The organism is Pedosphaera parvula Ellin514, assembly GCF_000172555.1.
GTDB lineage: Bacteria > Verrucomicrobiota > Verrucomicrobiia > Limisphaerales > Pedosphaeraceae > Pedosphaera.
In genome coordinates this window covers 168,249-220,517 of record NZ_ABOX02000006.1, presented here as the reverse complement: position 1 = coordinate 220,517, position 52,269 = coordinate 168,249, and the positions used below count along the sequence as shown (strand labels likewise).

Below are 52,269 nucleotides of genomic sequence, written 5' to 3'. Positions count from 1 at the left end.
AATCGCACTTCGTCACGTATTTGGGTAGTTTCACGTTCCATACTATTGATCGGTTTAACCCGGTTCAGCCCCGTCCAATGACCAACCGCCAGGCCAGGAACTGGAAGGCAATCAATTTTCAGCCGCTGTTTGATGTTCATAATAGCTCCTCTACATAGCGCATCAAATGTATGGCTAACGAGCGGCATACGTCAACAAAATAATACCATACGCGTGAAGGTATAAGCCGGGACGATTCAGTTGGATGGGAAGCGGTTGCGCAGCAGATTTTTGCACAAAGCGAGGCGTGAGTCGCGAGCATATCCAAATTGGATACGTAAGCGACGAACAACGAAGCTTTTGTGCAAAAAGATCAAGCAAACGCGACCACTCCAACTGAATCGTTCCGGATTAGACCACCTTGTTCTCCGCCTCCCGCCAGCACTTCCTCAACCCGTCCTAATTCTCACTCAGGCTCGCCATCACCTATTGTATCCAAACCTCCTCCGCCTCAAAGAGGCGCTATCGAGAGGTCTGTAAGACCGAAAGAAATCAGCCTGGGGCAAACGCGCAAAGCGCGTGCCGCCTCAGGTAATCATCCCCTCACAAACACCACACTCTGCCGAAGGCGCGAGCCCAAGCGAGCATCTTTCTGAACATTGACCACGCTAAAATCGAAAAAGGCAACCTCGTCCTCACCATCCCCATGCAGAACCCGATCCCAAGCGCCAGTGGCAAGACACTGGTGGTCGCAACCACCAGCGGGAACAAACCGACCGAAGTCCAGGTGAATGGCAAGTCCGTCATTGTCGGACTGAACGCCTACATCAAGCCGTAATCAACTTGGTGGCCGTATGCTAATACCCGCCGCCCTTGTGGGCCCGGGCCAGGTCACGGCGTGAGCGGCAGTCAGTTGACCAACTCGACTGTCATTTTCCCCTTGTCAATTGGGCCAGTCAGATTAAAAGTGTATTCGTCTACCCCGAGTTTCAATAATTCAACGCCCTGCGTGCCTGGATTGAGGCTTGGGCCTGACTGACAAAAACTGTTAAAGCGTGGGAATTGCGATGAAGCCACGAATCTCGAAAGATGTCCGAATCCTCTCCATCCTGTTCCTAACCGTTCTGGCGATGGGGCTGCGGTGCTCGGCTCAGACGCCTGCGGCACTCAACCTCCAACTGTATGGGGGGCTGAGCATCACGGGTGCGGTGGGCACGGTTTACTCGGTCGAGTACGTCACGGACCTGGCCCAGACGAACAACGCGAGCGCGTGGCGCTGTCTGGAGTATCTGCAACTACCCGCCAGTCCCTATCTGTGGGTCGACAAGTCCGCCCCGGCGACCGGCCAGCGGTTTTACCGGGCGGTGGCGTTTGCACCTCCCACGAACATGGTATTCATCCCGCCGGGGACGTTTCGGTGGGGGAGCCCGACCAACGAAGTGGATCGGCAGGTCTGGGAGGGACCGCAGACGGCGGTGACGATCAGCCGGGGGTATTGGATGGGGAAGTATTTGGTGACGCAAGGGGACTATCTGGCCCTGACGGGCAACAATCCGAGCACCTTCACCACAAACAACGGGTATTCCGATGACCTGACTCGTCCGGTGGACAGGGTGTTTTGGTCCGACGCCACGGCTTACTGTGCTCAACTGACGCAGCGGGAGCGGGTGGCGGGCCGGATCGGAACCAACTGCGTATATCGGCTGCCGACAGAGGCGGAATGGGAGTATGCGTGTCGGGCGTGGACCTCGACGCGATTCAGTTACGGGGATGATCCGGGCTACACCAACCTGACGGACTACGCGTGGTATAAGGACAACAGTGGTATGATGACGCATCCGGTGGGGCAGAAGTTACCGAACCCGTGGGGGTTGTATGACATGCATGGGAATGTGTGGGAGTGGTGCCAGGACTGGTACGGCATCTATCCTGGGGGGATTGCCGTTGACCCTCAGGGGGCTGTTTCGGGCACGGCCCACGTGGTCCGCGGCGGCGACTGGGGCAGCCTCGCCGGGGACTGCCGGTCGGCGCACCGCACCGGCGGCAGCCCCCCGATCTTCTTTATCCTCGACTTCGGTTTCCGGGTTGTCCTGGCCCCGGGTCAGTAACAGGAACAACAACACCCTCTACTCTTGCGCGCTTCATCACGGCTCCAAATACTCTGTTTCTTCATTTACCTAGACTCAGACACTCCATCCACGACGTAAAGTCACTGCTGTCCAAATTAGACGATCCGGAATGGTGAAAGCTGTGCTTTTGCTCAGGATCTGACGTGCGCTGAGCCGCATTCAAAAACAGGTTGGCCGTCCTTTGAACTAGATGTTGGCCGTTCAATATCCCTTTAAATATGCAGTAAAACTGCGTTTGCCCGATGAGTTCAGGAACCTAATTTGGACGGTATGAACCGGAGTGATAGGTAACAAACAAACCGGCGTGACGCTTACAACCGGTCTTGACTTCCGCCGAAACGCAGACTCCTTTTCTTGCGCCCAATGGACGCTTCCAGCCAAGTTACTTCCGCCTTCCCGTCGGTGCCCCGCTTGAGGGACTAATGGGTGCCCCCCTTTACGACTTAGTTAAGTCGTTCCAACATCAAGTAATCACTATTAGTCGTCGTGATCAGAGTTGCGTGACACTGGGCGTTCGATACTTCCCATACGCCAAAATACAATTCTTTCGGAATACCAATCGAGATACCACCCATACGCTCCATTAATTTTGCATTGTTTGGAGCATCACCTCCGGGCAGAAGATTCAATTGCTTGGGAAACTGCGCTGGGTTGCCACTTTCGATTTCAAACAACCAAACATCGGTGTCCAATCTGGCATAGTTGGTACTCATAATAAACCTGCACGATTTTGGCAACTCCACACCAGTCTTGGTTTTCACATCCGAAGCAAGATTGGCCGTTATCACGGGTGGTTTTGAAGAACTTTGCGGTTTGTTTCGTTTGCAAGAGATGATGATAAACGCCAACAGGAGTATCACACTCGGCACTAGAACATATCGTCTCATATCTGATGCATAAGAACACCGCTGTCTTAATTAGGTTTTGATAAATAAGTGAAAAGAAGCTCCGTCTCTGCTGAGAATGAGAACCGCGGAGGCAGCGCGACGGGAGTATTGCCGTTGTCCACCCGACTCGGTTACAAATCATCCGTCGCATGAATAGCAGAAAACGATTAATCCGCGCTGGCTTGATTTATCTTGGCTCGGCTCTCACAGCTCTGGCCCAGGTGGCAGCGCCGGATGATTTTCGCAAAGTCGGAAGAATTTCGAAAGATGAGGTCTTCACCCCGACCAGTCAGCTGCTGACTCCTGCCGGAACTCAGGTGGATCTGCCGGAAATGCGTCCGCAGGTGATTGCCCTCAGCCCCGATGGTGAGCTCATTGTCACTGCCGGAAAAACGCATGAACTCGTTGCCATCCATCCAACCACAGCAGCTGTTCTACAGCGGGTCCCGTTACCCGCTGAGACCGAATCTGAAAAGGGCGAAACCGTTTCGACACATATTCTGAAGCCCGATCCCGAGGCGCAGGTCAGTTATACCGGACTCATTTTTTCCAAAGACGGCTCGCAAATCTTTCTCTCCGACGTGAATGGGTCGATTAAAGTGTTCGGGGTGGATAAACAGCATAAAATCACTGCCAGGCGCTCCATTGAACTTCCTCCCGCAAATGCCCCCCGACGAACTAATGACATCCCTGCCGGTCTTGCCATCTCAAGGGATGGAACAAAGCTTTACGTCGCCCTGAATCTCTCAAACCGTCTTCTGGAAATGGATGTCGCCTCCGGCAAGCCTCTGCGCTTCTTCGATGTCGGTGCGTTGCCTTACGAAGTGGTGCTGGTCGGCGACAAGGCTTACGTCAGCAATTGGGGCGGGCGTCGTCCTGATGCAAACAGCCTCACTGGACCTGCGGGTAGAGGCACAAAGGTGCGTGTGGATCCAGTTCGCTTCATTGCCAACGAAGGTTCCTTAACTGTGATCGACCTGAAGAGCGGAAAAGCGGTAAAGGAGATATTAGTCGGCCTCCATTCGTCAGGCATGGCCTCGAGCCCGAACGAACGCCATCTTTGTGTGGCAAATGCCGGGAGCGACAATGTTAGTGTCATCGATACGCGTAAGGACTCCGTGGTGGAGACCTTTTCATTGCGCTGGCATCCCAACGATTTCTACGGCGCCAGTCCCAACGCCTTGGCGTTTGATCGCAAAGGAAAATTCTTGTTTATCTGCAATGGCACTCAAAACGCAATTGCCGTTGTTTCTTTCAAACCGGGAAGCTGCCAGCTCGCCGGCCTGATTCCCACCGGTTGGTTTCCCGGCGCCATCGCTTACGACGCACGCCGATCCAGCCTCTACGTTGCCAACATCAAGGGCACGCTTCCAGGCAAGGACTTCGCCTATGGCGAGAAACCAAGATACACCAGCCACCAGTTTCGCGGTTCTCTTTCGCTGATTCAAATTCCCAGAAAGATCGAGGAACTGAACCAACTCACCCAGGTGGTGCTTCGCAATTATCGTCGGGCCGTAATTGAGGAATCCCGCCAGCCGGCGCGCCCCGGCCATGCGCCGCAGCCTGTTCCGGAACGGGTTGGTGAACCTTCAGTGTTCAAACATGTGGTCTATATCATCAAGGAAAACCGCTCTTACGATCAAATTTTTGGGGACGTCAAGGAAGGCAATGGCGATCCCGCGCTATGTGTTTTTGGCGAGAAGGAAACACCCAACCAGCACAAGCTGGTTCGCGAGTTTGCTCTGCTTGATAACACCTACTGCTCAGGCATTTTAAGCGCGGATGGCCATCAGTGGGCGGACACAGCCTTTGCCACGGATTACATGGAGAAATCCTTCGCCGGTTTCCCCCGCAGTTATCCCGACGGCATGGAACTGGATGACGTGGATGCTGTCGCCTACGCACCTAGCGGGTTCATCTGGGACAACGCCCTGGCCCATGGAAAAACCTTGCGCGATTATGGCGAATTCACTTTTGGCGAAGTAAAATGGAAGGCGCCATCCGGCAAAAGGGAGCCGCAGTTTCTCGATATCTACCGGGATTTCATCAATCACTCCAATCAGTTCAGCATTTCCTGTACTCCAGCCATTCAATCGCTTGCGCCGTATATCATGACCAACACGATAGGTTGGGACCTCACCGTGCCGGATGTCTTCCGCGCCGCGCAATTCATCAAGGAACTGAAAGAATTTGAGAAAAGGGACAAGATGCCCGACTTCATCATCATCTGCCTGCCGAATGATCATACCTCGGGCACGAAACATGGGTTCCCCACCCCAGCGGCCCATGTTGCCGACAATGACCTTGCATTTGGACAAATAGTGGAAGCGATCAGTCACAGTAAGTTTTGGAAGGAAACCTGCATTTTTGCCATCGAAGATGATCCTCAAAATGGATTCGACCATGTCAGCGGTTACCGCACGACTGCCTACGTTATCAGTCCCTATACCAAACGCCATGCGGTGGTGGGCATGAATTACAATCAGCCCGGCATGCTACGCACCATCGAGCTCATCCTTGGCCTGCCTCCAATGAATCAAATGGATGCCGGCGCGACGCCGATGTTCGACTGTTTCCAGGAAAAACCTGACCTCACTCCCTTCGACGCAGTTCCCAACAATGTGCCGCTGGATCAGATGAATCCTGACACGCATGCCATCAAGGATCGCCGTCAACGTCGTGACGCTCTCGTTTCAGCTCGGTTGCCCTTGGATCAACCCGACCGCTGTCCCGAAGATGTGTTGAATAAAATCATCTGGCATGCTCAAAAAGGATTTGTTGCTCCTTACCCCGCCTGGGCCATAACAGTAACCCAGGACCAGGATAACGATTAACACAACCCGGATCTGTTCCACAAATCACTGTGCAGTAGTCCCCAATCGGCTTGCGAGCGTTGAACCAACTCAAACCTGTGCCTTCGCAAGTAGGAGTCGGGAGGTGTCAGTCGGGACGCAGGCAATCGCGTAACGGCTCTGAAGAAGAGATACATCGATTGCAGAATCAGTTTGGCTCGCAACTTACGCATGCCAGCGGGTGGTTCCCGAAAATCAGCGAGCAACCATTGAGCTTCAGGAGTTGCAGCTCCAGCCAGTTTTTCCACTACCATTTCAATCTGCTGTGGAGTAAAGCAGTCGAGAAAGAAGTTCGTTACGATAAGGTCAAACTTTTGGCTCCCCGGCAACCATTCAAGGATATCGGCATGAATGAATTCGACTGAGCCGCCATCCATCCCATGTTTGACAATCCGACTGCGGGCACAATCAAGCATGCGCTGGCTCGCATCCAAACAGGTTACACGCGCCTGGGAATGCATGCTCAGCAACTCGACTAAAAACCGGCCATTTCCCTCACCCAATAACAAAGCCCGTTTTGGCTCGCGAATGGATTTAAGATGTGCCGTCCGGCTACGTTGCAGCTTGCCCCCGGCCAAAATGAATTCCATCCAGCGGTAATGTGGCGCCAGGAGATCAAAGCTCATCTGCTGTTTTCCGCAGCGGAGTTATTCGGTCAAACCGCCACCATACGAACGCCAGAACCGCTCCCACCGCATAGGCCACAACATCCCACGGATCACCAGTGGTGCGCATGATGCGTGGTCCGATCCATTCAAAGAGAACCGACCAGCCAACCAGATGCGCGGCAATCTCCCCGGTCGTAGGAAAGGCGTCGTGATTGCGCAGGCCACACAACTTATGGAGCAGAAGCAACGGTGGCAGGGCGCATGGAATCAGAAGCCCGTCATTAAACCAGTTGTGAAAAAAAGCGGCATGCACATGCGGCTTTATCACCCAGCGGTTTACAACATACAACCCGCAGCAAATGAGGAACAGTGGATCAAGGAGGTAATTGAACCGCTTCACAATAAGGCCAGGATGATAAGTCCAAAACCCAATCCAAGAATGCCTTTCAGAAAAATAATCGACATATTTCAATCATGCGCAGAATTCGTCTCCAAATCAAGCCTCAGCAATCAACTGGCTTGTCGGAACTGAAAAAGTTTCCAATATTTTGCTGCTTCCTGCTACGCAGGCGTTGCGACCGGCGTTTCTGTCCGATGCAGCAATGTCGCCAGCATCACCCAGGCCCACCCCTGAAATATGAGCGTGATCCCGACCGCCAGGCCAATAAACCACAGCCCGGAAAAGGGCCATCTCGTTAACAGCATCAGGCCAAGCACCACATCCAAAGCACCGCTAAACAGGGACCATCCCCATCCCGGGAGTCGGATGGAAGCAGAGGCAAAAATCTTGTAAAATCCCCCAACCAAAAAGAATGCAGCGAATACCACCGTAAGAGCGAGTGCACTTGCCACTGGCGCCAACAGAATCAATATCCCGCAAACGATACCGAGGATGCCGCTTGCCAGATGCAACCAGAACCCTCCATACCGATGATTCCGGATTCCGCCCACGATTTCAAAAATGCCCTCCACCAGCAATATGGCGCCAAAGAACAAAACGGTTGCAACGGTCGTCGCCACGGCGGCATAAGTAGCGATTATCCCCAGCACGATAAGACCAATTCCAAGAGCCAAAAGCCAACCCCATTTGTGGCGAGCCTCCTCCATATCCGCGGCAAACAGGGAAGTACTTGCAGTTGTTATTGCCATAATAAACTCCTTTTTTGAACTACGTTATCCTGCCATTTCACTCTAAGGCAGACCTAATGTTCAAAAGGAATTTTGTCAACTAAGGCCTCTCACGAGGCCCACGGTTGAAAACGTGAGATTAAATCGAGGGAAAGCCCTTTCACTCACCTATTTAAGATGCCCATAATCGCCAGCATCATTACCCTCTCCGACGGGCGAGTTCCTCGACCATTCGCACAGACAGCGCCGTCCAGCCGGTTTGGTGGTTGGCCCCCAGGCCTTTGCCGGTATCGCCATGAAAATATTCATGAAAGAGCACCAGGTCACGCCAGTGGGGATCTTCCTGAAATCGAAGATCGTTACCGTACCAGGCCCGGTGCCCGTGCTCGTCGGGTATGAAAATCTTTGCCATTCTGGCTGCCAATTCCTGCGCAATCTCCTTCAGATTGAGCAGCACCCCGGAACCGGTCGGATATTCCACTCTGAAATTGTTGCCATAAAAATGGTGGTATCTTTCCAGCGCTTCAATCAGTAGATAGTTGATTGGAAACCATACCGGACCGCGCCAATTGGAGTTGCCCCCAAACAGGCAGGTATTCGAATCTCCCGGCACATAATCCACGACGTGTCTCAGGCCGCCAGCTTCGAAAACATATGGGTGATCGCAATGAAATTTGGAAACCGAACGAACACCGTGCGGAGAAAGAAATTCAGATTCATCCAGCACATAACGCAACGTTCGTATCAACCGTTCCCGGGAAGGAATGGCCAAAAGATAATGATGATGCGAATTCGTCAGGTTGATTTCGCAATGCGAGATCTGGCGGCCAAGGTCTTTGCGATAGTTCTGGAACCATTGAAAGCGTTTGTAAAATCCGGGCAAACTTTTAACGGCTTTTTCCTCCAACACTTCCACCGCAATCAGCGGCAGAACCCCCACCAGGGACCGGCTTCGCAGTGGAATGATCTCACCGTTGATTTTGATCTGATCGTAGTAAAACCCATCCTCCTCATCCCACAAACCAGAACCGCCGAGCGAGTTCATCGCATCCGCAATTTGGACAAAATGCTCGAGGAACTTCGACGCCATGTCTTCGTAAGCCGTATAAATCCTTTCACCATCCCGTGCCAGCTCCAGGGCAATCGCCAGCATGGTCAGGCAATAAAAAGCCATCCAAGCCGTCCCGTCTGCCTGCCGCAAACTGCCCCCTTCGGGAAGTGGTTGGGAGCGATCAAAAACGCCAATGTTGTCGAGCCCCAGAAAGCCGCCGGCAAACAGGTTCTTTCCATCGGGGTCCTTGCGATTTACCCACCAGGTAAAATTCAACAGGAGCTTTTGAAACATGCTTTCCAGAAAATCCCTGTCTCGCTGACCCTTCCGGCCCGTGATTTTGTAGACACGCCAGGCCGCCCAGGCATGCACCGGTGGATTCACATCTGAGAAGGCAAATTCGTAGGCCGGAATCTGGCCGTTCGGATGCATGTACCATTCACGCAAGAGCAGGACCAACTGATCCTTGGCAAACCGCCCATCCAGTTTCGCAAACGGAACCATGTGGAACGCCAGGTCCCACGCCGCAAACCAGGGATACTCCCAGTTGTCCGGCATCGAAAGCACATCGCGGCTATACACATGCGCCCATGTTGAGTTGCGTCCATTCTTTCTACTCTCGGGCGGTGACGGGAAGTGCGGGTCTCCATTGAGCCAATCTTCCACAATGTACTGATAAAACTGTTTCGTCCACAGCAACCCGGCATAACCCTGTCTCACCACATTGCGCTCGGAAGGGGTGAGCTTCGGTTGAACGATGGAATTGTAAAACTCCTCCGTCTCGCGAATCCGCGTAGTGAAAATTTCATCGAAGCTCTCCCTGGCTTCCGGCGAGGGTGTCTCTTCCTCGGCGTACAAGCGCAGTTTGATCGTTTGCGATTCTCCCGGTCCGAGCTCCAGCACGTAATGCGGCGCGGCCTTGGTGCCATAATGTTTTGGATTGATGGCCTCTTTTCTCCCCTCGATCACATATTCGTGAAAGGCATCTTTTACGTAACTCCCCAGGTTTTCCACACCATAGAGCTTCTGCAGATTGGTTTCGTTGTCGGTAAAAAGAATGGGTGGAGTTCCGCCTTTTGGATGTGGGCCGATCTCAAAAAAGTAATCGCGCAGTGTCTCATGGTTGAGCATGAGCAGATTTTCGCGCTCCAGGCCGATGCGCGGCTTCAGGGAGCATCCCTCGTGCGTGCACCCCCATACCCACGTATTCCGAAACCATAATGTCGGCAGAAGGTGGAGGGTTGCTTTATCTGGTCCGCGATTAATGACCGTCACACGAATCAGCATGTCATTGGGCGTGTTCTTAGCGTATTCCACCAACACATCAAAATATCGGTTCTCCTGGAACACGCCTGTATCGACCAACTCGTACTCCGGCTCATCCCGCGTGCGACGCCGGTTCTCCTCCAGCAATTGGGCGTAGGGAAATTCGGCCTGAGGATACTTATAAAGCCCTTTCATGTAGGTATGCGTCGGGGAGGAATCCAAATAAAAATATTCCTCTTTCACATCCTCTCCATGATTACCCTGTGCATTGGTAAGCCCGAACAGGCGTTCCTTCAGAATCGGATCTCGTCCGTTCCACATTGCCAGGGCAAAGCAGATGCGGCACTCGCGATCGGTAATGCCCAAAATCCCATCTTCTCCCCAGCGATAAGCGCGGCTGCGGGCGTGGTCGTGAGGAAAATAGTCCCAGCAATTGCCATCCGCGGAATAATCCTCCCTCACGGTCCCCCACTGGCGCTCGGACAAGTAAGGTCCCCAGCGCTTCCAATTTTTGGTCCGGGCCTCATCTTCGTCCAGCCGTATCCTTTCGGCTCCCTTTGGCACCAGCCCCTCCTTCGGCTTTCCGTTGCTTGTTCCCATGCTTGCTAGGATTGGTTGGTCACAGCCTCCATGCCCAGACGCTGTTTCAATTCATCACGCCAACTGGGCGTCAATGCAGGAATCGTAATTGCTTTGCGCATGATTTCCTCATTATGTCTTTTGAAATACATCACGTCCATCATTTCACGAACAGTGACCCCGCGCGAGTCAATCTTTACGCGCTCCATCGCATCTCCAGCGCCAATTTCGCCGGGTGCCAGCACGCGCAAATAGAATCCAATTCTTCCGCTGGCCGCGAAGTGTTTTGGAAACTCAGGCAGGTTCATCTTAACGGCAAGCTTGTAGCAGGGCACCCGGGGTTGGCTGATTTCGAGCAGGACTTCTCCGATGCGGAACATGTCACCTATATGTACACCGTCCTCGAGCCAGCCTGAGATGGTGAGATTCTCGCCAAATTGCCCAAAGGAAAAATCGTTTCTTCCAAGCTCCCCGGCCCAATACTCGTAATGTTCAAACGGATAACTATAGACTGCCTTGTGGATGCCTCCATGGTTTTCCAGGTCGGCCTGCCCATCTCCCTCCAATCCCAGGGAATGAACTTTGATTCTTCCCTCGACCGGTATTTTAAAGATTCCTGTTGAAAATGTTTTTCCCTGCCCTGTGACCTCTCGCGGGAGGGAAACGTTTATCGAAAGTACTTTCATGACTTTTGAATCTTGTTCGAATCTCAAGTACCACCCTAGCGTGACCAGCGCATTAGTGCCAGTCTCAACACAACCCGGCTTAAAATCGATTCTCAACTGTTGCCACCATCGATGGCGCAGGAGAGATACTTTCCAATTGTTTGGCAGGTTTAATCTGTTACTCTGCACAACGTTCAAGGTGCATATACTGCTTCCACCAATCATCGAGCGAGAGTTAAGGATAGCCTTACGCAAACGCCAGGCTGTGAAGTCCCGTTCGTTGATTGCCCTTGGGGCAACCCTTTTGGTTTCCTTCTTTTTTATTCTGAGCTTGTTCAATGGCCCCAAAAGCGTCGGCAGAGATCTCCACATCTTCCTTTTCTACGCCGGGCTTTATCTTGCGCTCATCCCGCCGATCACCATTAGTGTCGCTTTATTCTCGGAGGAACGTCGCAACCAAACTCTCGAACTTCTTTACCTCAGTGGCATAAGTTCCGGCGAACTTTTTGTTGGCAAACTCCTGAGCGGCATCCTCAACGCCTCCAGCGATCTGCTGGCCATATGTCCTTTCCTCACCATTCCGTTCCTGACCGGAGGCGTCTCCCTCGACTTATACCTGGCCACCCTCGCTTGCTTCCCAACGCTCCTGATTTTTATCGTGACTGCTGGCTTGCTGGCCTCCGTTTTGTGCACGGATGATGGTTCGGCCCTCTTCGGTGCCGTTTTGCTGGTGGCCTGCGTTGCCCTGGCACCAGTCCTGCCATTTTGGCTCGGAAAAATTCTTGCCGGCTCTCCACCCTTTTCCACGACCTGGCTCTGCCTCAGCCCTGCCTCCGTTCCTTACCTGGTCGCCACCAACTTTGCGAACGCCACACCAGCCATGTTTTGGAAAGCGGCAATCGCAACCTGGGGATGGTCGCTGCTCTTTCTCGGCCTCGCCGCCTGGCTGCTCAAACGCAATTGGAAACAGGAATTGGAAAAGTCCGGCGACAGAGGCTGGCGCGGACTTTGGGAGGGTTTTGTGAACGGTTCCGCTTCCTGGCGGCGGGAACTGCGTGCCGATCTTATGGATGCGAACCCATTCCACTGGCTCGCCCAACGGGATCGTCGCCCGGTCATGGCCGCCTGGGGTCTCCTGGTTGGCCTGAGCCTCATCTGGCTTCTGGGTTGGTGGGCATGGCCGCATCTTTGGCCCTCCACCATGAATTTTTATCTGACTGCCTTCGTGATGATTCTAAGTGTGAATACGATCAGCGTCTACGCTGCGGCACGCCGCCTGGGCAACGATCGCCACGATGGCGCCTTGGAGCTCCTGCTCACCACGCCATTGAGGGAAGGCCAGATCGTGGATGGCCAGATTGCTGCCATCAAGGCGCAATTTAAACCCGTCAGATTCACGACCCTTGGCCTCTGCATCCTCATGATGATAGGCGGCTTTCTTACCCGCTCATGGACCTCCAACGCCATCATCTCCTATCTTTTGATCTGGGGCTTGTTCATCGCCTGGTGCCTTCACGGTTCGCAACGATCCGTGCCGACAGCCATGTGGATCGCACTGAACAGCGGAAGGCCCACGTTCGCTTTTTTTCGATTACGAACCAATTTGTGGGGCTGGGTGGCGTTGATCGTGAACGGCCGAAGCATGAGTCGCGCTTTTACCAGCCTTGGCTATCAATTCCCCACGGGCTCCGTTACGGAACTTGTCGTGGTTTGTTTTGGAACGGTGATAATCTTTATTTCCATCGCGGCCATTCAGCTAAGCCCCTCCGCTCAGCACGAATTTCTTGTGCGCGAAATGAGATCAATTGCCCAGGAACCAGTTCCTGAACCAAATGACCCTCGTTTTAAAAAATGGGACGTCCGCCAGCGTCTTCCCCCTGCGGCTTGATTCATTGGCAGGAGCGCTCGGAAACGGCTCACGCCTCCTTCACGAGCGCCCAAGGTGCGCTTCGCGTTCAGTCTGAACCATGAAGTTTTACCAGCTTGTTATAAATTCCAAGCAATAGGAAAGTTGGCGCCCATTGCCCTATGAACAAGGCATCTGTATCTCTCTTTTGTGATTTGAGAACCAGCGAGGCAATAATGGAACCTCCCGCAGCCCATAGAAACAAATCTGATGGCAGCTTCGCAGTTTGCTGTTCAATCGTTTTCGCAACCTTGCCTTCGCGATACAAATGCTGGCGAGATTGAGTTTCCGTTTCAGTAGCCATGATATTAATCTCCTTATTTTCAAACGTCCTATTAAAGTGTTGCACTACGTTGGCGTCGTGTGCAAGTGGGAGCTGAACTATTTCCCTGGGCAAGGACGGGGCATTTAACCTATACCGTCCTGCCGCTTTTGACGCCTGCACCAGCAGCTTCCGAATAATTTTAAGGCTGTCGCGTCGAATGTGGTCACTGAATGATGGACCATTACACCAGCAATATTGATTGCCACACGCAAAATGAAAACGGCACACTGAAGGAACTCTTTCGCGTGAATGGTCGTGGCTTGGAATTGATGGGCTGTATAAAGGTTCTGATCATTTTCTTTTTCGTTGTTTGTCTGGCACTGTTGTCTGGGGCGGAAACAATTCCGCTGCAAATTTCGACAAACGGCGCGAATGATGTGGCGCTCAAACAAACCGCCCCGGATGGTTACGAAATCACCACAACCGACTCTGACCCGTTCGTGCACACCGCTCCGCTTCCGCAACCGCTCACGTCGAAAAATGAACTGATCTTATCCTTCGAGTACATCACTCCCGCGGCCATCGATGGCCTGCAACTTTTTTTGGTGCCTCCCTGCGATGAAAAGCACAGTCTTCAAGCGACAGGTTTGCAGGCAACCCAAACATGGACTTCTCGTTCCCTGGATTTGCAGGACATTTTGCAGGAAGCTACTCAGGATGTTACTTCCTTGCGGCTCGACTTCGGCAACCAGCCCGGACGTGTGATTCAAATCCGATCGCTCCAATTGCGAATGCCCAATGAAGCTGAACTGGCGGCAAAAAAGCAGCAGCAATTGCACCGTGAACAGCAGCAGCAAGTGGAGAATCGTCTTCGCAATTATCTCACCCGCACCTTCCCCTGCCAAATCAACCGTGTAAAGATTACCGAACGACAGACCATCCTTGAAGGCACGCTGGAGAGACATGCCAAAGACCTGTTCCTAGTGGAAATCCCGCTCTCAGCGCAGGTCTCTGAATTGAAGGATTTTTCCTTCAGCCAACCGATTCCGCTAAATGGAAAACGACAATTTTCGTTGAGCCTCGACCGGTTTTATCAACACGAGGGCCGAACGTGGGATCGACTGCTCTCACGTTGGGCGGTGGTGCAAAAGGTGGGCGGGAACTTTGAGTTGCGTTCCCCCGCCCGTTGCGCTGACGAGGTAACATCTCAATGGCATCCAAAAGAGGAAAAGCCCCGCAACAAAAAGGGAATCGGCGGACTTTGGTGGAATCGCCCCATCAGTGACCTGGATGATCTCAATATCTCCTCTGCCACGGTCAACATCAGTCTGAATGGTTTCATGCGAACTTCCAATGGAGCAGAATGCCTCGCCTTCGATTTCAGTGGCCGCACCTGGTATGCGGACACTCATTATCTTGAGCATTTGGACCGCACGCTTTTGGAGGCCGCCAAACGTCACATCGTCGTTTCCGCAATCATACTTCTTAATTCATCTCCGAGCGGCTGGGGTAAGTTGGCTGCCCATCCGGATGCTGATCCCGCTGGCATTTACGCCATGCCGAATGTCTCGAGTGAGGAAGGCTTGCAGGCCTATGCCGCGGCTTTGAATTTCCTGGCCCATCGTTACAGCGATCCAACCGGCAATCACGGCCGGATTCATCACTGGATCATGCACAACGAAATCAACGCCGCGTGGGATTGGACGAATGCGGGCGAAAAGACCGCGTTGCAATACATGGAACTTTATTACAAATCCATGCGCACTGCGGATTTGATTGCACATCAATACGACCCTCACGCCAAGGTCTTCATCTCATTGGCGCAATTCTGGGCTTCAGCCCCCGGAAAACATTATTACGCCGGAAAGGAGCTCCTTGAAGATCTGCTGCAATTCTCCCATGCCGAAGGGGATTTCAACTGGGGCATTGCGTTTCATCCCTATCCCTCCGACCTTTTCAACCCGCGCACCTGGGAAGACAAGGACACGACCGATGGCTTCGACTCGCCCAAAATCACGCCGCGCAACCTTGAAGTGCTCGACCACTGGGTCCAACAGCGGCAGACGTTTTATCTCGGCAAGCACCCGCGATCAATTCAATTGACTGAGCAAGGTTTCAACTCGCGTGATTATTCGGCAAAATCTCTCGCCGATCAGGCCGCCGCCATGGCGTACACCTGGAAAAAAGTGGAAGCGCTTAAAAGCATCGAAGCTTTTGATTATCATAACTGGGTCGATAACCGCCATGAAGGCGGCCTGCATATCGGATTGCGTAAATTCGATGATGACAAGAATGACCCGCTGGGACGCAAACCCATTTGGTTTACCTATCAGTCATTAGGAACCAACGGTGTTCGATCCGTCAACAAATCAAGATAACTCAATACCAACCGGACAATGATCCGACCCCGGAATGTTAGGTTGGATGAATGCCCTCTTTAACCGTGGTCGCAATGCCGACGAGATGAGAAAATAATCAATGCGCCAGCCAACGTTCCGCGACCGTGCACCACCCATCGGGCTCCACCAACTATAATGACCGCCACCTTTCTCGAATTCGCGGAAGGTGTCAATGAACCCGGCCTTGATGACCGTGCTGAATCCCGCCCGCTCCTCGGGAGTGAATCCATGGTTTTTCACGTTCGCCTTCGGATTGGCCAGGTCGATTTCAGTGTGCGCGACGTTGAGATCACCGCAGAAGATGACCGGCTTCTTCTTTTCCAGTTTTTTTAAATAGCTGAGAAAATCACAGTCCCATTGCTGCCGATAAGCCAGGCGGGTAAGTTCACGCTTGGAATTTGGCACGTAAACGTTCACCAGGAAGAACTCGGGATATTCGGAGGTCAAAACCCGCCCTTCCATATCGTGTTCCGGACAATTGATTCCCAGGGAAACCGAGATCGGTTTGGCCTTCGTAAAAATGGCCGTTCCCGAATAGCCCTTCTTCTGCGCTGTGTTCCAGTATGTGGTGAAAGTCGCAGGCCAGAGCTGCTCTACATCATCTGGTGTGCACTTGGTTTCTTGCAGGCAAAGAATATCCGGATCTTCCTTCGCGAGAAAATCGAGAAAGTTTTTCTTCAATACCGCCCGCAGGCCATTCACATTCCATGAAATCAGTTTCACAGTGAGAGAAGTTACAGGATATGCTTTCGCCAGGCGAGAAACTAAAATTATTTCTCTCCACTTTTTTCCTTTTGCTCCTGCAAGGTGGCAAGAAACGACTCACCCCATTGTTTCAATTTGCTTTCGAGCTTCTTCGTGCAATCGCAATCACAACAAGCCCATGGTTCTGTTCCGTTTTCATGGCGGCAGTTCCTGCGTGAATGAGCATCCTTGATACTGATCAAATCGAAATACTTTTCCCAATAAGGCCGCTCCTCTTCCAAAGGTGTCGCACAAAAACAAGTCTCAACCCACTGGGCCGTTCCGTCGTGATCCACTCGCGCCTGCTCCATGTCGTATTGATACTCATCTCCAGCAACTGAACCGCGGCCCAGTGAGCCATCCTTGATGGCTTGCAACAGCGCCCGCTCGTGCCCGGACTTCACTCGTGCTTTAACCAGATAACGCATAACCTTGCGTTTAAAATAACGCAGTTTCTCAATTTCGAAAGAGCGCTAAAAAGCGTGTCTTATTTGGCCATTCTGACCCGGAACGCACCCTGCTTCTTCATGCAAGCGTGCCGAAATTTTGGTGGTCGAACTTGCCATCACCATCTTTAATGTGGAATTTACTTTTATGCGGTCAACCAAAGGCGTGCGAACAGTGGCAATATTTGAGGGTGCGAAAGGCCTGCTGGTAGTGTTGGTGGGATTTGGACTGCTCGGCTTGGTGCACCGAAATGTGGAAATAGCCGCGGAACATTTGGTGCGACGACTGCATTTAAATCCAGCCAGACACTTGCCGCACATTTTCCTCGAAGCTGCAGGCCAAGTCCACGATTCAAACCTGCTGCTTTTGGCTGCAGGAGCGCTGGCTTATTCCACCGGACGATTCATTGAAGCTTATGGGCTCTGGCGCCAACGACGCTGGGCTGAATGGGTCGCTGTGATCAGCGGCGCAGTTTATCTGCCTGTGGAATTTTACGAACTGGTCCGGCGTGTCCACTGGTCCAAAGTTGTCATTGTCATCGTCAATCTGGGAATTGTGTTTTATATGACACGTGTGCTGATCCAATCACGCAAGCGTGCTGCCTCTGAAATTCGGGCTCAATGATTCGTTTAATGCTTTGCGAGTGAAGCCACCGATTCAAGAGTGAGCACCACACATAACTTGCTTAACTCCTGGATCAAATTGCGTCATCAGAATAAAAGCAGAAATATTTTTAAAAACTATTTGACTCGGAGTAACACTTATTAGTAAGTTCTTCGCGGAGTTAAACATTCAATGACTACCTGCAACAACATATTAACCGCGCCAGTCTGGGCGATGATGTCAGCAAATACGCTGATTCATCGTAAAGATTCCCCCCTCTGGTTGTGAGTTTGCCGACCTGAGCGCTTCGGAAGGACTCTGGAGCAATCAATATGGGACAAAGGTAAGCAGGTAAAAGAACTATCGAAAGACACTTTTTAAACCCTGCTTACGACGAGTAAGCAGGGTTTTTTGTTTTAGCAACTAGTAACATAACGGCAGTTTAATAACGGGTGAAACTTAGTAAGTGCGTCTATATGGCGCAGATTCACAGTCAGCATAAAGTGGCGACGGCGCCAAACAGATTTTCTCTAGATTTACATTCTAAGGGCTTCGGAGGAGGTGTGCCCCAAACACCGAAACGTCCACCGCGAAATACCTGTGGCTACAGCGATAACGACCTGTAACGGTGTTTGTTCTTTGTTGTAGTATACATGGGCCCGAGGCAGCCACCTCGGGCCTTTTAATTTCCACGCTTTGGATCGAACCGCTCTCTCATTGATATGCTCCTTCCAAAGCGTTTCATTTTCGCGGCTGTGATTTAACAGCAGAATGTCTTCTCGCCAGGGAGAACGTCCGGGTACGATTCCCGGCAGCCGCTCCATTATTATAATTCCAAGCCGCGCACCAGCCGTGCAGGAGAATCTCCAAAATTCACCTTGCTCCGGGCAGCACGGAGGCGGCTTGCCAATTTTACTCGAGCGATTTGTAAATCGCATTTGGGGGGCGTGGCAGAAAAGTGATGCACCTGCTTTGCAAGCAGGTTTAAACGGGAGCGTTACCCGTCAGCCTCCACCATTTATTTACTGCGGGGAACTCGACTAAAGTACAGAGATGAGCCTCATAAACTCATTTAGATGGGTGCGATTCCCATCCCCGCTACCAATTTCAAAAGGACAGTGATCCGGTTACCTGACTGTAAATCGGGTGTCATAAAATAAAGTCGGAAGCGACGAATTGGAGCATTACCAACACTGTCCACCATTTTTTGCCTTCGTAGCTGAATAGAAAAGGTGCTTGCGCACGGCCACCAGGGTGCAAGTCCCTCCGGAGGCGTCAGAATCTTCGATGGAGATCGATACCAAGGAATCGAAAACAACTCCATCTCTACAAAACCAAAGTCCCCGTATCCTGCCAAATCAGCCGGGGCAAACAGCGCGTAGTGTGGGAGCAACATGCTCCGCTTGGGACGGAGTGACCGCAGGTGCAAGTCCTGCCGCGCTGACCAATTTACTGCCGGGTGGTGTCAAAGTAGCACAGATGCCTGTTAAGCATCCTGTCCTGGTGCGAGTCCAGGTCCGGCAGCCATTTAGTCATGCTTCCGTAGCTCAATTACCAGAGCGTGGATCTTCTAAGTCCATCGATGCAGGTGAGAGTCCCGCCGGAAGCACCATCTCGGTTGGGTGACAGAATAGAATTGTCCCGGTCTTGAAAATCGAGTGAGGGTAAAACCTATGCGGGTGCAAGTCCTGCCCCAACCGCCACTTTTGTCTTAACCATTAACGAAAGGAAATCCTGTGAGACCTGTAATCCGATATCAGAGCCAACTTTTGTTCAGGAGAGCCTATAAGCCGGTTCGTAAATTTACACCGGCCAAGCGAGCCAAGGGACTTGTCTTCAAACCCGTCCGGCTTTTGCCTTTCAAGAACACGGCTTGAAATGCAACTCCCCCGCAACCACCGCCGAGGTAGGTCGGAAAACATTCCTTGGCGGTGGCCGTGCGCAAGCACCTTTTGTAGCTCAAAAGCAGAGCACTCGCCTGATAAGCGAGAGAACGTGGAGCGTTACCACGCGAAAGGACCAACTTCCCCGAATAGCTGAGAGAGATTAGCGCGGCTCTGAAGAAGCTGAGACGTTGGCGCGATTCCAACTTCGGGGGCCATATTATATAATAGAAACAATCGATTTGAACTGAATGAATAGCGAGAAACCAAATATACGCCTCATTGCCTCCGGGAAGGATTGGATTGAGGGCGCGGCAGTTGATCAGTTGAAACGAACTGCAGAATTGCCCGGCATGCGGTTGGCAGTGGGGTTTCCCGACCTGCACCCTGGCAAAGGTCATCCAGTCGGGGCCGCCTTCGTCAGCAGCGGAACGATTTATCCTTATCTGATTGGCAATGATATCGGCTGCGGCATGGGTTTCTGGCAAACCGACCTGTTGCGAAGAAAGGCGAAGCTGGATCGCTGGGCAGGAAGACTGTCAGATTTGGAGAATCCGTGGGAGGGAGATGTAGGTGAATGGTTGCAACGGGCGGAATTGCCCACCACCCATTCGGATCATTCTCTGGGCACCATCGGCGGAGGCAATCACTTTGCTGAATTGCAAGCGGTCGAGAAGGTGGAGGATGAAACTGAATTTGCGAAACTCAACCTCTCGAAGGAGAAACTGATGTTGCTCGTTCATAGCGGCTCGCGCGGTTTGGGCGAATCGATACTGCGCGCTTATGTCGATCAGCATCGCGACGCGGGAGTCGCCGTGGAATCAACGGATGCGAAGGATTATTTACAAAAGCATGATGAAGCCGTGCGTTGGGCCAAGGCGAATCGCAGCCTGATTGCACATCGATTTGCATCGGTACTGAACGCAGCGTGCGAGAATGTAGTGGATGGTTCGCATAATAGTATCACGCGTCACGAACTCGCGGGAGAAACCGTGTGGCTGCATCGCAAAGGTGCTGCGCCAGCGGAAACCGGCCCGATGATCATACCCGGTTCGCGCGGAACTGTCAGCTATTTGGTGTTGCCGACTGGAGACCTGCCTGCTGCAGCCTGGTCGCTGGCTCACGGAGCGGGACGAAAGTGGACTCGTAGTGAAAGCAAATCACGCATTCGTGATCGGTATCGGCCCGATGAACTTTCACAAACAGAGTTGGGCAGTCGCGTCATCTGTGAGAATCGCGATTTGCTCTACGAGGAAGCGCCGGACGCTTACAAGAAAATTGAAGTGGTGATTAAGACATTGGTCGATGAGGGTTTAATCCGCGTCATTGCCAGTCTGCGCCCACTGATCACCTATAAAACGCGGTCCTCCAGATGATTACTTGTTCAGCTTCAAGACTGCTTTTGAGCATCTGACCGACCGGCAACATATTCCGTTCGCAGTTTCTGTAATTGCCTGACGATAAATTTCTGTTTATCCAGGTTTGCTCGAAACGCGAATAGGACGTAACGCTCGCCTCGGGATTCCTTGATGGCGACGCACAATCCCAAACGATTACCAAAAGAAGTGCGACGTAAACTGATGGAAGCAACTTTATCCCAGTCAAATTGCTGAGAAAACCCGATTGGCCACAGACCTGTGAACACTTTACCTCGGTCATTCTTTACGGTGACAGTGGTTCTTTGGTAGGCGACGGCAAGCCAGGGATAACACCAGGCAATAACACCAAAGAGAATACCAAGTGCTATTGCTGAGTTATTTTTCTGCAACAACATCTTGATGGCTACCCAAACGAAGAATCCGCTTAAGATAATTGCGGGTGTCAGGAAGAAACACATTGCCATTTGAACTCTGGAAAATCCCAGCTCAAATCCGGTGTCACTTCGGCGAAACCAGGCACCTTTTGGTGGCGGTTGTTCAGCGACATTTTTCATTTACCAGAGCAGGCTGCAATACCTGCATTCGCAAATCAAGGCTGCACGTCACCAAATAGCATTTAATGTGAATCCGATCACGTCCGCCATCATTTTTGTTCCTGAGCGCCAAGTAGCCGAGCGGTTTCCCTTTCAAGGAGATGTTTAGCCGGTGCGAGTCCGGCCAGGAACACCACTTTTGAATTTCGAATAGCGAATTTCGAGTGGCGAATGTGAGAAGGCAAGATTTCTGACATTCGAAACTCGAAATTCGTCATTCGCAATTTCCCAGGCTCTCAAGGTGTAAGAGTTCTGCATCTCTCCGTGCGAAGGAGAGGGTTCATGGTGCAAGTCCATGTGAGAGCACCAATTTCGTTTTCGTTTGCCAAAAGCAAATTGACGCCAAGGGAGAACCGGTTCGTCGCCATCGTGCGCCAGCCGGTTCTCGTGGATTTTCCAGGGTCGTGATGTAACAGTAAGCATCTCCGCCTGTGACGCGGACTGTGCGGGTGCAACTCCCGTCGCCCTGACCATTTCAAGTAGCTATTTAACAGATGGGCCGAAGTTTACAGGTTATCCACCAACGGAGGGGAGGACGCTCGCCATGAGAGAGCGCTCGGGCCCAAGCCCGGGACGGGTTCGATTCCCGTATGGAATCCCATTTCCTGTGGCAACCCTTGCCCGTCTGAACTCTTTGTGTTCAGCGTGTCATCCCGAACAAATAAGCATGCGTATGAAAAGGCCAAATTGTCACGTTCGGAACAAAGTGGGATTTGACTGGGCTTGGAGCTTTTGTCATTGTCACGAAAATTAACCCCAAGCAGCACGTCTAATCAGAAGACTATGCCAGACATTAAATTCTCGTGCCCACATTGCCAGCAGCATATTTCAGCCGATACCGGTTATGGGGGGATGCAAATTGATTGTCCTGCTTGCAAGGGCAGTCTTGTCGTCCCGGGAGCTGCGGCAGCCCCAGCCCCAATCCCGATTCCCACATCGGCAGTGGCTTCCGGGCCCGCGCCTTTGCGACGCCAGGCATCCGCGCCAGCATCCGCGCCAAGTCCGGCTGCGTCCGGGTGTCCCTCGTGCGGTGCCGGGATGGGAAAAGGAGCCGTGCTTTGCACCAACTGCGGTTACAATCTCGCGACCGGTCAGCGTACAGTGGCAGGACGACCGGCAGCTTTGGGAAAGCCGACTGCACCGAATTACGATGTACCTTGGTATAAGACTGCGTATCCCTATCTGGGTGGGGTAGTACTGTTGTTGGGAATTTTATATCTCCTGGGAAGGAATAATCCCCCCATGATGTTAGGTTTTGCGGCAGTGGCGTTTCTTTACTTGGTGACGGTGCAAATTATCGCCCTTGTGTTCGCCTTCAAGGAAAGTGTGGGAACGGGCTTCCTCGCACTCTGCATTCCAATCTATTGCACCTACTTCGTATTCAAGGTCTCCGACAACGATACTTTGAAGCTGCTTTACGGACTCGGGATCCTCATCGGCATTGGCATCAATTTTATGGATCTGGGCCACTAACATGGAGCTTAATTCTCGAGCTGTGATTTATGCGAAGCGGTTCCGCTGCTGGCTGAATCAGCCACAACTGGCCAGCAACCGCTGGTTTGGGAAGCATTGTGTGATCGCCGCGTGGTTGGGCTTATTGCTCGCTGCGGTATCGCCGCCGCATGGCTCCGGAGTGACATTGTGTTGGCTCAAGTCTGTCACCGGATTGCCATGTCCAGGATGCGGGATGACGCGCAGCCTCAGCTGCGGGATCAGAGGTATGTTCAGTGAAAGTTTGCACTACCATCCGATGGGACTGTTTATTCTGGCATTATTTATTTTAATCGCGGCTCAGAGTCTGTGCACACGCGGGTTTCGCGAGCGGGTCGCACGGTTCATGGAAAACCAGGCGACTTTTTTCAACCACCTTTATTTCGCGTTCGTGCTCACCTTTATGGGCTTCGGAATTGTTCGCGCGTTGTTCAGTTTCGGCGGAGCTTTAGTTGCTTCCAAATGATTTGCATGCTCCAAGACTGAATGTTGGTTTAAAGAGAGATTTTTAGACGGGCCGCAGAGCCTGGGTTATCGGCACCGTGGAGAAATCCACCAGCGGGTTCGAATCCCGCCCCAGCCGCCATATGGCTGGGTTCCCAGCTCACCCTTTGTCCGTCTCACATTTCGGCGGGTCGATGAATTGGGTTATCGCTTGTCACGCGGGAGGTCGACGGTTCGATTCCGTCCTCCGGCTCCAAATGCCGGGGTAGTTCAGTAGTAGAACGCCTATGTCCAATTCGCAACTTATCCGCCTTTAAAATCAAGGAAAGAAATCAAAACATGAGATCAGATATGCATAAAGTCATCGTCGAACGCCCTCGTGGTGGTGGCGGTTGCGGCAAACAAAATCGCAGGGCGAACATTCCCTTTGAAGATCGTCCGCGATTTCAGGGAATTAAGCGGGCACACGTTCGACGCAAATGGTTTGGAGAGCATCTTGGACCTTTACGGCGGTGGCTCCGTTCCCAAGTTGGAAGGCCATGGAACGAGGTTTACAGTGAAGCCTGCAAAGTCATCAAGCCGGACAGCGTGGTGCGCAATCATATTAAATTTCATCTGCTGGAGATGGTCATCCGCCATACCTTCATGAATGAAGGAGAAATATGGTGCTTCGATTCAAATTGGAGGATGGCCGGTGGGCCGGTAAACCAGATCGCCGGAAGATGCAAGCCATTCTATGTTCATCCAGAAACGGGCATTCTGTGCGAACAGGTCTGGTGGAGAAAACGGGCAACCTATTTCGAGAAGGAAGCGCAGCAGCGGTCTGAAACTCAACGTCAGCTATCACGGAATGTGAGATTGATCAAACTGAATGGGCTCTGGTTCGAGTGTCAGATGGAGTTCTTCAGGGAAACACAAAATCCCACGCCTTACGATGTTGCGCTGGGAAGGCAGGTCTATGGCAGCATCAGTTGCAAAATGTATGGTGATTATGTGCATTGTGTCGCGAAGCGTCAGTTGTCACGTAAGGAATTACGACGCTATGGACTGTCCAATCAAATGAAAACCAGTGAGTTCACCAAAGGAGGCGGTTCAAGGCTCGACGGAGCGGCAAGGCATTTTGCTTTGCTGCTCCGTCGAGCCTTGAAGCCGGTGAGCCGTCTCATCCTATTTCCAATCGAGATTACAAAAATCAAATATTACTCTAAAATTTTTCACAGGGTCGAAGCAATTGGATTATCGCTCATAACGAAGTGGTCGCGGGTTCGAATCCCGCCTCCGGCTCCAGATGCCGGGGTAGTTCAGTGGTAGAACGCTTAAAAAACTCCAGTTCATCACTTATCCTGTGAATACTTTTTGTTTTTAATGGGCCGAAGACATCGGGTTATCCGTCATTGGTTCGACTCCAATCTCCCCGACCATAACGGGGAGTAGCTCAGTGGTAGAGCAATCCCGCGTCCCCCTTGCCCATTAGTTAAATTCAGAAGTCAGAAAATGAAGTGAGGACTTGAAGCATTACGTCGGTTCCACTTCGGATTATTTTCGCGGGCCGAACGAGCATGGGTTATCGCTGTAAACGAAACATCCCACGTTCATCCAACTTGTCCGCGTCTTCACTTAAACATCCACTCCGTGGTTGGCGGTGTGAAAGGAGGTAAATATGGCAATCAACTACTCAAAACTTTTTAATCGCCGCGCGACACCGCAGTCGCAGGCCATCCCGGGTTCGGGACAGGTTCGCAACTCGGCGGGTGGTTACTCGTGGGAAGTGACCGACTGGCAGCGTTTGGATCGCTTTTTGATCCTCGGCGCTGAAGGTGGCACCTACTACATCGGCGAACGCGATCTCGTGAAGCAGAATCACGATGCCATCATCCGTTGCATCAAGGAAAATGGTGCGCGTGTCGTTGATCGCATCGTCGAGATTTCCGACTCTGGTCGTGCGCCGAAGAATGATCCGGCCATCTTTGCCCTCGCGCTTGTGACAACTCACGGTGACGTTGCGGCCAAGACCAAGGCCTTCGCGAACCTGTCAAAAGTCTGCCGCATCGGCACGCACCTCTTCCACTTCGCTGGGTATGTAAATGCGATGCGCGGTTGGGGACGCGGTCTCCGCAATGCGGTTGGCAACTGGTATAATGCCCAGGAACCACGCGAATTGGCCTTGCAGGCAATCAAGTATCAGCAGCGCGACGGCTGGTCACACGGTGACTTGCTGCGCCTGGCACATCCAAAAGAAGTTTCACGCGAACACGCGGCAATCTTCCGCTGGATGTTGTCCGGCCAGGATGAACTGGGTGAACGCACGGTCAAGCGCAAGGTCAACTGTGCGGAACGCACAGCGACCTATGCGGCCGTGGGCGAATTGCCAGCCTTAATCCAGGCGTTTGAGCAGGCCAAAGCCGCGAAGGGCAAGGGAGAAATCCTGAAGCTCATCACGGAAAGCAACCTGCCACGCGAAGCCGTCCCAACCGAATGGTTGAACGATGCTGAAGTGTGGGATGCCTTGCTGCAGAAAATGCCGATGACCGCAATGATCCGCAACCTTGGCAAGATGACGAGCGTTGGCTTGCTCAAACCAATGAGCGCAGCTGCCAAGCTGGTGGTTGCAAAGCTGTCTGACCAGACTGCGTTGAAGCGCGCCCGTGTGCACCCTATGGCCGTCCTGATCGCGGAGAAAATCTACGCTCAGGGTCGCGGCGACAAGGGCAGCTTGAGTTGGTCGCCAGTGCAGCCAATCATCGATGCGTTGGACGAAGCGTTTTACGCGACGTTCAGCAACGTCGAACCGTGCGGCAAGCCAGTCTTGCTCGCGCTTGACGTCAGCGGTTCCATGGGGATGGCGAAGATTGCGGGCTCCTGCCTGTCAGCACGTGAAGCGAGCGCAGCGATGTCCTTGATTACAGCGGCTACGGAGCCTGATTACGTTATCGTTGGGTTCTCGGCGGCAGCGAACGGGCATGGCGGTCAGTGGGGTGGTGGTGAACCGGGCATTACGCCGGTCAACATCTCTCCGAAGATGCGCCTTGCGGAGGTCGTGAAGGAAATCGAGAAGATTCCAATGGGCGGCACAGATTGCGCCCTGCCAATGGTATGGGCACGTCGGCAGAAGGTGAATGTGTCAGGCTTCGTGACCTACACCGACAGTGAAACCTGGGCGGGCAATATTCATCCTTCACAGGCTTTGCGTAATTACCGCGACCAGTTCGCGGCAGATGCCAAGGCAGTGGTGGTGGGTATGACCTCGAACGACTTCACGATCGCGGACCCGAAGGACCGCGGCATGTTGGACGTCGTCGGTTTCGATACAACCGCTCCGGCGGTAATCGCGGATTTTATCCGCAGTGATTAACACATGCAGACGAGTGGTTATCCATTCGTTTGCAGCTTAAAATTGATTTTTGATAAGGACGGGATGGAAACATTCCGAAACCGATCCGGGAGCATGATCCCGTCAGATAAGCCGGTGAAAGCCGGTCAAAGCGGAGTTCCTCCTACGGAGCCGCGCCTGGAGACAGGCCACTTATGCAAGCCCAATTCTTGTAAGCTTATCGCAATTCGCGGTGAGCTATGCTGGAAGATGGAGTGAAAACGGAGAGCTGAGGGTAACACTGTAAGCTCTTTACTAACGGTAGCGCCGAGCACTTCACTTACGCCAAACATCGACAGTTAAGGAATAAGGGTAGCCATTTGGTCCGAGACCGCAATCAAGGGCTGAGTGACAGAATGAGAGGCAAACGGTTCAGGGCAACCTGAAATCGTAAGTCTTGAAATTCGGTGGAATATCCGCAAGAGAAACACAGAAGGCGTGCAGTATAGCGTGATCCAAAAGATCATGAAGCTGCAAGACGCGCACGTCTTGGTAGGATTGCTGCTGCAGGCAACTGTAGCACCTGACTGAAAATCAGGCTAAACGCAAAGTCGCGTCTTCTGTTGGATTGGAAAGTAGCTTAATCCCTGAATCCTGCGGGATAATCAGGGCGTCCGATGCTCCGCAAGAGCTGAGGACGTTGGTTGAAATCGCATGGTGGGTTCGCAGCCCTTTACTGCCCGCAAGGCAGACAGTAAGAGGACAGCCGAGCGATCCAATGGTGAACTGGCAATGCCACCAGTATAAAACGGCAGCTATCGGACTTACCAGATTGTGGCTTCGGCCTGGTTTGGTGGAAACGTTGGGAAGCCTTCCCGCATGGAGGGTATAATCCAATCAAAGAGTCCGAACCAAAACTGTATTCTCAGGTTTACTTTTTCAGTCCGGTTGGCCGAGTAATTAGGCAGCAGCCTGCAAAGCTGCATTACAGGAGTGCAATTCTCTTACCGGACTCCAATTTCTGCGGCAGTGATGTTTAATAGATGAGCATGGCTGCCTTCCAAGCAGCTCGTCCGAGTGCAACTCCCGGTTGCCGCACCATCTATTTTCGCAGTGCCTTGACGAGTTCGGGCAGGATCACGCCTGCCGGGCCTTTAAGCATGAAATCCGCCTTCGGAGTCAGCGGTGTTGGTGCAGGATTGATTTCCACCAAGGTTGCGTTGTGGTTCAGAGCTTCGTGCGGCAATGAAGCGGCAGGATAGACCAGGCCCGACGTCCCGATGGAAAAGAATACATCCGCCTTACGACTGGCCTTCATGGCAGATTCAAGTTCAGCTTCCGGGAGAGGCTCCTCGAACCAGACCACGTCGGGACGGAGCCATCCGCCGCAATCCGGGCATTTGGGAGGGACATCCCCAGTATCTTTCCAGGATTCAACGATGGTTCCTTCCTGAAAGCATTTGGTTCGATGGATGTTTCCATGAAGTTCAATGATGATGTTGCTGCCGGGAAGCCGGTGCAGACCATCAACGTTTTGGGTGATCAGCGTAAACTCCGGAAAAAGTTCCTGCATTTCCACCAGGGCGTAGTGTGCGGGATTTGGTTTGGCCTTGGAAACCAGTTCGCGACGCCATTGATACCATTCCCAGACCAGCTTCGGATTCTGGCGGAACGCGCGCGGAGTGGCGAGTTCCTCTGGTGAGTATTGCGACCAGAGGCCGGTCTGTGCATCGCGGAAAGTGGGCACACCGCTCTCAGCAGAAACGCCCGCACCGGTCAGCACCACGACACGGTTGGCGGAACGCAGGGTGTCGACAAGCTCGGAAGGAATGGGAGAAGTCATGACTAGAGATTACAACGAGTCGTCACAAATTCCACTCCATTGTGCTAAGCAATTTGGATGAAGCGGTGAGGCGATCTTCAGGGAGACTTCACCGCACGATAGAACGTCTTGGAATTGGTTCCCGGAAGCATCCAGTGCAACTGGGCGCTGGTCAGAGTGCCTGTGCTATTGTTGGACCAGTTCGTGAGATTGGATGAGGATTGCAAGATATAGGTCGCACCAATCTGGCCATTGAGCGCCACATCCACCTGGCTGCCGCCGGGGCTTGCCTTCAGGGTGGCGGTTGCCGTCACAGGCAGCACGAACAAGGTGACGCTTTGGGCGGGCAACGTGGCATTCAAGATGGCATTGGTATAGGTGAGATTGGGAAGATGCGAGATGGCATTGGTATTGAGTTGCCACACCTGCGCGCTGCCGCCGTTTCCGAAATTGGAAATGCCGAGTGAAACGGGAACGGTATTCGCAAGATATTTATTAATGACCATGATGGTGAGTGCGCCGTCATTGGTGCGTTGCGCGGCGAACGCAGCGACATTATCGATATTAGTGGCGGCTGCGAGAATGCTGGTATCGCCGAAAGTGGATTTGTTGCCATCGTAATTGCGATACAACTTGATGGCCTTGTAAGTGGGTGTGGTATTCGCCGGAGTGGTCCAACGAGTGGCGAGGTCAAGACCTTCGCGGCCAAAGATCCCGAGGATGTCAGCCTGGACAGTGGCCCCGTTCATATGATCTTCAGCGCCCCAGTTATACTCTGTAACAGCGGTGCGGCAGCCGGGATAGTAAGTTGCAACCCAGCTTTTGATTCTTGGGATTAGATAGATTTTTTGGGCAATCCAGGAGGCATCGACATAATTGGTGTCCCAGAGCGAGCGCGTGGATTTATTGCGCAACAACTGGGTGGCAGTCGAAACATTTGTGCCAAACTCACCGCTTCCCTGTGGATAATAATGAACGCTAAAAACGTCGAGCAGGCGTTTGCCAGTGACGTTGTTGGATTGGCGAAATTGGTCCAGCAACCAGGGTAGATAATCCTTTCCTCCGTGGTTGGCCCGATCCGTACTACCGCCCGTCTGAAAATCATAACCACTGTTGAGGTATCCGAGCCAGCCCCACTCTTCCGGCCCTACAACGATGGCATTGGGATCCACAGCTTTGATCTTGGCGGCATAGTCCATCATTTTATTCCGCACTTCGTCCATGGTGGCGCCTGTGGGATGGACATCACGATGGGTTTCGTGCCAAAGGCTGTATTCGTTATCGAGGATGTAGTAGCGCAAGCCGCCATTGGTGGCGGTGTGCCAGACGTTGGTAATGTGTTGCACCCAATTTTGTTGATAGGAGGAGGTTGAAGGGATGTTCGCATCGTTGGGATCGTTGCCAACAACGTATTGGCCATTTGTCTTCACGCCGTTGCCGGCATCGGTCATATAAACATCGTGATTTGTTTGGAGCCCGTATTTGGCGATGGAAAAACTTGCCAGCTTTCCGCGGCTGGGACCGAGCTTGGCGATCCAGTCGAGCATGGGAACCGTGATCAAAGGCTGGGCACCGGCGGCTTTGGAATTGGAGATGAAGGTATCGCCTCGCTCGCCCGCGACAGAACTGGTATCACCGATGCTTTCGAAAAACCAATCCGAGCCGCGGTTATCGCCATTCACCTGCCAGTTGTAACGGCTGGTGTTGTTGCCACCGAGACGGTTGACAGGAGAATTGAGGTCGTTGAGGTCGGCGGTTGTACCGTAAGCCACGCCGTAAATTTCGGGGCTGATGGCGTGGCGATTCGCGGCAACGTCGATGGTGATGAAATTGGTCGATGGAGGCGGCGGTGGTGGAGCAGATATGAGAACAATGTCATCCACATAAAACACCGGGATGGTGCTGGCGGTATTATTTGCGATCCAAAATCGATCCATGTCGCCGACATTGGTGACTCCCAGTGCATAGAGCGGCACGGTGATCCGTTGCCATGTATTAGCCGGCAAAGTGGGAATTGTATAAGAGGAGGAATTTGCTGCGGCTCCCAAGGCTGCCTTGACGATCAAATTCTGCCCCCCGGTTGGTCCACCGTTTATCCAGAAGGTTATATTGGTATAAGCAGTGACATCAAAAGTTGGGTTTTCGAAAGAGAGCGCCTCCCAGCCATCGCAGACCACGCTGATGGAGTATGTCCCGGAATGGACCGGGTTGGTATTTTGGAAATTATTGGCCGACCAACTCCAGTCCTGCCAGTTATTTTGACGTGAATCGTCGTAGACCGTCTGGTCTGCCGAGGCTATTGAGAAGCACATTGCAGTCAGCAGGAGAACGGACCCAAAGACTTTAAAGGATTTGCAAGCCATTGAAGTGTAAAAACAGCATAGCATGGGCCAGTTCAGGGGTAAAATTTAAAAATAAGGCGCTCTAACACCTGTGAACATGCAAAAACGCCGGGGATGTAGGTCTGATGAAAAAAGAAAAGCAGAGCACGGCATAAATAAGATAGGCGCTCCTGCAAGCAGGATTAGGCCCGAAGGCAGTCCACGCCCCGGACGAAGATCTTAAACCCGGTATTTGGACTTGATGCTCGTTGCTCTGCCACCGGCACTATCATTCAGCCGAATTACAATTTCAACGGAAAGTTATTCACAATTTTAAGACGGTTTTATCGCAGTCGAACCAGCGTTCAGCAGTGCCTCATATGCACCGCTTGCCCGGAGCGACACCGGGGACTGCGAGGAATTTTGTAATGAGTTTTTTTCGGGAAGCTGGTGCGCAGTTGGGTATCACCCACCTCACTGTGATGGTTCGATTCCATCGTCCCGGAATCTTTCGGGTCGTAAGCATTAGCAGTGATGCAGCGGTCTCTCATACCGAATGTCAAAATAAATTTCCGAAAGGGGAAAATGGAAAGACAAGGGAAGTGAAGGAGTTGATTCATTGGAACTTTGGATCACCAAGCTGTTACGAAGGAACATTAAATTGTTGAAAGCAGGGTGCTTTTGATTTGAGGCGGCGTTGTCGGCCTTGTCGTTATCTTTCAGATAGCGCCGGCGGCCTCCGCCTTGCCTCAAACCAAAATCCCTCCTGCCTTTCGGAAATTTCTTTCGACATTCGGTATGCCCCAGAACACGGAGTATTACCGTGACGGCCCACCAATTTGATTTGCCGACGTGGCTCAGCAGCGACAGCAGCAGTTTTGTAAACTGCCGGGCACTGCCCCACGAGAGTGCGAGTCTCTCCGTCGGCTCCAGATTTAAATTAATAATCACAATTGCTCCCGTAGCTCAATGTATAGAGCGCCGCGCTTCGAACGCGGAGGTTACAGGCGAAATTCCTGTCGGGAGTGCCAACTCATTTTGGATTTTTGATCTACGAATGCCGGTTTAAGAACCGGCATTTCCAAGCTGCCGCGTTAGCCCAATTAGCAGAGGCGCTCCGCTTAGAACGGAGATGTTGAGAGTGCGAGTCTTTCACGCGGCACCAATCTATCCAGCTCCTGTAGCCCAATTAGCAGAGGCAACGAACTTAAAATCCGCAGAGTGTCAGTGCAAATCTGACCGGGAGCACCAAAGAATTTTGCCCATGTAGCCCAATGCAGAGGCACCAAGCTCAGAACTTGGCAAGTGCAGGTGCAAGTCCTGCCATGGGCACCAATAATAATTTGCAACTCCTGAACGCGAAGTAGATCCAGCGGCCTCGTACCATAGCGGGGTGCATTTAGTTGGTGGAAGAGACCAACCAGGAGTTTGCAGAAGTTTTTTAATTTTTGATTTGCGAATGCCGATTGAAAAGCAGGCGACTGTTTTCGCCGCATTCAAAATTCAAAATCGCAATTCGCAAATTTCAACTCCTCCGTAGTTCAATAGCAGAACAACGACCTTTTAAGTCGTGAGATGCGAGTGCAAATCTCGCCGGGGGAACCAAATCTCAGTTTCGAGTGACGCATTTCGAATGGCGCATTTAATACAACGACGACGCTCGGTGGTGAAATAGGATCATGGTTGTCTTACAAACAACAGTCGAAGGGGCAGAACCTTCCCGGGCGACCATTCATTGCTTCGTGGTGTAATCAGTAGCACAGCGGTCTCTGACACTGCTGGTCCTGGAGCAAAGCCAGGCGAGGCAGCCATTTTAAAGCCGTAGTCTTACAAACTACCCAAGGTGGAGAGTTACCATCATGGGCTACCAATTTGCCGAAGAGTGTGGAAGTGGCACACCTGCCTTTGACGCAGGGAGTCCTGGAGCGTTACCAGGTTCGGCAGCCAGTTTACGGCGCAATCAATCGGTAAAATCGGCTTCCTTGCACGCTGTTGGTAACCACGTTATTCGTGCCGCTCACGACCGGCGCGTTCGTAACGATGGACCAATTACTCGTGGAAAGGTTGCTGTTTGCCTGAAGAGCATAGTGCAGGGCCGAGGTTGGCCAGGAAATCTGGAGATTAGGATTGGCGGGGAGGCGCTGAATACCAAGTCGCATGGGCGTTCCGCCCGGGACAAGTGCTTGGACTGTAACCGGAGTGCCAAATGCCAGGCCATCGTACGGGGTAACAGTACAGCGCAGCAGGTCGCCGGGTTTGGCGGCGCCGCGAGGTATGGCATCGGCATGTGCAGCATTGGTGACATCGCGGAATGGGGCACCATTAATACTCCACTGAAACCGATTGCGCATCAGATCAAAATCAGGATCCGCGATCAAGGGAATGGTGAGGCGACAGAAAACCACATCATTGGTGGTGGGAGCAACCGGATCAAAGGCGGCACCGATGGGATTGGGAACATGATTCACAGGCACCCCACCCGCATTTAATACAAAGAACGGTGCTTGCACCATGACCTGTCCGTTAATCGAGAGTTCAAAAGTCCAGGTACCGGCGATGTCCGGAGTTAAGTTATAATACACCCACCAACTTGCATAGCGGTAAGCGGTCGCGTTGTTGTGAGGATTGGTTCCGGAATCAAAAAACAGGGTTCCATTGGGTCGTAGATAACGCAGCCTCCAAGTGCTGTTTGCCGGCTGGTTATGGATGATATACCAGGCACCGATTGGTTGGAAACTGCCCGTTCTGACGAAGGTGCCGGTGCGGACAGGATTGTAGGGAAAGAAGGCGGTATCGGGAAAATTGTTCGTGTTGTGCATCGCAAAGTCCTCGATCCACATGTCGCGACGAATCGGAATTTGATGCACCCAACCGGTCGTGCCCGGTCGACAAGTGCCTGCTGAGGGTTCGTAGAAAGTGTTGTTAAAGCGGGATTCAAAATGCAGGTGCGGTCCCGTGCTATTGCCGCTGCTGGCGGCGAGTCCGACTTGAGTTCCGGCCTTGAGAACCTGTCCATTGGTAACGGCAATGCTGCCGTTGCGCAGGTGGTAGTACCAGGTGTAATGCGTGCCCCCATGGAAGATCACGACATAATTGGCAGGCTGGCCACCCATTGATGTGTTCTTATCAAACTCGCCATCATGCCAGTCTACAACCGTGCCATCGAGAGCGGCGAACACGGGAACGCCAACGTCCTGCTCGCCGAATGAGCGGAGGTCAATGTCATGTCCTTGGTGACCGTCGTAGGTGAAGTCGGTGCAATCCCAATCCTGGATGCCGGAGCTTGTATTCAGATCGACGAAATTGTTGATGAACCGATCATCCCAAACGGTACCGGCAATCGGGACGAAGGGATACAACGCAGGAGGATTGGAAAGAATCGATTCAGCAAGACCCAGGCGTGCCATGCTCCTTGAGATGTTCAGCTCGATCTGCTGGCGTTCATGAGCGGGAATGCAGTTATCCGTAAATGGTTGCGGGGGGCCGCCACCGAAATTCTGCGCGTTCAAAGGCAAATTCAAAATAAAAGCCAGGATAAGAACTCCAACCGCAGAAGCAGTTCTGGAAAGTTTCACAGATGACCGTCTGATTGGGTGCAAGCAAATCACATCCTGGAGGAGTTTTCAATAAGTGATTACCACCATGGCTACAACAAGGAACAAACACCGTACGAAGAATGAAGACTTCGGTCTTCACTTGAGAAGATTGGAAGATTTATGAGCAACAAACTGAATAAGGCGAGTGTTCTGGTGCTGAACCGGAATTGGCAGGCGATCAACATCCGTACACCGGAGGATGCCATTTGTCAGATGGCGACCGGGGTAGCGACAGGTTTGGAAATCGAAGCCGAAGACCAGATTCGCCCAGTGAGTTGGGCCGAGTGGTTGACATTGCCGATTCGTGAGCAGGATGAAGCGGTCCGGACGGTGCGCGGCGCGATCCGTATGCCGACGGTGATTGTGCTGGCGAATTTCGCGAAGGTGCCAAAGAAGCGCCCGAAGTTTGGAGCGAAGGCGATTCGCGAGCGCGATGGGAATCGCTGCCAGTACACCGGTCGCGTGCTGAAGCCGGAGGAAGGGAGCATTGATCACATCCTGCCGGTATCGCGCGGCGGCAAGGACGCGTGGGACAATTGCGTCTGGGCTTGCAAGGCGATCAATTCGCGCAAGGGCAATCGTTTGCCGGATGAGGCGGGACTGAAATTGCTCACGATGCCGAAGGCTCCGAAGGAATTGCCGATGACGGCGTTGATTCGGAATCACCAGGGCATTGCGGACTGGAGGTTGTTCTTAAGTGAGTAGGCAATTTCGATCAGGCCAGCAGCTTGTCTGCGTGGAATCTGCAGACAAGTTCTGCGCGTTGGCTGGTGCGAAAACTGGTGAGAACCGGTAAGCGGGGTTCGAAACCCCATTAACAGACAAAAAGGTAAAGCCTGTGGCTGGGAATCGGCGCGTGAGCGCAACGGGAAGACAGCTCAGCGAGATTGCTTCGGCAGTCTCCCGCTGCGGACCCGCGATTCCTCGCCATGGGCAGTCGAAGGAAAAATTATGATGGAGAACATTTTTTGGACTATTGCACTTGCAGCGGCAATCGTGGTGCCGTTGATAGTTGCGAGTCGATGGACTGTGTTTACGGTGTCGGAGGGCTTCTACGGGCTGTTGTATTACAACGGCAAGTCGTGGCATCGCATCAGTCCGGGCAAACACCGATTCTGGAAGAGTGGTTACACGGTGCAGCTCGTGGATATGCGCAAGACGATCCTGACCGTTGCCGGCCAGGAGGTGTTGAGTGCGGAGAACGTGGGCTTGAAGGTCAGCGCGGTGCTGACTTACCAGATCATTGAGTGCGAAACGGCGATGCATACCGTGCAAGATTATGTGGCGTCGCTGTATAACGCAACACAGTTGGCGTTGCGCTCGGTGATTGCGGGCCAGTCGATCGAGGCATTGCTGGACAAGCGCCTGGACATCGGCAAGGAATTGCTGGCGTTGGTTAAGCTGGAAGCGGAGAAGCTTGGCATCGAGGTGCATGCCGTAGAGGTCAAGGATGTGATGTTTCCGAGCGAGCTGAAGAAGGCGTTCTCGGAAGTATTGCGCGCGCAAAAGGAAGGTCAGGCGGCATTGGAGCGGGCACGTTGTGAAACTGCGGCTTTGCGCAACCTGGCGAATGCCGCGCGGTTGATGGAAGGCAATCCGGCATTGATGAACCTCCGCTTGATGCAGTCGATCGGGGCCGCGGGTACCACCGGCAATACGCTGGTGATGGGAATGCTGGGTGGGTTTGTGCCGATGAAGAATGGTAATGGCAAAGCTGAGTCTGATCACAAAAAGAGTTCGGAAGAAAACTAAGCACGTCGCTGGATTCGTAAGGTTTCGAGCGCAGAAATAAATGCGGTCGCAAACTTACGTTTCCAGCAACGAACGAATACAGTAATTAAGGAAGTAATTTAATGAACAACGAGACAATAACGCTCTTTCGTCCGGTCGGACCGAAGGAACTGGGATTGGTACGCGAAGGAGGCTTCAAGGGGTTTCCGCCCAGGTTGCCGGAGCAGCCGATCTTTTATCCGGTCACAAACGAAGAGTATGCAGTGCAGATTGCACAGCGCTGGAACGTGCCGGATTCGGGATCGGGGTATGTCACCCGGTTTCAGGTGAGGAAAGAGTTTTTGAGCAAGTATGATGTTAAGAATGTTGGAGCCTCCAAGCATAATGAATATTGGATTCCGGCAGAAGATTTGAATGAGTTTAATCGGAACATTGTTGGCGAGATCGAAGTGATTGCCGAGTTCCACAAGTAGAAGTGAGTTGTTATGAGTGCAGAATTTAATCCACAGATGATTCAGGTGACTGGTGGAGCGACGGGCTTTATTCCGGCGCCTGAGAACAAGGGCAAGCCAATCACGGTGATTGGAACGAAGGCGATTCGCCAGACGTTTGATGAGAAGTGCCTTGAGCAGGCGATGAACTCGCGTGGTGCGCCGGGGGTGACGGATTTGGTCCTGAACCCGGATGCACACTGCGGCTATGGCGCACCGGTTGGTTGTGTGTTGGTATCGCCAACGCATATTTACCCGGGTCCTGTGGGCGTGGATATCAAGTGCTCGATGAGTCTCCTGCAGATGGATCTGCCGGCAGATGCGGTCGTGGACCGTGGTGTGCGTCGTGCGTTGATCAATGCGATTCTGGAGCGCACGCCGACGGGAGCGGGTCGCGGTCAGCGTTCGGCGCGGAAGGCGCGCAAGGTCAGCACAGTCAACGGCGAAAAGGTCCTGATTGAAGGGGCTTCGCCGGTAGTGTGTGCGGCTTTGGGTATTCCACAAGAATGGGCGAGTCGTTGTGAAGATGCGTTTCATGTCGGGCATGATGATACGAAGGATGCGTTGGGCAATCGTCTCGCTTACTTGATCGCGGAAGGCAAGATCCCGAACTTTGAGGAAAAGGTGATTCAACTTGGCTCGTATGGCGGCGGCAATCATTTCGGTGAGTGCGAAGTCGTGGAGTTGGTGGATAACCAGCGGGCGCGTCGCGCGGCTGAGGTGTTTGGCATGAAGGACAATTGCGTCGCGTTCCTGTCGCACTGCGGTTCGCGCGGGATGGGTCACAGGTTGGCGTCGGGGCAGTTCCGCACGTTGCAGGAGAAGTTCGAGCGTTGGGGTATCGCGCTACCAGGTCAGGACAAGGAATTGGTCTATGCACCGCTGGGAACGGCGGAGGCGAACGATTACCTGGATGACATGGCGATGGGTGCGAACTTTGCAACGGTGAATCATCTCCTGATCAATGCGCTGGTGTTGGAGGCGTTTCAGGAAGTGATTCCGGGAGTGAAGGGACAACTGGTCTACTTCATCAGCCACAATATTGCGCGTCGCGAACGGGTGAATGGCGAGGAAGCGTGGGTGCATCGCAAGGGTGCGACGCGCGCGTTTCCGGCCGGGCACTATTCGTTGATTGATACGCCGTATTACGAGACTGGTCACCCGATCCTTCTGCCGGGAAATCCGCAGGATGGTTCGGTGGTGATGGTGGCGGATTCGGGTGCAGAGAAGAGCTGTTACTCGGTGAACCACGGCGCGGGTCGTTGCAAAGGGCGCAAGGCCGCGATTCGCGAACTAGACCAGGAGAAGGTGGATGCCGGACTGGCGAAGCATGACATCCTGACCAACTGCCGCGTTTATCCGAAGGACGAAGCGCCAGCGGCGTACAAGGACTTCGGAGAGGTGTTGCGCTCCGTTGAAGAAGCCGGGCTGGCAAGCCCAGTGGCGAAACTGAAAGCGCGGTTTGTGATCAAGGATGCCGAATTGGGGTTGAGAGGGGCGGCATAAGGAAACGTTAACGCAAACATGGCCAACCGCGGACGCAAGAGAGCGTTCGCGTGTTGGCCAATGTTTCCTTTAAAAAGAGTAATTCATTTGCGCAAATGAGAAATGAGTCAGGAGATTTATGGGTTCGAGCAGAGATGATTTTGTTAAGTATCCGCGGACGCCGCATTTATTCGGCTCCCAGGGCACGGATGATGATAAACACCTTGGACATAAAGAGTCCGAAGCGTGTATCAAAGATCCTTCTTTGATCGTGGAAGAGAAGTTGGATGGGACTAATGTGGGCATTCACTTTACAACCGCGGGCAGGATGGTGTTGCAGTGTCGAGGGCACGAAATCACTGAGGGCATGCATCCGCAATATGATTTGTTCAAGCAATGGACGGCGGTGAAACGAAATGCCTTCGAAGAGATGTTAGGCAGTCGCTTCATACTCTATGGAGAATGGTTGTATGCGAAGCACTCGGTGCATTATCGCGGTTTGCCCCATTATTTTTTTGAGTTCGATATTTACGACAAGGATGCCGGCGAGTTTCTTAATCTGGAGACCCGGCTGAAGATGCTTGAAGGCACCCGCATTCAGACGGTGCCGGTGATTCAAAGAGGCAAGTCGACTTTGGAGGAATTGGTGGATTTGGTTGGTAATTCGGCTTTTGACAGCGCCTTTGAAAATCCCATCAGCGGCGGGACGGATACATTGATGGAAGGGCTATATCTCAGAATCGAAACTGAGGGAAGAGTAACAGGCAGGGCAAAAATGGTGCGCCCGGAATTTGTTGAAAAGGTAAAACGGAGTGAACATTGGCAGCATCAGGCCATGGTGCAAAACCTGTTGATTGAGGGAGTGAATATTTGGGAATGAAAACGTGGCGGGACATTATAAATGCGACGAATGCGCAGATTATCACCTGGGCTGAAAAGCAGTCATGGGCTGCTGCGATGGCAGCTTGCGGGCAGGATTCGAAATGGCATGCGGAGGGTGACGTGTGGACGCATACCAAGATGGTTTGGGACGAAGTTGCGAAGCTGGCAGAGTATCGGGCGTTGGATCGACTCTCTCAGTTAAAGCTGCTGTTCACTGCCCTGCTCCATGATTGCGGCAAACCGGCAACGACGGAGATTGATCCGGATTCAGGACGCACCCGGTCGCCGAAGCACTCGATTGTTGGGGCGGCGTTGGCGCGCAAGGTTCTCCGCGACTTGCAGGTTGACCTGAACACACGGGAGGAGATTGTGCATTTGGTGCGGTACCATGGACGTCCGCCTTATCTGCTCGAGAAAGGACACGAGGTTCAGGAAGTGATTTCACTTTCCTGGTTGCTGAACAACCGGTTGCTTTATCTATTCTCGATAGCAGACACCCGCGGTCGTAAAGCGGAGGAGACGAGCCGGCCTGAGGAGAAGCTGCACTTTTGGAAGATCATTGCGGAAGAAAATCAATGCTTTGAGCGCGCGTATTCGTTTGCAAATGATCACGCGCGGTTCCTGTTTTATCGCAAGGAGCTTTCAAGCCTGCATTATATTCCGCGCGAGGATTACAAATGCACTGCGACCTTGATGTCTGGTTTACCTGGCTCGGGCAAGGATACGTGGTTGCAGAAGCACAAGCCGGGACTTCCGGTGGTGGCCCTGGATCAGATTCGAGAGGATTTGGACATTGATGCCACAGAGAATCAGGGAAAGGTAATTCAAGCTGCCCGGGAGGAAGTTCGGGGACACTTGCGCGCCGGGAGGGATTTTGCATTTAACGCGACAAACACAATGCAACAGACGCGCAAGCGGTGGATTGATTTGTTTGCAGATTATGGAGCGCGCATTGAGATCGTTTACATCGAGCCAACCATATCAAATATTCTGGAACGGAATCGGCGGAGGGAGCAACGTGTTCCTGAGAAGGTAATTCATCATCTTCTTGAAAAACTGGAGCCGCCGCAAATCACGGAGTGTCATGGTCTGACATTGGTGGGAGAAGTTTAGCATGATGCATTTAATCATACCAACGGGAACTCAAGTAGTGACGCGGACGGAATTGAGGTCGGCGACGGGAGAGCTTTTGCATGCTGCCGGGTCGGTGGGCGTGATTGTTGAAGCGCCGCTGGATGGGACGCATTCTTACCGCGTTCGGTTCGCTGATGGAACCGAAGGGGCATTCAGTCGTCAGCAATTGTCATTATTGAAGCAATTCAAGGGAGAAGGAATTGGTGCGGAAAATCCGCATGCAGCGGAGATAGATTATTACTCGTTTGTGATTTATCGGTGTGTCGTTGGGTCGCGGGCGTATGGGTTGGAGGGAGAGGAGTCAGATACGGATCGGCGCGGGATTTATTTACCGCCTGCGGAATTGCATTGGTCGTTATATGGGGTGCCGGAGCAATTGGAAAATCCGGAGAATGAAGAGGCTTACTGGGAGTTGCAGAAATTCCTGGTGCTGGCGTTGAAGGCGAATCCGAACATTTTGGAATGCCTGTATACACCGCTGGTTGAATTGGCGACGCCATTGGCGCAGGAGTTGTTGGCAATACGGGAGAGCTTTCTCTCGAAGGTGATTTACCAGACTTACAATGGTTACGTGATGTCGCAGTTTAAAAAGCTGGAACAGGATTTGCGGGCACGGGGCGAGATTAAATGGAAGCATGCGATGCATTTGATCCGGTTGCTGCTATCCGGTGTGACGGCGCTCAAAGAAGGAGTGGTGCCGGTGCGTGTGGGTGAGCATCGGGAACAGTTGCTGGCGATTAAACGAGGTGAGCTGCCTTGGGCAGAAGTGAACACCTGGCGGTTGAGTTTGCACAAGGAATTTGATGCGGCGTATGCAGCGACGAAACTGCCGGAGCGGCCGGATTATGAGAAGGTGAATACTTTTCTGGTCAGGGCAAGAGGCACCATGGTTAGATAAGATGAAAGTTGGAATAATTTGCTGGAGGAACTTGAGATGCTTGTTATTCAAGAGAAAATCAGGAAAAGGTTGGAAGCGGAAGCGGCGAAGCAGCTGTATCCCCTGCTCTTTGTGACGGTGAGTGGGGCGCATCTGTACGGATTTCCGTCGCCGGATTCGGATTATGATTTGCGCGGGGTGCATGTGCTGCCGGTGAATGAGGTGATTGGGCTGAGCACCGGGCGTGAGACGATTGAGGTTTCGAAGATTGAGGATGGGTTGGAGTTTGATCTGGTGACACATGATGCGAAAAAGTTCTTTGGCTTGATGCTGAAGAAGAATGGTTATGTGCTGGAGCAACTTTATTCGCCACTGATCATTCAAACGACGCCAGAGCATGAGGAGCTGAAGGAGATCGGGAAGTTGTGCATCACCAAGCATCACAGTCACCATTACTTTGGGTTTGCGGAGACGCAGTGGAAATTGTTCGACAAGGAGCGGCCGCGTCGCGTGAAGCCGCTTCTTTATGTGTATCGCGTGCTGTTAACGGGGATTCACTTGATGAGGACGGGGCAGATTGAGGCGAACCTGGTGACCTTAAACGAGGAGTTCAAGCTTTCGTATATCCATGACTTGGTAGCGCGGAAACTGGGTGGGCCGGAGAAGTCCACACTCGCGGACGCTGACATGGAGTTTTATACGAAGGAATATGAGCGCCTGCGGGCGGAGTTGGAGAATGCGTATCAGCAAAGCTCCTTGCCCGAAGTGCCTTCAGGCAAGGGAGCGCTGGATTCGTTGTTGAAACGATTGAGGTTGGGATCGAAATGAGTCGGAACTATGGTCGCCTCACTTCACTGTATAACCCTTGCCTTCCATGCAGGCTTCGAAGGCGCGTTTGTAGGCGTCGAGTTTTTGTTGGTTGCCGGCCTGCTGGTTGGCTGACGCTTGTTGCTGGGCAGCTTGTTGATTGAGTGCGGCTTGTTGCTGGGCTGCCTGTTGCTGGGCAATGGCCTGCTGTTGCGCGGCGGCTTGTTGTTGTTGGGCTTCATTGGCACGGCGTTGTCGGACGCCACCGATGGCACCACCTGACGCAGCACCAATGGCCGCACCCTTACCGGCATCGCCAGCGATGGCTCCAATGGCCGCACCACCGGCTGCACCTCTCGCTCCGCCACGGACTGCGCCGCCTTGTTGTGGAGGTGGTGGAGGGACTGACTGGGAATAGGTTGCGGGCGGTTGCGAGATTACCTGCTGCGAAGGCTGGCTTTGGGCCTGCATGGAGGCAGCGACCGGATCGTAGCCGGTTTGTTGCCTGGCCCAGGCGTAGCAATCGGCCTTATCCTTGTCCATCTGCTCCGGGGTTTGGTTTTTGGCAGGAAAGACGATGGGTGCATAAGACGAGGTGACCTGGGCTGGTGGCGCGGAGGTTTGAGCGTAAGCGGTTCCGAGCATGGGGATGATGAGGCCGAGGATGGCGGAATATTTAGCGGTAAATTTCATAAGTTGTTCAATGGTTGTGTTCCAGAGCCTGGGCCTGGATGGTTTTGTGGTTGATGGTAAAACTCCTTCTTACGTGAGTTTAATTGAGAGATGCGAATGGGGTAGTAGCGTGAAGGCCTACTCTCTGGTTGAGGAATACCCCACCGGTTTCGATAGAGACTTGAGTGCCCGAGATGGATGCACTGTATTGCGCTGGTGGGTTCCGCTTCGGATGAGTGTGTGGAGTTGATTAGCATCGTGGGCCGAAGCGGCGATTCTTTTTAATTTAACCCAGGGTTGCGCCCGAAAGACGGGCTGGACCCTGGGCTCCCGTACTCCCACGCTTTCAGCGTGGGGCGGCCCTGCGAGGTGACACTTTTTGCTGGCATAGCGGGGGCGAATTCGGAATGTTGAGTAACTATGAACAAGGATTCGCAAAATGAAATCATCAAGGCCTGCACGGAGGTGCATCGTGAATTGCGAGGCGGGTTTCCGGAAGAGGTTTACCAGGAGGCCCTCGCGGTGGAATTGGGAATGCAGAAAGTTCCTTTTGAACAGGATGTTCAATTCCCGATTTATTACAAAGGGAAACCCTTGGGCGTGTTCTACAAAGCCAGTCTTGTTTGCCATGGAGAAATCATCGTGGATTTACGGGCGACGACGGCGTTGACGTCGAAGGAGGAGGCGCAAGTCAAACACCACCTTCAGGCAACAAAGAAGGAGCGCGCATTGCTTGTCAATTTCGGCGGGTCAAGTTTGGAGTATAGGTGGGTTGTTGTGTAAGCCCGGATTCTGACATTGAAGGAGTAGAATGATTCAGACAGCGAAGTTGATTGAGGCGGGGAATGTGGAGTTGCAGGATCGGGGGGAGATCATTGAGCAATTCGGCACGACGATTTTGGTGGTGGCGGATGGTGCGGGTGGCAGGAGTGGTGGTGCAGAGGCGGCGCAAAAGGTCATCGATATGGTGCGAGGAAATGTTGCCAGATTGATTACGATGGATCCCCTCGCCTGCTCGCAACTCTTGGAGGAAATCGATCGAGAGATTGCAGCTGATCCAGTGGCAGGTGAAACGACGGCGGTGATTGTGGTCGTGGCTGGAGATGTGATTGTCGGAGCGAGTGTGGGGGATTCGGAGGCTTGGTTGATTGGTGCGGGGAGTTATGAGCGGTTGACGGAGAATCAGATTAGAAAGCCATTCCTTGGGAGTGGCCGTGTGAATGTGGTGTCGTTCAGAAAAGAATTTAGAGAAGGCACGTTGTTGCTGGGAACGGATGGGTTGTTCAAATATACCGGGGCGGAGAGGATTTGTGAGGTGGTCAGGGCATCTGATGCGAGAGGTGCGGCCAGAGCACTGGTGGAGTTGGTAAGGTTACCTTCGGGGAATTTGCAGGATGATGTGGCGGTGATATTGGCAAACGGATAGATTGCAACCATGCAAAATGCAGGGATGGAAAATCCAGATGAACTAAAGGGCAAAGTGGTACAGGAGTTCATTGCCATTGCGCGAGATTCCGAGGATGAAAATCTGGCCTGGGACGCAATTAGAGAGTTAAGACGCCGCGGGGGTCACGAGGTTTTTGAAGTAGTGAGAAGCCTGATTCGTAGCGAGAAGGAAAAAGAGCGAATCTTGGCGGCCAATGTGCTCGGGCAATTGGGCGCACCGGCACTGCCATTTCGCAAGGAGTCAGGGGACATGTTGATGTCAACGCTTGAAAGGGAAAAGTCGGTCGAGGTAATCAAAGCGATTTGCTTCGCTTTAGGGCATCTGAAGGAGGCGCGCGCCATCAATTTGTTATTGAATTTAAAGAATCATGCAAATGCTGACATTCGATATGCGGTGACACATGGGTTGCAGTGTCAAACGGATCCAACAGCCATCCAAGGTTTAATTGAACTTTCAAAGGATTCCGACGAGGACATTCGAGACTGGGCAACATTTGGATTGGGCTCAATGATCGATGTTGATTCGCCCGAAATCAGAGAAGCATTGTTTGATCGTTTGAACGACAAGTATCCAGACGCAAAAGGCGAAGCGATGGTCGGCTTGGCGCGGAGAAAGGATGAGCGTGTGGTACGACTAATCATTGAGGAGTTGCAAAATCCAGAGGGAGAATTACCCGGATATGCTCAGGAAGCAGCCGAAGAATTTGATCATCCGGAGATCAATTCGATTCTAGAGGAAAAAGGATTTCGGAGACATTAAGCAATGTGGTTTGACCAAAATGCATGAGAGACGGCAAGATTGTTTTCATCCATCGGCTTGATACTACTAATTAACGCTAAAAGGATGGCACGAATTTTTCTTAAACTGAATGGCGCTGGATTGGGTGGGCGGGTTCCGCTTCGGGCGCGTGCGTTGAGACAATTAAAATCGTGGGCCGAAGCGGGGATTTTTCATTTTGCATTTTACCCAGGGTTGCGCCCCCAAAGGCGGGGCTGGACCCTGGGCTTCCATACACCCACGCTTTCAGCGTGGGAAAACGGGGCGGAAGCGGGATTTATTTGGAATTAACACCCATAATGATGCCGGCCCGATTGTGGTCGAGCCATTTTCAACAGTAAAGGATAGTCAGTTTTCTAAACATTCTCGTAAGTAGCTGGCCATCAAAGAAAGATTTTTGAAATTATTTTAAGGGGTGGACAACGTATGTCCCACCCCCCTGGTTAGGTTGTGGGTATGAGAATAGGGAACCGTGGATTGAACGAGGAGTCGGAGAAACAGTTGGCCACGAAACAACACGAATGGAAATGGGATTTGAATTGCGTGATCGTGGGCGGTGTTTGGATTTGATTTTAAAAGTGAATGCACGATTATAGGGCGTCACTCTCACCGTAAGGTTTATGGATACTTGGACTACTGAGAAAGTTTTATCACTGGCACCGGATGCGAGTTCGGCGAAGTCGGGGAAGGAATTGGCATCGCCGCGGAAATGGGTGTCGATGGGGCGGGACGGGCAGTCGGCGTGGGGTTTGTGCCAGGGGAGCGGGAAGAATCCTTACCAGGCGAGCATTGATTTAAATGAGCCAGCCTTCAAATGCACCTGCCCGAGCCGGAAGTTTCCGTGCAAGCATTCGCTGGGATTATTCCTGATATTGGCAGGTCAACCGGGTGCGGTGGCGGAAGGAACACCACCGGACTGGGTGAACGAATGGCTCGCGGGCCGGACGCAACGGGCGGAGAAGAAGGTGGCCAAGGCGCAGGCCGGGGAGAAGATCAGCGATCCTGAGGCGCAGAAGAAGCGGGTGGCGGAACGGGAGGCGAAGGTTTCGGCGGGATTGAAGGAGTTGGAGATTTGGATGAGCGACCTGGTGCGGCAGGGATTGGCGGGAGCGCAGGGTCGGCCGAACAGTTTTTGGGAATCGACAGCGGCGCGGATGATTGATGCGCAGGCGCCGGGGATTGCGCGTCGCGTGCGGGAGTTGTCGGGAATTCCGGCGTCGGGTGAAGGGTGGCCGGAGCGATTGCTGGAGCAACTGGGTAGATTGCATTTGTTGCGTGAAGGATTTCAACGCATTGAGACATTGTCGGTGGAATTGCAAAACGACATTCGGACATTGATCGGGTGGACGCAGAACCAGGATGAATTGCTCGGCAATTCGGGTGTGAAGGATGAGTGGCTGGTGCTGGGAAGGACGTTGGAAGAGGAGGACAAAATCCGGGTGCAACGGACGTGGCTGCATGGGAAGCAGAGCGGACGGAACGCGATGCATCTGCATTTCGCGCATTTGACGCAGCCATTGGACACGAGTCTCGTGCCGGGCACGGCTTTCGAGGGTGAAGTGGTTTATTTTCCGTCGGCCTACCCGATGCGGGCGATCATTAAGGAGCGCGGTGGGGTGTCGAAGAATTTGGATGGAATACCGGGACAGGCCAGCATTGCGGATTTGATGGCGGCGTATGCGGAGGCGTTGGCGATGCATCCATGGATTGAGCAATTTCCGATGCGCCTGAGTGCGGTGGTGCCGGTGAGAAGGGATGAGCGGTGGCAGTTGCGCGATGGAGAAGGACGGTGCGTGCCATTGACACCGAGTTTTGCGAAGGGTTGGGAATTACTGGCGATGAGCGGTGGCCGAGCGGTAACGGTTTTTGGCGAGTGGGATGGAGATTTCCTGCAACCCGTGAGCGTTTCGGCGGAAGGACGATTTGCCCATTTGTGGAGTCGAAAGCAGAGGGAGGAAGCATGAACCAGACGGTGCAACAACTGGCGCAGGTGGCTTTGCTCGGAACGGAGCGGCAAGGGAATTTACCGAAAGCGGAACAACCGTTGCAGGCGATACTTTCGAGGCTCGAAAAGCAACCGGCAGAAGCGCAACTGCTGGGAACGGCGGGATTGTTATTTCTGCATCAAAGAGTCGGACGGGTGCCAGGGATTGAGAAGATCACAGCAGTGGAACCGGCGGCGGAAGAGACTTTGCCAGGTTGCAGTGCGCGGGCAGCGGCGTTTTTGAAGGAGATGCTGGGCGGACGTTTCGGTGAGGTGTTGCCGGAATGGCTGGCGGCGAGTGCAGAATGCGGGAAGCGCGTGCAGGCGGAGGATTTGCCGGCGTTGCTGGATGTCGGGACTAAAAATGCTGAGTGGCGGGAAGCGATTTTGAAAGTGATTGGCCAGCGGGGAGTATGGCTGGCGGGACAGAATGCCGATTGGAGCTGGGTGGCGGGCGCGGTGGAGGATGAGGCGATTTGGGAAACGGGAAGCCGGGCGGCGCGATTGACTTTCTTGCAACGACTACGAAAGCGTGAGGCGGCACGAAGCCGGGAGTTGTTGCAATCGACGTGGGCTCAGGAGTCACCGGAGGATCGGGCGGCGTTTGTGGGTGCGATGCAGTTTGGGTTGAGCGTAGCTGATGAGAATTTTTTGGAGAGTGCGTTGGATGATAAGCGGAAGGAAGTGCGTCAGGCGGCCGCTGGCTTGCTGGCGCGGTTGCCGGAGTCGCGGTTCGCGCAAAGGATGATGGAGCGGTTGCAACCGCTGGTGAAAATCGAGGCGGCGGATAAAGGGAAGAAAGGCAAAGCCGGCAAAGCGAAGATTGAGGTGACATTGCCTTCTGACTGCGACAAGGCGATGGCGCGGGATGGGATTGAAACGCGGAAACTTTCCGGACTGGGCGAGAAGGCATTTTGGCTGAAGCAGATTATTGAGAATGTGCCGATTGGCTTTTGGAGTGCGCAATATCAAATGACGGTCGAGGAGTTGATTGCCATGGCAGCCGCCGAAAAGGAATGGCGGGGGTTGTTGATGGAGGCATGGGCGAATGCGGCGGTGAAATCGCGCGATGCGGTTTGGGCGGAGGCGTTGCTGATGGAAACTGGCGAGAAGAAAACGATGCTGCCGCAAACGGGCGAGTTGCTTTCGGTGCTGCCAGCGGAGCAACGGGAGAAGTGCATACTGAAAGCTTTTGAGAGCGGCTGGAGTGTGGACCTGGTGTTCGAATCGATGCTGGCCAAGGCCGGTGGGCCGTGGAGCAAGGAGTTTTCGAAGGCCGTGGCGCTGCAGGCGAAGGAACTTGCAAAATCGGGTGATTGGATGGCGCGCAGTCATCTGGTGGCGGTGGGCAAGTGGATGGACCCGGGACTCGCGGGCAACCTGGCGGAGGGCTGGCCGGTGGATGGGAAGCATTGGAATTTGTGGTCGGAAGTGGTGGATCAGTTTATTGCGATGGTACAATTCCGGCATGACATGGTGGTGGCGTTGAAAGAAACGTGAGTTAACACGAGTTAACCGGAGCTAACGGCAGTTAACGGCACAACTTTAATTTCGAATGACAAATTTCCAATTTCAAATGGGAACGAGCGTCATGGAATGTTCGAAACTGTATGTTGCGTGTTTCGTGTTCCGCGTAGGCCATCTCTCGTGTCCGCCAATCATTTGCCGCAATTTAAAACGGGAAAAACTTCGACTTAATTTGAAATAAAACATTATGAATGCATTAAGGGAACATGCGGAACAACAGTATGCGGAGGAATTATCAAAACTGGCGAAGGTGGATACGAAGACGCGTCCGCCGCGCTGGCAATTATCGCCATGGGCAGTGGCGACTTACCTGCTGGGTGGAAAACTGGACGACGGGTTTGTGGTGTCGCCAAAATATATCGGCAACCGGCGGGTGATTGAAATTGCGATTGCGACGCTGGCGACGGATCGGGCGCTGCTCTTGCTGGGAGTGCCGGGCACGGCGAAGACCTGGGTCGCCGAACATCTGGCGGCGGCGATTGCGGGGGACTCGACGTTGCTGGTGCAGGGCACGGCGGGAACGAGTGAGGAATCGGTGCGCTATGGTTGGAATTATGCGCGGTTGCTGGCGGAGGGGCCATCGCGGAAGGCGCTGGTGGCGAGTCCATTGATGCGCGCGATGCAGGAGGGAAAGATTGCGCGGGTCGAGGAACTGACACGCATTCCCGCTGACGTGCAGGATTCGTTGATCACGATTTTGTCGGAAAAGACACTGCCAATTCCTGAACTGGGAGAAGAAGTGCAGGCGGTGAAAGGATTCAATGTGATTGCCACCGCAAACAATCGGGATCGCGGGGTGAATGAACTTTCGAGCGCGTTGAAGCGGCGCTTTAACACCGTGGTGCTGCCGCTGCCGGATTCGATCGAGGAAGAAGTGAGCATCGTGCAACAGCGGGTGGAGAGTTTGGGGCGCGCGCTGGAATTGCCGGCCGAACCACCAGCCTTGGAGGAGATACGGCGGATCGTAACGGTATTTCGCGAGTTACGCAGCGGAGCGACAGCGGATGGAAAAACCAAGGTGAAATCGCCCACGGGAACTCTCAGCACAGCGGAAGCCATTTCAGTGGTGAACAATGGGCTTTCACTCGCGGCGCATTTTGGCGATGGAACGATGCGGGCGGCCGATGTGGCGAGTGGTTTGATCGGAGCGGTGGTGAAGGATCCGATTCAAGACCGGGTTGTGTGGCAGGAATATTTGGAAACCGTGGTGAAGGAGCGGGACGGTTGGAAGGATTTGTACCGGGCTTGCAAAAATCACGATTGAGCCAGGAAGGATATCACCATGTCGGTTCATATCTTTGGTATAAGACATCATGGTCCCGGCTCAGCGCGGAGTTTGCGCGAGGCGCTGGAAGCGTTGAAGCCTGACATGATTTTGGTGGAAGGTCCACCCGATGCGGAAGCAGCGCTACCGCTGCTGATGCATGAACAGATGGAACCGCCGGTGGCGTTGCTCGTCTATGTGCCGGAGAATCCCAAGCAGGCAGTTTATTATCCGTTTGCGGTGTTCTCGCCCGAATGGCAGGCCCTGCGATATGGCTTCGGCAAAAATGTTCCGGTGCGCTTCATGGATTTGCCGCTGACACATCAATTGGCGGAGGAAGCTTTGGAGGCAAAGGAGATCGCAGTCAAAGGTGATGAAGCCGATGCGGAAGCAGAGTGTGAGGAATGCGAAATTACTCAGGAACAGCCGATAGAGCCAGCATTGTTACCTGCTTTGAAAGCCTTGTTGCAACGTGATCCCCTCGCCCACCTGGCGGAAGCGGCGGGTTATAGCGACAGCGAGCGTTGGTGGGAACACATGGTGGAGCATCGGCATAATAGCACGGAACTGTTTGAAGCGATTCTGGAGGCAATGACGGCATTACGCGAGGCGTCGTTGGAATCTTCATTGGCGATACTCAATCCGCTTCGCGAGCAACGACGTGAAGCGCACATGCGGCAGACCATTCGCGTGGCGGAGAAGGAAGGATTTCAGCGAATAGCGGTTGTGTGTGGAGCTTGGCATGCGCCGGCATTGACGAAAATGCCAGCGGCGAAGGAGGACGCGGAGTTGCTGAAAGGATTGCTGAAAGTGAAGGTCCAGGCGACGTGGGTGCCGTGGACTTACGGGCGGCTGGCGTTTGCGAGCGGTTATGGCGCGGGGATTGAATCGCCGGGATGGTATCAGCACCTGTGGGATTGCCGGGATGGCAAGAAAGGCAGGAACGCGGAGACGCAGGATATTATCATCAAGTGGCTGACGCGGGTGGCGCATCTGCTGCGCGGAGAAGATTTGGATGCGTCGTCAGCTAGCGTGATTGAAACCGTGCGGCTGGCGGAGTCGTTGGCGGCAGTGAGGAGTCGTCCCCTGCCCGGCCTGCCCGAATTAAATGAAGCAACGCAAACGGTTTTGTGTCACGGCGAACATCTGCCGTTGCGGTTGATCCATGACAAGCTCGTGGTGAGCGAGCGTCTGGGCAAAGTGCCGGATGAAACGCCGGTGGTGCCATTGCAACAGGATTTGCAACGCGAGCAGAAACGACTGCGTTTGCCGCCGGAGGCTTTGGAGAAAATGCTGGACCTGGACTTACGCAAAGATACGGATCTTGGACGGAGCCAATTGTTGCATCGACTGAATTTATTGAACATTCCATGGGGCCAGGCAGAGCGGGCGAGCGGGAAGAAAGGGACTTTTCACGAAGTGTGGCGCGTGCGATGGCAGCCGGAATTTGCGGTCGCGATTATTGAGGCAGCCATTTGGGGAAACACGGTGGCGAGTGCGGCGTCGGGTCGGGCGTATAAATTGGCAGAGGAGGCGCCGGCGTTGCCGGAATTGACGGCGTTGTTGGACCAAACGTTGCTGGCTGATTTGCCTGATGCGATTCGGCATATCATGGTCCGGCTGCAAAACGAAGCAGCGGTGGCGAGTGATGTGCCGCAGTTGATGGCCGCGCTGCCGCCATTGGCGCAGATTTTAAGATATGGCAACGTGCGTCAGACAGACTCGACGTTGATCGATCAGATTGTTTCGGGATTGGTGGCGAGAATTTGCATTGGGTTGCCGGTAGCATGTGCTTCGCTGGATGATGAGGCGGCAGCAGATATGTTCGAACGTTTGCTGGCGGTTCAAAGTGCGCTCTCACTGTTGCAAAAGGAAGAGTATCTCAAGGCGTGGCAGACAGTTTTAAAACAACTCTCGCAGCAGCAAGGAATTCACGGATTGTTAGCGGGGCGGTGTTGTCGCCTGCTGATGGATGCGGGAGTTTTCAGCCGGGAGGAATCGGCGCGGCGGATGGGATTGGCATTATCCACCGCGAATGAGCCTGTTCAGGCGGCGGCCTGGGTGGAAGGTTTTCTCAAAGGAAGCGGATTGTTGCTCCTGCACGATGAATCGTTGTGGCAGGTGTTGGATGAGTGGGTTTGCGAGTTGAAGGATGAAACCTTTACAGCATTACTGCCTCTGCTGCGGAGAACTTTTTCGACCTTCTCCGCACCCGAAAGAAGGCAGATGGGCGAACGAGTGCGGAGCGGAACGTCAAAGCTTGCAAGCCAGGTGCAAAAGATGGATTTCGACGAGGAACGCGCAGCGAAGGTTCTGCCGTTGGTTGCAAAGTTGTTGGGAATTGAAAACTAAAGGGAATTTACCATGTCCACAGCTACACAGAATAAAGAGGAAAGATTGAGACGGTGGCGGTTGGTTTTGGGTGGAGATGAGGCAGACGGGACAGGCTTTGGGCTGTCCGGAACCGACGCTGGAATGGACAAGGCATTGGGTGCGCTTTATGAGTCCGAGCGGAAGGGCGGACTTGGCAGTTCGAATCCCAACGTTTCGCGCTGGCTGGGAGATATTCGGACTTACTTCCCTTCAACAGTGGTGCAGGTGATGCAGAAGGATGCATTGGAACGATTGAATCTGCAGCAGATGTTGCTGGAGCCGGAATTGTTGCAGGCAGTCCAACCGGATGTGCACCTGGTGGCGAATCTGTTGGCCTTGAAAAACATCATGCCGAGCAAGACTAGGGAAACGGCACGGATGGTTGTTCGGAAGGTAGTTGAAGAGTTGGAACGGAAACTGGCGAATCCGATGCGACAGGCGGTGATGGGGAGCTTGAATCGCGCGACACGC

General features: G+C 53.1%; 41 protein-coding genes and 17 tRNA genes (1 of these 58 cut by a window edge). 44 read left to right on the top strand and 14 right to left on the bottom strand.

Annotated features, from left to right (window positions below; all coding sequences use genetic code 11):
* The first annotated feature begins 685 nt into the window (after window positions 1-685).
* Complete coding sequence (locus CFLAV_RS36845) at window positions 686-817, top strand: hypothetical protein (RefSeq protein ID WP_007413977.1); 132 nt, start codon at window positions 686-688, stop codon at window positions 815-817.
* A 229-nt stretch (window positions 818-1,046) separates the two neighbouring features.
* Window positions 1,047-2,087 (top strand): formylglycine-generating enzyme family protein, encoded by a 1,041-nt coding sequence (locus CFLAV_RS07095; protein ID WP_007413976.1) that lies wholly within the window; start codon window positions 1,047-1,049, stop codon window positions 2,085-2,087.
* A 464-nt stretch (window positions 2,088-2,551) separates the two neighbouring features.
* On the opposite strand, the gene CFLAV_RS34805 is transcribed toward CFLAV_RS07095, so the two are convergent.
* Window positions 2,552-2,821 carry a hypothetical protein gene (locus CFLAV_RS34805; protein ID WP_150107309.1) on the bottom strand — a complete coding sequence of 90 codons (270 nt, stop codon included), beginning with the start codon at window positions 2,819-2,821 and terminating at the stop codon, window positions 2,552-2,554.
* 323 nt (window positions 2,822-3,144) lie between these two features.
* Here CFLAV_RS34805 and CFLAV_RS07085 point away from each other — a divergent pair, with 323 nt between their 5' ends.
* Window positions 3,145-5,829, top strand: coding sequence for a bifunctional YncE family protein/alkaline phosphatase family protein (locus CFLAV_RS07085; RefSeq protein WP_007413974.1), 2,685 nt, complete (start codon window positions 3,145-3,147; stop codon window positions 5,827-5,829).
* On the opposite strand, the gene CFLAV_RS07080 is transcribed toward CFLAV_RS07085, so the two are convergent.
* The 5 genes from CFLAV_RS07080 to CFLAV_RS07060 all read right to left on the bottom strand — a co-directional run bounded on the left by CFLAV_RS07080 (window position 5,826) and on the right by CFLAV_RS07060 (window position 11,165).
* Window positions 5,826-6,473 (bottom strand): class I SAM-dependent methyltransferase, encoded by a 648-nt coding sequence (locus CFLAV_RS07080; RefSeq protein ID WP_007413973.1) that lies wholly within the window; start codon window positions 6,471-6,473, stop codon window positions 5,826-5,828. The genes CFLAV_RS07085 and CFLAV_RS07080 overlap by 4 nt on opposite strands.
* On the bottom strand, window positions 6,463-6,855 hold the full coding sequence (locus CFLAV_RS07075) for a hypothetical protein (protein WP_007413972.1): 393 nt from the start codon (window positions 6,853-6,855) through the stop codon (window positions 6,463-6,465). The genes CFLAV_RS07080 and CFLAV_RS07075 overlap by 11 nt, the downstream gene beginning before the upstream one ends.
* Window positions 6,856-7,016: 161 nt before the next feature.
* Complete coding sequence (locus tag CFLAV_RS07070) at window positions 7,017-7,604, bottom strand: HdeD family acid-resistance protein (RefSeq protein WP_007413971.1); 588 nt, start codon at window positions 7,602-7,604, stop codon at window positions 7,017-7,019.
* Window positions 7,605-7,782: 178 nt separating this feature from the next.
* Complete coding sequence (locus tag CFLAV_RS07065; protein ID WP_007413970.1) at window positions 7,783-10,500, bottom strand: MGH1-like glycoside hydrolase domain-containing protein; 2,718 nt, start codon at window positions 10,498-10,500, stop codon at window positions 7,783-7,785.
* A 5-nt stretch (window positions 10,501-10,505) separates the two neighbouring features.
* The gene (locus CFLAV_RS07060; protein WP_040547295.1) at window positions 10,506-11,165 is read right to left on the bottom strand and encodes an MOSC domain-containing protein; all 660 of its coding nucleotides are present in this window, start codon (window positions 11,163-11,165) and stop codon (window positions 10,506-10,508) included.
* A gap of 178 nt (window positions 11,166-11,343) precedes the next feature.
* Between CFLAV_RS07060 and CFLAV_RS07055 the strand changes: the two genes are divergently transcribed.
* Window positions 11,344-13,032, top strand: a complete 1,689-nt coding sequence (locus tag CFLAV_RS07055) for an ABC transporter permease (RefSeq protein ID WP_160164514.1) — start codon at window positions 11,344-11,346, stop codon at window positions 13,030-13,032.
* A 67-nt stretch (window positions 13,033-13,099) separates the two neighbouring features.
* Here the strand turns inward: CFLAV_RS07055 and CFLAV_RS07050 are convergent, their stop codons facing one another.
* Window positions 13,100-13,354 (bottom strand): hypothetical protein, encoded by a 255-nt coding sequence (locus CFLAV_RS07050; RefSeq protein ID WP_007413967.1) that lies wholly within the window; start codon window positions 13,352-13,354, stop codon window positions 13,100-13,102.
* Between the two features lie 191 nt (window positions 13,355-13,545).
* On the opposite strand from CFLAV_RS07050, the gene CFLAV_RS07045 reads away from it, so the two are divergent.
* Entirely contained in the window at window positions 13,546-15,693 is a 2,148-nt protein-coding gene (locus tag CFLAV_RS07045) for a DUF5722 domain-containing protein (protein WP_007413966.1), read from the top strand.
* Here the strand turns inward: CFLAV_RS07045 and CFLAV_RS07040 are convergent.
* Both CFLAV_RS07040 and CFLAV_RS07035 read right to left on the bottom strand, forming a co-directional pair.
* Window positions 15,685-16,437, bottom strand: a complete 753-nt coding sequence (locus CFLAV_RS07040) for an exodeoxyribonuclease III (RefSeq protein ID WP_007413965.1) — start codon at window positions 16,435-16,437, stop codon at window positions 15,685-15,687. The genes CFLAV_RS07045 and CFLAV_RS07040 overlap by 9 nt on opposite strands.
* Window positions 16,438-16,484: 47 nt before the next feature.
* Complete coding sequence (locus tag CFLAV_RS07035) at window positions 16,485-16,886, bottom strand: hypothetical protein (RefSeq protein ID WP_007413964.1); 402 nt, start codon at window positions 16,884-16,886, stop codon at window positions 16,485-16,487.
* Window positions 16,887-17,052: 166 nt separating this feature from the next.
* Here CFLAV_RS07035 and CFLAV_RS07030 point away from each other — a divergent pair, with 166 nt between their 5' ends.
* The 8 genes from CFLAV_RS07030 to CFLAV_RS07005 all read left to right on the top strand — a co-directional run bounded on the left by CFLAV_RS07030 (window position 17,053) and on the right by CFLAV_RS07005 (window position 20,767).
* Window positions 17,053-17,529, top strand: a complete 477-nt coding sequence (locus CFLAV_RS07030; protein WP_040547391.1) for a DUF2127 domain-containing protein — start codon at window positions 17,053-17,055, stop codon at window positions 17,527-17,529.
* Window positions 17,530-18,257: 728 nt separating this feature from the next.
* A tRNA-Gly gene (locus CFLAV_RS34800) sits at window positions 18,258-18,331 on the top strand.
* Between the two features lie 118 nt (window positions 18,332-18,449).
* Window positions 18,450-18,525, top strand: a tRNA-Ala gene (locus CFLAV_RS34795).
* A gap of 355 nt (window positions 18,526-18,880) precedes the next feature.
* Window positions 18,881-18,955: transfer RNA gene (locus tag CFLAV_RS34790), tRNA-Pro, on the top strand.
* 6 nt (window positions 18,956-18,961) lie between these two features.
* Window positions 18,962-19,035 (top strand) — tRNA-Asn (locus CFLAV_RS07020).
* Window positions 19,036-19,044: 9 nt separating this feature from the next.
* Window positions 19,045-19,120, top strand: a tRNA-Arg gene (locus tag CFLAV_RS07015).
* Window positions 19,121-19,124: 4 nt separating this feature from the next.
* Window positions 19,125-19,211: transfer RNA gene (locus CFLAV_RS34785), tRNA-Ser, on the top strand.
* 431 nt (window positions 19,212-19,642) lie between these two features.
* The gene (locus CFLAV_RS07005; RefSeq protein ID WP_007413962.1) at window positions 19,643-20,767 is read left to right on the top strand and encodes an RNA ligase RtcB family protein; all 1,125 of its coding nucleotides are present in this window, start codon (window positions 19,643-19,645) and stop codon (window positions 20,765-20,767) included.
* 14 nt (window positions 20,768-20,781) lie between these two features.
* On the opposite strand, the gene CFLAV_RS07000 is transcribed toward CFLAV_RS07005, so the two are convergent.
* A complete protein-coding gene (locus CFLAV_RS07000; RefSeq protein WP_007413961.1) occupies window positions 20,782-21,324 on the bottom strand; it encodes a hypothetical protein in 543 nt (180 codons plus the stop codon).
* A 97-nt stretch (window positions 21,325-21,421) separates the two neighbouring features.
* On the opposite strand from CFLAV_RS07000, the gene CFLAV_RS34780 reads away from it, so the two are divergent.
* From CFLAV_RS34780 to CFLAV_RS06965, 9 genes are all read left to right on the top strand, one after another.
* Window positions 21,422-21,499: transfer RNA gene (locus tag CFLAV_RS34780), tRNA-Glu, on the top strand.
* 261 nt (window positions 21,500-21,760) lie between these two features.
* Window positions 21,761-21,836, top strand: a tRNA-His gene (locus CFLAV_RS06990).
* Between the two features lie 310 nt (window positions 21,837-22,146).
* Window positions 22,147-22,836, top strand: coding sequence for a hypothetical protein (locus tag CFLAV_RS34775; protein WP_150107307.1), 690 nt, complete (start codon window positions 22,147-22,149; stop codon window positions 22,834-22,836).
* A 100-nt stretch (window positions 22,837-22,936) separates the two neighbouring features.
* A complete protein-coding gene (locus tag CFLAV_RS32000; RefSeq protein ID WP_160164513.1) occupies window positions 22,937-23,320 on the top strand; it encodes a DUF2752 domain-containing protein in 384 nt (127 codons plus the stop codon).
* 317 nt (window positions 23,321-23,637) lie between these two features.
* On the top strand, window positions 23,638-24,609 hold the full coding sequence (locus CFLAV_RS31995) for a hypothetical protein (RefSeq protein ID WP_150107306.1): 972 nt from the start codon (window positions 23,638-23,640) through the stop codon (window positions 24,607-24,609).
* Window positions 24,591-24,719 (top strand) — tRNA-OTHER (locus CFLAV_RS34770). Before CFLAV_RS31995 ends, CFLAV_RS34770 begins: the two co-directional genes overlap by 19 nt.
* 239 nt (window positions 24,720-24,958) lie before the next feature.
* Window positions 24,959-26,650 (top strand): TROVE domain-containing protein, encoded by a 1,692-nt coding sequence (locus tag CFLAV_RS06970; RefSeq protein ID WP_007413957.1) that lies wholly within the window; start codon window positions 24,959-24,961, stop codon window positions 26,648-26,650.
* 900 nt (window positions 26,651-27,550) lie between these two features.
* Window positions 27,551-27,625 (top strand) — tRNA-Cys (locus CFLAV_RS34765).
* 6 nt (window positions 27,626-27,631) lie between these two features.
* Window positions 27,632-27,709 (top strand) — tRNA-Gly (locus CFLAV_RS06965).
* Between the two features lies 1 nt (window position 27,710).
* On the opposite strand, the gene CFLAV_RS06960 is transcribed toward CFLAV_RS06965, so the two are convergent.
* Together CFLAV_RS06960 and CFLAV_RS06955 are read right to left on the bottom strand one after the other, a co-directional pair.
* Entirely contained in the window at window positions 27,711-28,451 is a 741-nt protein-coding gene (locus CFLAV_RS06960; protein WP_007413955.1) for an SIR2 family NAD-dependent protein deacylase, read from the bottom strand.
* Window positions 28,452-28,528: 77 nt separating this feature from the next.
* Window positions 28,529-30,742 carry a glycoside hydrolase family 44 protein gene (locus CFLAV_RS06955; protein WP_202796855.1) on the bottom strand — a complete coding sequence of 738 codons (2,214 nt, stop codon included), beginning with the start codon at window positions 30,740-30,742 and terminating at the stop codon, window positions 28,529-28,531.
* An 855-nt stretch (window positions 30,743-31,597) separates the two neighbouring features.
* On the opposite strand from CFLAV_RS06955, the gene CFLAV_RS06945 reads away from it, so the two are divergent.
* The 6 genes from CFLAV_RS06945 (at window position 31,598) to CFLAV_RS06920 (ending at window position 32,356) form a co-directional block, all read left to right on the top strand.
* Window positions 31,598-31,683, top strand: a tRNA-Thr gene (locus CFLAV_RS06945).
* A gap of 23 nt (window positions 31,684-31,706) precedes the next feature.
* A tRNA-Arg gene (locus tag CFLAV_RS06940) sits at window positions 31,707-31,782 on the top strand.
* A gap of 57 nt (window positions 31,783-31,839) precedes the next feature.
* Window positions 31,840-31,916: transfer RNA gene (locus tag CFLAV_RS06935), tRNA-Leu, on the top strand.
* Window positions 31,917-31,925: 9 nt separating this feature from the next.
* Window positions 31,926-32,002 (top strand) — tRNA-Leu (locus CFLAV_RS06930).
* A 9-nt stretch (window positions 32,003-32,011) separates the two neighbouring features.
* Window positions 32,012-32,086: transfer RNA gene (locus tag CFLAV_RS06925), tRNA-Leu, on the top strand.
* A 195-nt stretch (window positions 32,087-32,281) separates the two neighbouring features.
* A tRNA-Lys gene (locus tag CFLAV_RS06920) sits at window positions 32,282-32,356 on the top strand.
* 344 nt (window positions 32,357-32,700) lie between these two features.
* Here CFLAV_RS06920 and CFLAV_RS31990 read toward each other — a convergent pair.
* On the bottom strand, window positions 32,701-34,326 hold the full coding sequence (locus CFLAV_RS31990) for a M23 family metallopeptidase (protein WP_007413952.1): 1,626 nt from the start codon (window positions 34,324-34,326) through the stop codon (window positions 32,701-32,703).
* Window positions 34,327-34,467: 141 nt separating this feature from the next.
* Between CFLAV_RS31990 and CFLAV_RS06910 the strand changes: the two genes are divergently transcribed.
* From CFLAV_RS06910 to CFLAV_RS06875, 8 genes are all read left to right on the top strand, one after another.
* Window positions 34,468-35,052 carry an HNH endonuclease gene (locus tag CFLAV_RS06910; protein WP_007413951.1) on the top strand — a complete coding sequence of 195 codons (585 nt, stop codon included), beginning with the start codon at window positions 34,468-34,470 and terminating at the stop codon, window positions 35,050-35,052.
* A gap of 246 nt (window positions 35,053-35,298) precedes the next feature.
* The gene (locus CFLAV_RS06905; protein WP_007413950.1) at window positions 35,299-36,099 is read left to right on the top strand and encodes a slipin family protein; all 801 of its coding nucleotides are present in this window, start codon (window positions 35,299-35,301) and stop codon (window positions 36,097-36,099) included.
* Window positions 36,100-36,200: 101 nt separating this feature from the next.
* Window positions 36,201-36,551, top strand: coding sequence for a hypothetical protein (locus CFLAV_RS06900; RefSeq protein WP_007413949.1), 351 nt, complete (start codon window positions 36,201-36,203; stop codon window positions 36,549-36,551).
* A 12-nt stretch (window positions 36,552-36,563) separates the two neighbouring features.
* Window positions 36,564-38,075, top strand: coding sequence for an RtcB family protein (locus CFLAV_RS06895; protein WP_007413948.1), 1,512 nt, complete (start codon window positions 36,564-36,566; stop codon window positions 38,073-38,075).
* Window positions 38,076-38,193: 118 nt separating this feature from the next.
* On the top strand, window positions 38,194-38,934 hold the full coding sequence (locus CFLAV_RS06890; protein WP_007413947.1) for an RNA ligase family protein: 741 nt from the start codon (window positions 38,194-38,196) through the stop codon (window positions 38,932-38,934).
* On the top strand, window positions 38,931-40,049 hold the full coding sequence (locus CFLAV_RS06885; protein ID WP_007413946.1) for an AAA family ATPase: 1,119 nt from the start codon (window positions 38,931-38,933) through the stop codon (window positions 40,047-40,049). The genes CFLAV_RS06890 and CFLAV_RS06885 overlap by 4 nt, the downstream gene beginning before the upstream one ends.
* Before the next feature lies 1 nt (window position 40,050).
* Window positions 40,051-40,968, top strand: a complete 918-nt coding sequence (locus tag CFLAV_RS06880) for a nucleotidyltransferase domain-containing protein (protein WP_007413945.1) — start codon at window positions 40,051-40,053, stop codon at window positions 40,966-40,968.
* Between the two features lie 36 nt (window positions 40,969-41,004).
* Window positions 41,005-41,775: a nucleotidyltransferase domain-containing protein gene (locus tag CFLAV_RS06875; protein ID WP_007413944.1), complete on the top strand. Its 771-nt coding sequence runs from the start codon at window positions 41,005-41,007 to the stop codon at window positions 41,773-41,775.
* Window positions 41,776-41,793: 18 nt separating this feature from the next.
* Here the strand turns inward: CFLAV_RS06875 and CFLAV_RS06870 are convergent, their stop codons facing one another.
* Window positions 41,794-42,447: a glycine zipper family protein gene (locus tag CFLAV_RS06870; RefSeq protein ID WP_007413943.1), complete on the bottom strand. Its 654-nt coding sequence runs from the start codon at window positions 42,445-42,447 to the stop codon at window positions 41,794-41,796.
* A 399-nt stretch (window positions 42,448-42,846) separates the two neighbouring features.
* Between CFLAV_RS06870 and CFLAV_RS06865 the strand changes: the two genes are divergently transcribed.
* The 8 genes from CFLAV_RS06865 to CFLAV_RS06825 form a co-directional block, all read left to right on the top strand.
* Complete coding sequence (locus CFLAV_RS06865; RefSeq protein WP_007413941.1) at window positions 42,847-43,209, top strand: GxxExxY protein; 363 nt, start codon at window positions 42,847-42,849, stop codon at window positions 43,207-43,209.
* Between the two features lie 28 nt (window positions 43,210-43,237).
* A complete protein-coding gene (locus tag CFLAV_RS06860) occupies window positions 43,238-43,852 on the top strand; it encodes a PP2C family protein-serine/threonine phosphatase (protein ID WP_007413940.1) in 615 nt (204 codons plus the stop codon).
* Window positions 43,853-43,861: 9 nt separating this feature from the next.
* On the top strand, window positions 43,862-44,632 hold the full coding sequence (locus CFLAV_RS06855; RefSeq protein ID WP_007413939.1) for a HEAT repeat domain-containing protein: 771 nt from the start codon (window positions 43,862-43,864) through the stop codon (window positions 44,630-44,632).
* A 638-nt stretch (window positions 44,633-45,270) separates the two neighbouring features.
* A complete protein-coding gene (locus tag CFLAV_RS06845; protein ID WP_007413937.1) occupies window positions 45,271-46,614 on the top strand; it encodes an SWIM zinc finger family protein in 1,344 nt (447 codons plus the stop codon).
* The gene (locus CFLAV_RS34545) at window positions 46,611-48,134 is read left to right on the top strand and encodes a DUF5691 domain-containing protein (RefSeq protein ID WP_007413936.1); all 1,524 of its coding nucleotides are present in this window, start codon (window positions 46,611-46,613) and stop codon (window positions 48,132-48,134) included. Before CFLAV_RS06845 ends, CFLAV_RS34545 begins: the two co-directional genes overlap by 4 nt.
* A 214-nt stretch (window positions 48,135-48,348) precedes the next feature.
* Entirely contained in the window at window positions 48,349-49,425 is a 1,077-nt protein-coding gene (locus CFLAV_RS06835) for an ATP-binding protein (RefSeq protein ID WP_007413935.1), read from the top strand.
* Between the two features lie 18 nt (window positions 49,426-49,443).
* Entirely contained in the window at window positions 49,444-51,777 is a 2,334-nt protein-coding gene (locus tag CFLAV_RS06830; RefSeq protein ID WP_007413934.1) for a DUF5682 family protein, read from the top strand.
* A 12-nt stretch (window positions 51,778-51,789) separates the two neighbouring features.
* Window positions 51,790-52,269, top strand: partial view of a VWA domain-containing protein gene (locus CFLAV_RS06825; protein WP_007413933.1) — the 5' portion only. The gene runs 675 nt beyond the window's last position; the window shows 480 of its 1,155 coding nt (coding positions 1-480); its start codon is at window positions 51,790-51,792; its stop codon lies off the right edge, out of view.

Coding starts and splice junctions, on each gene's coding strand:
- CFLAV_RS07065 (WP_007413970.1), bottom strand. CDS start 10,500: ATGGGAACAAGCAACGGAAAGCCGAAGGAGGGGCTGGTGCCAAAGGGA.
- CFLAV_RS34805 (WP_150107309.1), bottom strand. CDS start 2,821: ATGAGTACCAACTATGCCAGATTGGACACCGATGTTTGGTTGTTTGAA.
- CFLAV_RS06880 (WP_007413945.1), top strand. CDS start 40,051: ATGATGCATTTAATCATACCAACGGGAACTCAAGTAGTGACGCGGACG.
- CFLAV_RS07070 (WP_007413971.1), bottom strand. CDS start 7,604: ATGGCAATAACAACTGCAAGTACTTCCCTGTTTGCCGCGGATATGGAG.
- CFLAV_RS06885 (WP_007413946.1), top strand. CDS start 38,931: ATGAAAACGTGGCGGGACATTATAAATGCGACGAATGCGCAGATTATC.
- CFLAV_RS34775 (WP_150107307.1), top strand. CDS start 22,147: ATGCCAGACATTAAATTCTCGTGCCCACATTGCCAGCAGCATATTTCA.
- CFLAV_RS07000 (WP_007413961.1), bottom strand. CDS start 21,324: ATGAAAAATGTCGCTGAACAACCGCCACCAAAAGGTGCCTGGTTTCGC.
- CFLAV_RS07005 (WP_007413962.1), top strand. CDS start 19,643: ATGAATAGCGAGAAACCAAATATACGCCTCATTGCCTCCGGGAAGGAT.
- CFLAV_RS06830 (WP_007413934.1), top strand. CDS start 49,444: ATGTCGGTTCATATCTTTGGTATAAGACATCATGGTCCCGGCTCAGCG.
- CFLAV_RS06960 (WP_007413955.1), bottom strand. CDS start 28,451: ATGACTTCTCCCATTCCTTCCGAGCTTGTCGACACCCTGCGTTCCGCC.
- CFLAV_RS07030 (WP_040547391.1), top strand. CDS start 17,053: ATGCGGTCAACCAAAGGCGTGCGAACAGTGGCAATATTTGAGGGTGCG.
- CFLAV_RS07080 (WP_007413973.1), bottom strand. CDS start 6,473: ATGAGCTTTGATCTCCTGGCGCCACATTACCGCTGGATGGAATTCATT.
- CFLAV_RS06870 (WP_007413943.1), bottom strand. CDS start 42,447: ATGAAATTTACCGCTAAATATTCCGCCATCCTCGGCCTCATCATCCCC.
- CFLAV_RS06895 (WP_007413948.1), top strand. CDS start 36,564: ATGAGTGCAGAATTTAATCCACAGATGATTCAGGTGACTGGTGGAGCG.
- CFLAV_RS06900 (WP_007413949.1), top strand. CDS start 36,201: ATGAACAACGAGACAATAACGCTCTTTCGTCCGGTCGGACCGAAGGAA.
- CFLAV_RS36845 (WP_007413977.1), top strand. CDS start 686: ATGCAGAACCCGATCCCAAGCGCCAGTGGCAAGACACTGGTGGTCGCA.
- CFLAV_RS31995 (WP_150107306.1), top strand. CDS start 23,638: ATGAGATCAGATATGCATAAAGTCATCGTCGAACGCCCTCGTGGTGGT.
- CFLAV_RS06875 (WP_007413944.1), top strand. CDS start 41,005: ATGCTTGTTATTCAAGAGAAAATCAGGAAAAGGTTGGAAGCGGAAGCG.
- CFLAV_RS07050 (WP_007413967.1), bottom strand. CDS start 13,354: ATGGCTACTGAAACGGAAACTCAATCTCGCCAGCATTTGTATCGCGAA.
- CFLAV_RS06865 (WP_007413941.1), top strand. CDS start 42,847: ATGAACAAGGATTCGCAAAATGAAATCATCAAGGCCTGCACGGAGGTG.
- CFLAV_RS06905 (WP_007413950.1), top strand. CDS start 35,299: ATGATGGAGAACATTTTTTGGACTATTGCACTTGCAGCGGCAATCGTG.
- CFLAV_RS06910 (WP_007413951.1), top strand. CDS start 34,468: ATGAGCAACAAACTGAATAAGGCGAGTGTTCTGGTGCTGAACCGGAAT.
- CFLAV_RS06955 (WP_202796855.1), bottom strand. CDS start 30,742: ATGTGCTTCTCAATAGCCTCGGCAGACCAGACGGTCTACGACGATTCA.
- CFLAV_RS06890 (WP_007413947.1), top strand. CDS start 38,194: ATGGGTTCGAGCAGAGATGATTTTGTTAAGTATCCGCGGACGCCGCAT.
- CFLAV_RS06855 (WP_007413939.1), top strand. CDS start 43,862: ATGCAAAATGCAGGGATGGAAAATCCAGATGAACTAAAGGGCAAAGTG.
- CFLAV_RS34545 (WP_007413936.1), top strand. CDS start 46,611: ATGAACCAGACGGTGCAACAACTGGCGCAGGTGGCTTTGCTCGGAACG.
- CFLAV_RS07085 (WP_007413974.1), top strand. CDS start 3,145: ATGAATAGCAGAAAACGATTAATCCGCGCTGGCTTGATTTATCTTGGC.
- CFLAV_RS07060 (WP_040547295.1), bottom strand. CDS start 11,165: ATGAAAGTACTTTCGATAAACGTTTCCCTCCCGCGAGAGGTCACAGGG.
- CFLAV_RS06860 (WP_007413940.1), top strand. CDS start 43,238: ATGATTCAGACAGCGAAGTTGATTGAGGCGGGGAATGTGGAGTTGCAG.
- CFLAV_RS07045 (WP_007413966.1), top strand. CDS start 13,546: ATGATGGACCATTACACCAGCAATATTGATTGCCACACGCAAAATGAA.
- CFLAV_RS07095 (WP_007413976.1), top strand. CDS start 1,047: ATGAAGCCACGAATCTCGAAAGATGTCCGAATCCTCTCCATCCTGTTC.
- CFLAV_RS07035 (WP_007413964.1), bottom strand. CDS start 16,886: ATGCGTTATCTGGTTAAAGCACGAGTGAAGTCCGGGCACGAGCGGGCG.
- CFLAV_RS06970 (WP_007413957.1), top strand. CDS start 24,959: ATGGCAATCAACTACTCAAAACTTTTTAATCGCCGCGCGACACCGCAG.
- CFLAV_RS06835 (WP_007413935.1), top strand. CDS start 48,349: ATGAATGCATTAAGGGAACATGCGGAACAACAGTATGCGGAGGAATTA.
- CFLAV_RS06845 (WP_007413937.1), top strand. CDS start 45,271: ATGGATACTTGGACTACTGAGAAAGTTTTATCACTGGCACCGGATGCG.